General features: G+C 38.7%; 45 protein-coding genes (2 of these 45 running past the window's edge). 11 read left to right on the forward strand and 34 right to left on the reverse strand.

Annotated features, from left to right (window positions below; all coding sequences use genetic code 11):
• The 3 genes in view from ALPR1_RS18275 to rpmH are tightly spaced (at most 48 nt apart) and all read right to left on the reverse strand, a layout consistent with a single transcriptional unit that may run on beyond the window.
• A protein-coding gene (locus ALPR1_RS18275; RefSeq protein WP_008202911.1) for a S41 family peptidase crosses the window boundary here: on the reverse strand, window positions 1-1,602 show its 5' portion. Its footprint begins 60 nt before the window's first position; 1,602 of the gene's 1,662 nt are visible here — the first part of the coding sequence; its start codon is at window positions 1,600-1,602; its stop codon lies off the left edge, out of view.
• Window positions 1,595-1,987 carry a ribonuclease P protein component gene (rnpA, locus tag ALPR1_RS18280; protein WP_008202913.1) on the reverse strand — a complete coding sequence of 131 codons (393 nt, stop codon included), beginning with the start codon at window positions 1,985-1,987 and terminating at the stop codon, window positions 1,595-1,597. Before rnpA ends, ALPR1_RS18275 begins: the two co-directional genes overlap by 8 nt.
• A 48-nt stretch (window positions 1,988-2,035) precedes the next feature.
• The gene (gene rpmH / locus ALPR1_RS18285; protein ID WP_008202914.1) at window positions 2,036-2,194 is read right to left on the reverse strand and encodes a 50S ribosomal protein L34; all 159 of its coding nucleotides are present in this window, start codon (window positions 2,192-2,194) and stop codon (window positions 2,036-2,038) included.
• A gap of 112 nt (window positions 2,195-2,306) precedes the next feature.
• On the opposite strand from rpmH, the gene ALPR1_RS18290 reads away from it, so the two are divergent.
• Window positions 2,307-3,971, forward strand: a complete 1,665-nt coding sequence (locus ALPR1_RS18290) for a M61 family metallopeptidase (protein WP_237701596.1) — start codon at window positions 2,307-2,309, stop codon at window positions 3,969-3,971.
• A 135-nt stretch (window positions 3,972-4,106) separates the two neighbouring features.
• Here ALPR1_RS18290 and ALPR1_RS18295 read toward each other — a convergent pair whose 3' ends face one another.
• From ALPR1_RS18295 to ALPR1_RS18325, 7 genes are all read right to left on the reverse strand, one after another.
• Window positions 4,107-6,152 carry a M16 family metallopeptidase gene (locus ALPR1_RS18295; RefSeq protein WP_008202918.1) on the reverse strand — a complete coding sequence of 682 codons (2,046 nt, stop codon included), beginning with the start codon at window positions 6,150-6,152 and terminating at the stop codon, window positions 4,107-4,109.
• A 27-nt stretch (window positions 6,153-6,179) separates the two neighbouring features.
• Window positions 6,180-7,508 carry a M16 family metallopeptidase gene (locus tag ALPR1_RS18300; protein WP_008202920.1) on the reverse strand — a complete coding sequence of 443 codons (1,329 nt, stop codon included), beginning with the start codon at window positions 7,506-7,508 and terminating at the stop codon, window positions 6,180-6,182.
• A gap of 230 nt (window positions 7,509-7,738) precedes the next feature.
• Entirely contained in the window at window positions 7,739-8,734 is a 996-nt protein-coding gene (locus ALPR1_RS18305) for an adenosine kinase (RefSeq protein WP_008202922.1), read from the reverse strand.
• Window positions 8,735-8,881: 147 nt separating this feature from the next.
• On the reverse strand, window positions 8,882-10,045 hold the full coding sequence (locus ALPR1_RS18310) for a hypothetical protein (RefSeq protein ID WP_008202924.1): 1,164 nt from the start codon (window positions 10,043-10,045) through the stop codon (window positions 8,882-8,884).
• A 311-nt stretch (window positions 10,046-10,356) separates the two neighbouring features.
• Window positions 10,357-11,613, reverse strand: a complete 1,257-nt coding sequence (locus tag ALPR1_RS18315) for a toxin-antitoxin system YwqK family antitoxin (protein WP_008202926.1) — start codon at window positions 11,611-11,613, stop codon at window positions 10,357-10,359.
• A gap of 144 nt (window positions 11,614-11,757) precedes the next feature.
• Entirely contained in the window at window positions 11,758-13,071 is a 1,314-nt protein-coding gene (rimO, locus tag ALPR1_RS18320; protein ID WP_008202928.1) for a 30S ribosomal protein S12 methylthiotransferase RimO, read from the reverse strand.
• Between the two features lie 64 nt (window positions 13,072-13,135).
• Window positions 13,136-14,230 (reverse strand): hypothetical protein, encoded by a 1,095-nt coding sequence (locus ALPR1_RS18325; protein WP_008202929.1) that lies wholly within the window; start codon window positions 14,228-14,230, stop codon window positions 13,136-13,138.
• 370 nt (window positions 14,231-14,600) lie between these two features.
• On the opposite strand from ALPR1_RS18325, the gene ALPR1_RS18330 reads away from it, so the two are divergent.
• Together ALPR1_RS18330 and ALPR1_RS18335 are read left to right on the forward strand one after the other, a co-directional pair.
• Window positions 14,601-16,610, forward strand: coding sequence for an alpha-ketoacid dehydrogenase subunit alpha/beta (locus tag ALPR1_RS18330; protein ID WP_008202932.1), 2,010 nt, complete (start codon window positions 14,601-14,603; stop codon window positions 16,608-16,610).
• A 62-nt stretch (window positions 16,611-16,672) separates the two neighbouring features.
• The gene (locus ALPR1_RS18335; protein ID WP_008202933.1) at window positions 16,673-17,995 is read left to right on the forward strand and encodes a DUF5723 family protein; all 1,323 of its coding nucleotides are present in this window, start codon (window positions 16,673-16,675) and stop codon (window positions 17,993-17,995) included.
• Window positions 17,996-18,201: 206 nt separating this feature from the next.
• On the opposite strand, the gene ALPR1_RS18340 is transcribed toward ALPR1_RS18335, so the two are convergent.
• Window positions 18,202-19,362: a cellulase family glycosylhydrolase gene (locus ALPR1_RS18340; protein WP_008202934.1), complete on the reverse strand. Its 1,161-nt coding sequence runs from the start codon at window positions 19,360-19,362 to the stop codon at window positions 18,202-18,204.
• 144 nt (window positions 19,363-19,506) lie between these two features.
• On the opposite strand from ALPR1_RS18340, the gene ALPR1_RS18345 reads away from it, so the two are divergent.
• Window positions 19,507-20,202, forward strand: a complete 696-nt coding sequence (locus tag ALPR1_RS18345; RefSeq protein WP_008202935.1) for an outer membrane beta-barrel protein — start codon at window positions 19,507-19,509, stop codon at window positions 20,200-20,202.
• Between the two features lie 76 nt (window positions 20,203-20,278).
• Here ALPR1_RS18345 and ALPR1_RS18350 read toward each other — a convergent pair whose 3' ends face one another.
• The 9 genes from ALPR1_RS18350 to ALPR1_RS18390 form a co-directional block, all read right to left on the reverse strand.
• Entirely contained in the window at window positions 20,279-21,397 is a 1,119-nt protein-coding gene (locus ALPR1_RS18350) for a hypothetical protein (RefSeq protein WP_008202936.1), read from the reverse strand.
• Complete coding sequence (locus ALPR1_RS18355; protein WP_040302999.1) at window positions 21,394-21,639, reverse strand: hypothetical protein; 246 nt, start codon at window positions 21,637-21,639, stop codon at window positions 21,394-21,396. Before ALPR1_RS18355 ends, ALPR1_RS18350 begins: the two co-directional genes overlap by 4 nt.
• Before the next feature lie 284 nt (window positions 21,640-21,923).
• Window positions 21,924-23,009: a hypothetical protein gene (locus ALPR1_RS18360; protein WP_008202937.1), complete on the reverse strand. Its 1,086-nt coding sequence runs from the start codon at window positions 23,007-23,009 to the stop codon at window positions 21,924-21,926.
• Between the two features lie 44 nt (window positions 23,010-23,053).
• On the reverse strand, window positions 23,054-23,251 hold the full coding sequence (locus tag ALPR1_RS18365) for a hypothetical protein (protein WP_153231838.1): 198 nt from the start codon (window positions 23,249-23,251) through the stop codon (window positions 23,054-23,056).
• Between the two features lie 226 nt (window positions 23,252-23,477).
• Entirely contained in the window at window positions 23,478-24,662 is a 1,185-nt protein-coding gene (locus ALPR1_RS18370; protein WP_008202940.1) for a DUF4221 family protein, read from the reverse strand.
• Between the two features lie 68 nt (window positions 24,663-24,730).
• Window positions 24,731-27,934 (reverse strand): efflux RND transporter permease subunit, encoded by a 3,204-nt coding sequence (locus ALPR1_RS18375; RefSeq protein WP_008202941.1) that lies wholly within the window; start codon window positions 27,932-27,934, stop codon window positions 24,731-24,733.
• Window positions 27,931-30,981, reverse strand: coding sequence for an efflux RND transporter permease subunit (locus ALPR1_RS18380; RefSeq protein ID WP_008202942.1), 3,051 nt, complete (start codon window positions 30,979-30,981; stop codon window positions 27,931-27,933). The genes ALPR1_RS18375 and ALPR1_RS18380 overlap by 4 nt, the downstream gene beginning before the upstream one ends.
• Window positions 30,982-30,984: 3 nt before the next feature.
• Entirely contained in the window at window positions 30,985-32,055 is a 1,071-nt protein-coding gene (locus tag ALPR1_RS18385; protein WP_008202943.1) for an efflux RND transporter periplasmic adaptor subunit, read from the reverse strand.
• A 59-nt stretch (window positions 32,056-32,114) separates the two neighbouring features.
• A complete protein-coding gene (locus tag ALPR1_RS18390) occupies window positions 32,115-32,687 on the reverse strand; it encodes a septal ring lytic transglycosylase RlpA family protein (RefSeq protein ID WP_008202944.1) in 573 nt (190 codons plus the stop codon).
• A 66-nt stretch (window positions 32,688-32,753) separates the two neighbouring features.
• Here ALPR1_RS18390 and ALPR1_RS18395 point away from each other — a divergent pair, with 66 nt between their 5' ends.
• Both ALPR1_RS18395 and ALPR1_RS18400 read left to right on the forward strand, forming a co-directional pair.
• On the forward strand, window positions 32,754-33,998 hold the full coding sequence (locus ALPR1_RS18395) for a metallophosphoesterase family protein (protein ID WP_008202945.1): 1,245 nt from the start codon (window positions 32,754-32,756) through the stop codon (window positions 33,996-33,998).
• Window positions 33,995-37,027, forward strand: coding sequence for an AAA family ATPase (locus tag ALPR1_RS18400; protein ID WP_008202946.1), 3,033 nt, complete (start codon window positions 33,995-33,997; stop codon window positions 37,025-37,027). The genes ALPR1_RS18395 and ALPR1_RS18400 overlap by 4 nt, the downstream gene beginning before the upstream one ends.
• Before the next feature lie 43 nt (window positions 37,028-37,070).
• On the opposite strand, the gene ALPR1_RS18405 is transcribed toward ALPR1_RS18400, so the two are convergent.
• From ALPR1_RS18405 to ALPR1_RS18470, 14 genes are all read right to left on the reverse strand, one after another.
• The gene (locus ALPR1_RS18405; RefSeq protein WP_008202948.1) at window positions 37,071-37,682 is read right to left on the reverse strand and encodes an alpha/beta hydrolase; all 612 of its coding nucleotides are present in this window, start codon (window positions 37,680-37,682) and stop codon (window positions 37,071-37,073) included.
• Window positions 37,675-38,625 carry a ring-cleaving dioxygenase gene (locus ALPR1_RS18410; RefSeq protein ID WP_008202950.1) on the reverse strand — a complete coding sequence of 317 codons (951 nt, stop codon included), beginning with the start codon at window positions 38,623-38,625 and terminating at the stop codon, window positions 37,675-37,677. The genes ALPR1_RS18405 and ALPR1_RS18410 overlap by 8 nt, the downstream gene beginning before the upstream one ends.
• 106 nt (window positions 38,626-38,731) lie before the next feature.
• Window positions 38,732-39,274, reverse strand: coding sequence for a YceI family protein (locus ALPR1_RS18415; protein WP_008202952.1), 543 nt, complete (start codon window positions 39,272-39,274; stop codon window positions 38,732-38,734).
• Window positions 39,275-39,353: 79 nt separating this feature from the next.
• Window positions 39,354-39,806, reverse strand: a complete 453-nt coding sequence (locus ALPR1_RS18420) for a MarR family winged helix-turn-helix transcriptional regulator (RefSeq protein WP_008202953.1) — start codon at window positions 39,804-39,806, stop codon at window positions 39,354-39,356.
• 133 nt (window positions 39,807-39,939) lie between these two features.
• Window positions 39,940-40,743, reverse strand: coding sequence for an alpha/beta fold hydrolase (locus ALPR1_RS18425; protein WP_008202955.1), 804 nt, complete (start codon window positions 40,741-40,743; stop codon window positions 39,940-39,942).
• Between the two features lie 83 nt (window positions 40,744-40,826).
• Window positions 40,827-42,419 carry an amidohydrolase family protein gene (locus tag ALPR1_RS18430; RefSeq protein WP_040303002.1) on the reverse strand — a complete coding sequence of 531 codons (1,593 nt, stop codon included), beginning with the start codon at window positions 42,417-42,419 and terminating at the stop codon, window positions 40,827-40,829.
• Between the two features lie 135 nt (window positions 42,420-42,554).
• Complete coding sequence (locus tag ALPR1_RS18435) at window positions 42,555-43,370, reverse strand: enoyl-ACP reductase FabI (protein ID WP_008202959.1); 816 nt, start codon at window positions 43,368-43,370, stop codon at window positions 42,555-42,557.
• A gap of 84 nt (window positions 43,371-43,454) precedes the next feature.
• Window positions 43,455-45,107 carry a DNA repair protein RecN gene (recN, locus tag ALPR1_RS18440; RefSeq protein ID WP_008202960.1) on the reverse strand — a complete coding sequence of 551 codons (1,653 nt, stop codon included), beginning with the start codon at window positions 45,105-45,107 and terminating at the stop codon, window positions 43,455-43,457.
• Window positions 45,108-45,144: 37 nt separating this feature from the next.
• The gene (porD, locus tag ALPR1_RS18445; RefSeq protein ID WP_008202962.1) at window positions 45,145-46,047 is read right to left on the reverse strand and encodes a type IX secretion system protein PorD; all 903 of its coding nucleotides are present in this window, start codon (window positions 46,045-46,047) and stop codon (window positions 45,145-45,147) included.
• Between the two features lie 28 nt (window positions 46,048-46,075).
• Window positions 46,076-47,284, reverse strand: coding sequence for a bifunctional phosphopantothenoylcysteine decarboxylase/phosphopantothenate--cysteine ligase CoaBC (gene coaBC, locus ALPR1_RS18450; protein ID WP_008202963.1), 1,209 nt, complete (start codon window positions 47,282-47,284; stop codon window positions 46,076-46,078).
• Window positions 47,285-47,289: 5 nt separating this feature from the next.
• Window positions 47,290-47,604 carry a DNA-directed RNA polymerase subunit omega gene (locus tag ALPR1_RS18455; RefSeq protein WP_008202965.1) on the reverse strand — a complete coding sequence of 105 codons (315 nt, stop codon included), beginning with the start codon at window positions 47,602-47,604 and terminating at the stop codon, window positions 47,290-47,292.
• Window positions 47,605-47,629: 25 nt separating this feature from the next.
• A complete protein-coding gene (locus ALPR1_RS18460; RefSeq protein ID WP_040303006.1) occupies window positions 47,630-48,526 on the reverse strand; it encodes an outer membrane protein assembly factor BamD in 897 nt (298 codons plus the stop codon).
• A 67-nt stretch (window positions 48,527-48,593) separates the two neighbouring features.
• A complete protein-coding gene (locus ALPR1_RS18465; RefSeq protein WP_040303008.1) occupies window positions 48,594-49,310 on the reverse strand; it encodes a T9SS type A sorting domain-containing protein in 717 nt (238 codons plus the stop codon).
• 170 nt (window positions 49,311-49,480) lie between these two features.
• The gene (locus tag ALPR1_RS18470; protein WP_008202968.1) at window positions 49,481-51,121 is read right to left on the reverse strand and encodes an OstA-like protein; all 1,641 of its coding nucleotides are present in this window, start codon (window positions 51,119-51,121) and stop codon (window positions 49,481-49,483) included.
• Window positions 51,122-51,168: 47 nt separating this feature from the next.
• Between ALPR1_RS18470 and tilS the strand changes: the two genes are divergently transcribed.
• The 5 genes from tilS to ALPR1_RS18495 form a co-directional block, all read left to right on the forward strand.
• A complete protein-coding gene (gene tilS, locus ALPR1_RS18475; RefSeq protein WP_008202969.1) occupies window positions 51,169-52,488 on the forward strand; it encodes a tRNA lysidine(34) synthetase TilS in 1,320 nt (439 codons plus the stop codon).
• Between the two features lie 2 nt (window positions 52,489-52,490).
• On the forward strand, window positions 52,491-53,006 hold the full coding sequence (locus ALPR1_RS18480; RefSeq protein ID WP_008202970.1) for a Crp/Fnr family transcriptional regulator: 516 nt from the start codon (window positions 52,491-52,493) through the stop codon (window positions 53,004-53,006).
• A 148-nt stretch (window positions 53,007-53,154) separates the two neighbouring features.
• The gene (mdh, locus tag ALPR1_RS18485; RefSeq protein ID WP_008202971.1) at window positions 53,155-54,090 is read left to right on the forward strand and encodes a malate dehydrogenase; all 936 of its coding nucleotides are present in this window, start codon (window positions 53,155-53,157) and stop codon (window positions 54,088-54,090) included.
• A gap of 94 nt (window positions 54,091-54,184) precedes the next feature.
• Window positions 54,185-56,890 (forward strand): hypothetical protein, encoded by a 2,706-nt coding sequence (locus ALPR1_RS18490; protein WP_008202974.1) that lies wholly within the window; start codon window positions 54,185-54,187, stop codon window positions 56,888-56,890.
• 66 nt (window positions 56,891-56,956) lie between these two features.
• On the forward strand, window positions 56,957-57,671 hold the 5' portion of the coding sequence (locus ALPR1_RS18495; RefSeq protein ID WP_040303903.1) for a mechanosensitive ion channel family protein. It continues 947 nt past the right edge of the window; 715 of the gene's 1,662 nt are visible here — the first part of the coding sequence; the start codon lies at window positions 56,957-56,959; the stop codon falls past the right edge of the window.

The raw sequence follows: 57,671 nt of genomic DNA on the forward strand, positions 1-57,671 counted from the left end.
CGCTTCTTCGATAGTAGGATCATCTTTAATACCTGATTCAATCATTCCCTCTTGGAAATAATACCTGGAAACAATCTCTCCCGACAATATTCTACGGATTTCTTCTTGATTTGTAATCAAATCCTGCTCTTTACTATGGTTCACTCGCTTTTTAATCGCTTCAATCTGATCCTTTATTTCATCGTAGTACGTCTCTTTCTCAGCATACTTTGTAAGATCTGTGACAGACTTTTCTAAGTAAGTTGTGTAATCATATTCTTTCCCTTCAAGCCATTTCATAAACTCTTCATAATCCTGATCTGTGACTTCGAATGAAGAGGGATCGGTGATGGATTCGTGTTTGTAGAAATATTCGGTAGCAAAATCAAAAACATGATTCCTCGCCACCAAGCTATAGGAAATAGGTGAATAAGATTCGGACTCCACATATTCATCTGGCTCTATACCTGCACCATCAAGCACCGTTCGCCCATTTTTGGTTTTAAACTCTTGCCTCAAGGAATCTGGAACAGTCGTCAACTCACCACTCTGTCTGGTTTGCGTATAGTCAATCGCCTGAATACACCTACCACTAGGAATATAATATTTGGCCGTAGTCACTTTCAACTGGGCATTGTAAGAAAGAGGGATGGTCGTCTGAACCAAACCTTTCCCAAAGGATTTACGACCTATCAATACCGCTCTATCATAATCTTGTAATGCACCTGCCACAATTTCTGATGCAGAAGCTGAATGCTCATTGATTAATACAACTAAAGGAATATCCTTATCCAAAGGTGTCTTGGTAGTTTTATAGGTGTAATTTACCCCCTCAAGTTTGCCAATCGTCTTTACTATTTCTTTTCCCTTTGGAATAAATAGATTTACAATTTCTGCAGCCTCATTAACAAGCCCCCCAGGGTTATCTCTTAAATCGAGAACAAGTCTATCTACACCTTGACCTTTCAAATCCAACAATGCTTTTCTCACCTCATTTGAGGCATTGGTAGTAAAATCACTGAGTTTGATATAGCCAGTATTAGCATCTAACTTCCCATAGTAAGGGACATTGTTGATCACTATTTTCTTTCGCGTCAAATTGAAATCCAAAGTATCCTCTCCTCGTTTGACCTGAACAAACACCTCGGTATTTGCAGGGCCTTTCAAAAGGGTAGAAACATCAGATGTCGCTTTATCTATGACTGACACGGTATCTACCTTTAATAACAAATCCGCAATTCTTATTCCTGCCGATTGAGCCGGAAACCCAGAGTAAGGCATAATAATGATATTTCCTTCTCCCCTATTACCAATTAATGCACCCACACCAGCATATTCACCCGTAGTCATCATCCTAAAATCCGCTGACTCCTCTTCTGGAATATAAGTGGTATAAGGATCCAAGTCTTCCAACATGGCATTGATTCCAATCGTCACTAATTCATCAGGATCAATCTCATCCACATAGTAAGAATCCAACTCCCTCACCATGGTGGCAAAAATGTCGATGTTCTTAGCTAATGCAAAAAGCTTATCATTCTTAGCTTTGAATGCAAAAAACCCAGAGACCACAACAAGGCCTAGGACGAAAATAAGAATTGGTTTTTTCAAGGATTTATTCATGTTCTGGTGTTTTTGCTTCGAGGGTCTTTACTAACTTATGGAGAGTAAGAATAACTTTTTCCTGGATTTGTTGAAACTCCATTTTCTTGGTTCCCACATATATTAACCCTAAAAGTAATTCTTTATTTTCTAAGCCGGAAAGCAGTGATTTATTAAGTCGGTAGCTTTCTTTCATCCTTCTTTTGACGAAATTCCGATCTACGGCCTTTTTGATTTTCTTCTTCGAAACGGAGAAAAGTACCTTCGGGGTTCCATGTTCCCCATGCTTTTTAACAAAAAATTGGACTTTGAAGGGGAATAAAAAAAAAGAGGAACCTTCGCTAAAAAGTTCCTTGATTTCTTTTTCGGCATAAAGCCGTTCTTTTTTTGGAAGTTTATAATTCATCACAAGGAAAGTAACCGTATGTGAACATACGAAAACTACCTTAAAGAATTACTTCTTCAATGTCTTTTCAGAGGATACAGACAGCTTATGTCTTCCTTTGGATCTTCTGGCTTTAATGACTCTTCTACCGTTGGCAGAAGACATTCTTTCTCTGAAGCCATGCTTATTTTTTCTTTTTCTGCGAGAAGGCTGAAATGTTCTTTTCATGATCGAATATCTTTATCTATTTGCTTCCTAAACTTGCTCCCTGAGGAATAGGCCCCAAAAAGGACTGCAAAGATAAGTAGCATTTTCTTAAATACAAACCTACCTTATACATTTGTTAGACATACAAGAAATATCTATGCACAAATATACACTACGTTGCCCAAATCCAAATTCCCAGTTTTTACAAATTCAACTTGAGTTCACCGCTCATTCTGATGGAACTCAACTGCTACAACTGCCCTCCTGGCGTGCAGGGCGCTATCAATTAGCAAATTACGCCCAATTTATCCGGAAATTCATTTTCACAGATTCTGGTAAAAAATCTGTCAAATTCCAAAAAACATCAAAAGATTGCTGGTCATTTGAAGGTAAAAAAAATGAAAACTATTTAATAGAATATGATTTTTTCTGTGCTCGAATGGATGCCGGTGGTGCTTGGATCGATGAAAAACAAGTCTATATCAACTTCATCAATTGCTGTTTTGAAGTCAAAGATGCGACTGAAACCAGTATATTTCTTACCATCGATATCCCTTCTTTTGATCAAATTATTTGCACACTTCCAAAGCAGCAGCATAACACTTGGATTGCACAGGATTATCAAATGCTGGTGGATTCTACACTTTTGGCCACAAATAAAATTACCCATTGGGTTTATCAAACCAATGAATCCCTATTTAATATTTGGATTCAAGGCTCTATCCACTTTGACAAAGAATCCTTCATTGAAAATTTCAAAAAATTCACAAGTACTCAAATCAGAGATTTCGGTGAATTCCCAGAGCAAGAATACCACTTTATTTTCCAGCTACTGCCTTATAAACACTACCATGGAGTAGAACATCAAAAGGGTACTGTCATTACTTATGGCCCTGCAGAAAGCCTTTCGAACCCAGATAAAATGGAAGACCTATTAGGCGTTAGTGCTCATGAACTCTATCATGCCTGGAATGTATGTAGAATCAGACCTGCTGAACTTTTACCTTACGACTTCTCTAAAGAAACCTACACGAAAGCAGGCTGGGTATTAGAAGGCGTGACCACCTATATGGGTGATTTATATCTCCTAAAATCCGGTGTTTACTCACTTGAAATTTTCCTAAAACAAATAGAAACAACCTTGAAGAGAGAAATCGTCAACTCGGGATGGGAAAATCACACAATTCTCGATTCTAGTTTCGACCTATGGCTGGATGGATACCAACCTGGAATTCCTGATCGAAAAGTAAATATTTATACTCATGGCTGCCTGATCAGCTATTGCCTGGATTTGATGCTTTTAGAACAAGGAAGTAGCCTACCCCATGTAATGAGGCTCGCTTGGGAGAAATTTGGCAAACCCAGAATTGGCTATACTGCTTCCAGTTTTTGGAACCTTATAATTAGCCAGGCCAATCAACCTGAAGATTTTCAGATTTTCTATAAGCAATTCATTGAAGGCAATGAGAACCTATTAGAATTTTTCTTTGAAAAAATGAAAGGTCTTGGTATCAAGGTGCATAAAAATCAAAATGCCGATAATTTGGCGGCCAAAATTGGTGTCTTAAGTCAGGAAGGTAGAATCACCAAAATACATCAAAATTCGCCGGCATTTTCGGATTTGATGATTGGGGACCGTATTAAATCAGAAGAAATTGGGAATAAACTCTTAGTAAAAGTCGAAAGAATAAACGGAAGTGATTTCGAATTTAGCTACGATCACAATGGAGATTACTATCCTGAAATATTATTGCTTCCTGAAAAGGAAACAGAGCTGAGAAAAAAATGGATGGAATAAAAATAAAGGCTGTCTCAAAAAGCTAGCATGGCCAGAGAAAGCGAAGTCGAAGTCTATTTTACACAAATAGATTAACTTTCGACTCCGCTCAATGTGACATAAAGCTCCAATTAGACAGCCTTTATTTAATTAGTATTAAAAGTCCGCTTCCGTCAGAGTTGGATTGATCTCTAAAGTCTCAATTTTCGCTTCTAATGGAACTGGGATTGCAGGAGACCTAATAGTCCAAGCCATAGGAATCAACACCCCTTCTTTTTCTTGGTAATCACTGTAAAAGGTATCTCCAGATTTCTCGTTCTCATTTTTAATTTTCAATCCAGAATCAACTGCATAATAGTTGATGACTTTTGCGCCTGAAGGATTAGAAACTATCAGTTTGTAGGCTTCCGTTCCCTCTACGTCTTTAACACCATCTAAGGTTAAAGAGTAGCCCATAGATTCATAATAAAGCTCTGGGATAAAGAAGGCATTCATTTTAGCTTCTTCATATTGTTCGTCAGTCATGTCGATAGTCTGCCCTTGGGCCGAAATGCTACCTTTCCCATCCATCATGGTGGAACTTTGCATGACGTTACCCATCGCTAAGGTTTTCTGACCAAATCTCATGTTAGCATCATCATAAACCATCGCTATCTGAATGGAATTACCCATTACATCAGCCTCCATCATTACTTTAGCAGATTGAATAGCCTTCGCTGCATCTTCACCGCCAATTGCTTCAATGTAGTTAGCCAAAACTTTTTCAGCAGTCATGCTTGCGTCAGCCATCTGGATTTCCTTTGCAGGATCTCCCATGTTGTCATACATCTCCACCTCACCAAACTGAGCAAGTTTCTCTTTAATGGCAGAACCATCTCCTACCGCAGTGATATAAAATTGATCGGGCTTGATGAGATCAGCAGCGGCTTTGTTAATATCCTCCACTGTATAGCCATTTAACTTCTGTAAATAGGTCGCATAGTAATCCTCTGGAAGATCATAGCGCTCGGTATTCAAAGCAAAATTGGCAATCGTAGCAGGACTTTCAAGTGATCGTCCAAATGATCCTGTCAGGTTAGCTTTTGCCATTTGTAACTCTTCTTCATTTACGCCTTCTTTCACCAATCTGTCTATTTCGTAAATAAACTGCACTACAGCAGAATCAGTTACTTCAGTTCTTACAGAAGCATTGGCAGAAAAAGTACCCATTAATTTATCTGGAGCGATAGAAGAATAAGCACCATAGGTGTAGCCTTTGTCCTCTCTTAGGTTCATAAACAATCTTGCGGAAGAACCTCCACCCAAAATTTGATTGACAAGTCTACTTGAAATGTAATCTTCATCCCCAACCTTCAAATCCACTGGCTGAACGATATCAATGTTGGTTTGTACCGATGAGCTTCTATCCACTAAGGCTACTCTATTTGATGAAGGAATCTTTGGAGTTTCATACGTAAAGGTTGGAACCTCTCCAGCTTCCCAAGTAGCAAAGTGTTCTTTTACCACTTTTTCAGCCTCTTTTTTATCCATATCTCCTACGATCGCCAAGTAGGCAATATTAGGTTTGAAAAAAGTCTCATAATAAGCCTTTACATCATCTACCGTAATATTATTCAGCGTTTCCTCAGTAGTAACTTCACCATAAGGATGGTCCTTGCCATAAACTAGTGCATTCGTAAGTCGATTGGAAATCGCCCCAGGATCATCTTTAGTTGTAGCCAATCCTGTGATGGCTTGTTTCTTCAGTTTATCCAATTCCTCTTGAGGGAAAACCGGATTATATAAAACATCAGCCATCAATTCAAGAATTTTATCCTGATGCTTTTTCAAAGAAGAAGCAGAAAGAGACGTGGAACCTGCAGAAAGCCTAGCTCCTATAAAATCCACTTCTTCATCCAATTGATCTTTTGTTCGGCTTGTGGTTCCAGCTGTAAGCATTTCACCCACGAAACCTGTTATCCCAGCCTTATCCCCTTCAAAAAGCGGATCTCTTTCAAGCACTAGTGTAAATGAAACTCTTGGCTGTTTATCGTTATTAACTACAAATACCTTCAGACCATTGTCTAAGGTAAAAGTTTCGGCCTCTCCAATTTTAATAATTGGCGCTGGTCCTGGTTCTGGAAATTTGCTCCTATCTAGCTGCGCAAAGCTCACCACAGCTACCAAAAAGCTTAATACAAATGATATTGCTATTTTTTTCATGTCAATTTTAGTATTTGGGTGAAACAATTATTGAGCTGGCTCTTGATCCTTAGGCAAATAATAAAGCACCACTCTACCATTCAAGTTGAGGTATTCATTTGCCACTCGCTGAATATCTGCTTTGGTTACTTGAGCAAAAGCATCCATTACTTGATTGACATAATCTGTATCTCCAAAAGTCACATAAGCTTGCGACAAGGCTTCTGCCATCCCAGACATGGAGGAAACTCCACTGACAATGTTGTTTTCCATGATATTCTGTAGTTTCTGGAACTCACGATCGGAGATTCCTTCCTCCTGAACACTCTGGATAAGTTTGTCAATTTCTGATTCTAGATCAGCTGGTTCCACACCTCTATTGGCAATACTATACATAATGAATATCCCTCCATCTTCCAGTTCCAATGGAATCGCCTGTACGAACAATGCTTTTTGCTGCTTATCTACCAACTCTTTGGTCATCAATGAAGATGCTCCCCCAGTCAAATAAGTGGAAAGCATGGATAGCGCATAGGAATCAGGATGATTCTCCGGTGGAAGGTTATAAGCCTGAATTACCGCTGGAATCTGAATATTATCATATACTATATCACGGATTTCCTCTGTCTTTTTAGGCTCCACTATGTCAGGTCTATAAATCTCCTTCTCTCCTTTTGGAATTTCAGAAAAATATTTCTTTACCCACTCTTCAGTTTGATCATAATCTATATCCCCAGCAATGGTCAAAGTTGCATTGTTTGGCACATAAAAATCTTTATAAAACTGCTGAAACTCTTCAATAGACGCAGCATTTAAGTGATCCATCGAACCAATCGGCGCCCACTGATAAGGGTGCTTTGAATAGGCACGTTTTAAGGTTTCAGGAAGAATAGTACCGTAAGGCTGGTTCTCATAGCGCTGACGTCTCTCTTCTTTCACCACTTCTCTTTGGGTTTCCACTCCGGTCTCATCAACTTTGGAATGTAACATACGCTCACTCTCCATATAAAGAGCCAACTCCAGTTCATTGGATGGTAAAGTTTCATAATAGTAAGTGATATCATTGGAAGTGTAAGCGTTTAATGTCCCCCCTCGTCCCTGGATAATATTCATGTACTCACCTCTCTCAATATTCTCCGATCCTTCAAACATCAAGTGCTCGAAGAAATGAGCAAAACCTGTACGTTCTGGATTTTCATTTTTGGACCCTACATGGTAAAGAACAGAAGTAACCACTATCGGTGTACTCTGATCTTGATGCATGATGACATGCAAACCATTGTCCAGATCAAATTCCTTGAATTCAATCTTCTTTTGGGCTAATGATGGGAAACTTAAAAGTCCCAGCATCAAACCTAAAACAGTAATTTTTCTCATGTTTAAACTATGTGTTAATGTATTCTTTGCGGTAATTCAATATTAAACGACGAAGTACAGGCAGCATTTGTTCATATTCGAACAAAAAGGGGTATTATTCCTATACTTCCAACCCGAAGTTAAAACTTTCAACTAAAAAAATGAGATTAATTTGAATCTGTGAAATCTTAACTGTTAAATAAAACAAAATCCGAGATGAAATTTAGCATCCCGGATTTCCTCCCGAGCCTTTAAGGCTTCAGTTTGGCTAAAATATCTTTTGCCTGATGCCATTCCAATCTCGGTCCAAACTGGCTGACAATTTTTGAACTTGCCATGGAAGCTAATTTCCCACTTGAGGCATAACTGTGTCCATTAGTAATTCCATAAATAAATGCTCCGGCAAACATGTCTCCGGCACCGTTGGTATCCACAGCCGTAGTTTCATAGGGTTCTATGTCTATAAATGTATCACCATCATAAATCATGGCTCCATTTTTACCTTGGGTAATGACAAAATGCTTCGCTACTTTCTTCAACTCTTCTCTTGCTTCAAGCAGGTTATCCTTACCCGTATAAATCATGGCTTCCTCCTCATTGGCAAAAAGTAAATCCACGCTCGCCCCAACCACTTCTGTCATGGGCTCCTTGAAATATTTCACCATCGCAGGATCTGAAAATGTCATAGCTACTTTTACACCATTTGCTTCCGCAGTTTTTTTCGCCTGAATCATTGCCTGCTTGCCATTTTCGGAGGTGATCAAATATCCTTCGATGTAGAGATATTTTGAATTAACAATTGCTGACTCATCCACATCCTTGGTAGAATAAGTAGAAGTTATCCCTAGAAATGTATTCATGGTTCTCTCGGCATCCTCCGTCACCATCACCAAACATTTACCGGTTATGCCCTCCTCCAAATTTGCCTCATTCAGATTATGAGTAACTCCTGCATCTTTCATGTCATTCATGAAAAATTTACCCATTTCATCATTTGCCACTCGGCAAGAGTAAAAGGATTTCCCTCCAAACTGACTCACAGCAATGATTGAGTTTGCAGCGGATCCCCCACATTGTTTCTTGGCTTGCTCTGCATTGATTACAGCCATGAGTTCATTTTGCCTATCTTCATCTACCAAAGTCATCAGGCCTTTTTCCACTCCATTATCAGCAAAAAACTGGTCAGTGACTTTAAACTCAATATCTACTAAGGCATTTCCGATGCCGGTAACGTCGTACTTTTTCATTTTAAAATAGTTGGAAAGTTGTAAAGTTTTAAAGTTGTAAAATTAAATAGCACACTTATCAGACTGAGCGAAGTCAAAGTCTAAAATCCAAGTTTATAATAAATAGTCCTCGACTCCGCTCGGACTGACAATACAGATCTTCAGAAATCAGTCAAATATTCTATGTCTTTCAAAAGGCTTTTCTCTATCAAAAAGGAAGCGATAAGTATGGTGAGTCTTATATATTTTAGCTAAAAGTTGCTCACAAACACGCATCATCTTTGGGTTAAAATCACCAATCCAATTCATCTCGATTGTTTTGTATTGGAAATCAGATCTACCACTCATTTTATCGTACTCCACCACCATGGCTGATTCCACACCTTTGCCTTGATGCTCTGGAACCACCCCAAATACCAACCCTAGCATTTTGTTAGGTGGTGAAAAGGTTTTGTACCAAAGGAATTTTAGCTTCCCTAGTAAATCCATTTTCCCGTTAACATGTTTAAAAATCTGATTGATTTCGGGTATCTGAATAAACATGGAAACCGGTTCTCCCTTATAAAAACCAAAGTAAATCAACTTAGGATCAAGAATAGGTTTCATCTTAGAAAACATGAGCTGCGTTTCCTTCAAAGCCAAAGTTTTTCCCATATGGCGGGCCCAGGCTTTATTGTAGACCGTCATAAAATATTCTGGCGCTTTTTCTTTTAATTCCTTGCCTTTGATGTATCGGAATTCATAGTCCGGGTTAGCCAATATCACATTTGCCCTAGCTATCAACTTATCGTCAAACCCTACATTTTGCACATTTCTGGCGTAGGTAAATTGCTTGAAATAAATCTCAAACCCGTAATCCTCAAAAAACTTTTGGTAATACTTAAAGTTCCATGGCATGTTGTAGTTTGGCTCAGTGAATCCATCTACGAGTAAACCCCACCATTTATCTCGCTCTCCAAAGTTGATAGGTCCATCCATGGCCTCCATACCTTCACTTTCTAGCCAGGCTTTGGCAGTATCAAAAAGCAAGAATGCCGCTTCTTTGTCATCAATACATTCGAAGAAACCCAAACCGCCTGTAGGCTGCTTTTCCTTCATTTTGGGATTGATAAATGAAGCGATTCTCCCGATAGTTTCTCCTCTATCATTTTCTAAAAGCCAGCGCTTAGCTTTGGCTCCCTTCCGAAAAAGCTTGTTGGTTTCTTGATGAAAAAGCCCCTCGATATCTGCGTCAAGAGGTCGAATCCAGTTCTTTTCATTTTTGTATAACCTAACCGCCATCTCGATAAACTCTTTCTGATGGGCTGGCGTGGTGACTTCGATCAATTGCATTCGGGTGATTTTAGAATGCTAAAATAGGTAGATCGGGTGAAAGGGCAAAAATCAATCTTTCAGTTATGCTGCATCTGAAGAAGCAGCATAACTAACCACGTTGTCTTGCTCTGTTGTAATGCTTCTCCAGAAGCAGTACTGTTTAGACTAGTACAATTCTACTTTTACTAACCCTTTTCTTCCAGGATAATCTTTCGCAGAGCTGAAATAATACCCTTATGGCCCATCTACAATCTTCGCTTCAAAAGGAAGTAGATCGTAGGGCAAAAATAGAATGAATGGGATCAATCACAGAAAATTTAAAATGGGAATTAGTTACCAAACCTAAATTGATTAAAGGGATAGAATTTTTCGTAAGCAGCTCCTAAAGAATCATGATTATTGGTTGGGCTAAGTCTATAGTAATTGGACGTTTCCACACCGCCTAATTCCTGACTGGATTGAGGTTTTTCTTTGTATTCTATTTCATCGATCAATTCTCCCTGAAAATTGTAAAATTTCCAGACTCCAACTCTTTCAGTACCAACCAATTTCCCTGATGATGCGAGACGGTTTGAGTTGGGAAAATAATAAGACCAGATTCCGTTGTTCTCCCCTTTTGAAACCTTTCCTTTAGCCAAGACAAATCCCTGATCGTCAAAAAATATTCGTCGGCCATTTCCTTTTTTCAAAATTTGCTGATTTTTTAATTGATCTGCATTCTGAATCTCTATCACTGAAGCCAACTTTCCTTCTTGGTAATTTTCAGTTTGTACATGATTCCCATTTTCGTCGATCACCAACCAATCACCTTCTTTTAACCCTTTATGATAGTTCCCTTGACGGGAATATCCAGGCAAAATCTCAATAATTTCTTGCCATTCACCAGATCGAAAACCTAGCAAATAATTCCCTTTAAGCTTAGTTTTTCTATCGGAGTTGAAATTGATCCACTCGCCCTCGGGAAATCCATTTTTGAACTTCCCCTTTTCTTTTAATTCACTGTCTGGGAAAAATGCTTCATACAATCCATCTGGTTCACCTTGTAAATAAGATAACTTGAATTCCACTTTGCCATCAGGATAATAATATAGCGCCTTCCCGTTTGCTAGATCATCTTTATATGAAATCGAAGATTTGATCTGCCCAGACTCAAAATATTCCTGCCATTCACCAACCTTTTTACCGTCTTCATATTGACCGGAGTACTTTTTCTCCCCATTTTCAAAAAACTCTTTAAAATCGCCCTCCAACTTACCATTTTCAAGATTAGCAAGGGTTTTAATGCTTCCAGTTGGGTAATTTTCCTGAAAGATCCCATTCGGTAAATCATCTGAAAAGTAGATGATATACAGAGGTAATTCCTGATTAAAAAATCTTTTAAAAGTCTGGGGATCCACCTCCTCAAAAGTGGATTGACTTGAATTTTCAGGATTGATTTTAGAATAAACTCGCCACTCACCGGACTTCTTCCCGTTCTCAATATTCCCTACTCCAACAAGATCCGAATTTCCAAAATAATAATAATTCAGCTCAATTTCCGTATTCAAAAAAAAGCTAAATAGAAGAGTAAAAGCTAAAGTTAACATAGGAAGTGCTTAGTTATTGAAACAAAAAAACAATTTAACATTAATCAACGACATCCTTAAAAGAAGGTTTATCTTTCTGTCAATCAAACCATTGTCTTTAATTGCTAGCTTATACCATCTATTTTACCAAAAATAATAGCTGGTTTATTCCTCTACCTCAGCATACAGATCAAACTCTGTTGCCTCAGTCACTTTTACATTGACAAAATCTCCCACTCTACAATAGTGCTTGGAAGCATCAATTAACACTTCATTGTCCACCTCTACAGAATCGTACTCTGTACGCCCAATGAAGTGGCCTCCTTCTTTTTTATCAATCAAGACTTTAAAAGTCTTGCCAATTTTCTCCTGATTCAGATCATATGAAATCTGCTCTTGAATTTCCATCAGATTATTGGCGCGTTCCTGCTTCACCTCCTGTGGAATGCTATCTTCCATAGAAAAAGCATGCGTATTTTCCTCATGAGAATAGGTGAAAACACCCAGTCGCTCAAATTTCATTCGCTCTATAAAGTCCACCATTTCTTGGTATTCTTTTTCCCCTTCTCCCGGGTGACCAGCAATCAATGTGGTACGAATAGCAATGTCAGGTAAAATGTCTCGAATGCTATGTATAAGGTCTTCTTGCTTTTGACGTGTGGTACCACGGCGCATCGCTTTCAAAACATCCGTTGAGCCATGCTGTAATGGAATATCCAGATAATTACAGATATTCTCCCGCTCTTTCATCACCTCTATGACCTCCATAGGAAATCCTGTAGGATAAGCATAATGCAAGCGAATCCAGTCAATGCCATTGACATCAGAAAGTCTTCGCATCAACTCTGCAAGGTTTCTTTTTTTGTAAATATCCAAACCATAATAGGTGGAATCCTGAGCAATCAAAAGCAATTCCTTTGTTCCATTGGCTGCTTTGTGTTCAGCCTCTTTTACCAACTCCTCGATCGGTCTGGAAACATGTCCTCCACGCATCAATGGAATAGCACAAAATGAGCAGGGTCTATCACAGCCCTCAGAAATCTTCATGTAAGCATAGTGCGAAGAATGCGTCAACAATCGCTCCCCAACTAACTCATGCTTATAATCTGCTTTGAATTTCTTCAATATCGCAGGCAGATCTCTTGTTCCAAAAAAGGCATCTACTTGAGGGATTTCCTTCTCCAAATCGTCCTTATAACGCTGGGAAAGACATCCTGTGACATAGACTTTATCTACCAAACCTTGCTCCTTGGCATCCACATATTGAAGTATGGTATCTACCGACTCTTGCTTGGCATTGTCAATGAAACCGCAAGTATTAATAATGATAATGTTATTATCATCAGTCCCCGACTCATGGCTGGCGTTAATCCCATTTCCTTTGAGTTGAGTGAGTAGCACTTCTGAATCTACAAGATTCTTGGAGCAACCCATGGTGATGATATTTACTTTGTCTTTTTTTAATGTTCTTGCTTTCACGGAATTCCTTCTTTTTGAGGCTGCAAAGGTAGGGAAAAGAATGCAGTGTTCTGTTTTCAGTAAATCAGTATCCAGTAATTTCTTTGAGAAGATTAAAAAAACCTTTTTTCCGATCAGAGTTGATCCCCCAATCAACAGGTACACTTTGGTAGCCTTGTTCATACCCTTCATCCTTCATTCGGTAATCAAAAAACCCCCATGAGGCATAACTTGATACAGCAGCAGTGAAATTATTGAGCTCCTGATCAAAGTTGAAATGATCATCTTCATTGTAGACAATGGGCTGATTGGAGTATCCACTCACTTCTCTAGTTGCTTCAACTTGGCCGGTAATATTTTTTGGATCTTTCACTCCATTCCCATGTAGCAAAATAAAATCAGCAGCTTTTACAACATTCTCTTTCGGTACGGTCCCTCCTCCATAGCTCGTACTAACTAGTAAGCGGTACCCATCCTTTTCTCTATTCTTAACTAACTCGATCAACTCATGGACACGCTCTGGCTGTAAAATCTCATGATCATACCTCACATTGCATTCATTATTCACTTCGATCAAAACATTCCTATACCCCTTTTCCAGAATCCAGTCTACAGCATTTTCTACAGCATGGATAACCGCTTTTTCATCCTTCAATCGCTCATCCTGTCCAAAGTAAAACAAACCTAAAATGGGTACCATTCCCAGTTCATCCGCCTGATCAAGTATTTTCTCAAGACGATTGAAATAATCTCCCCGAAGAGTCCCGTCTTCATTAAATGCCGTGTTGATCCAAGGCTGACCTTGAGAATATCCAAAAGGACTTCCACCCTGGAGGTTTATGGTGAATGAAAGCAAACCATGAGATTTCCAAGCAGGCATATGAGCTACAAACTCATTAGTATTCCTTTCGGCATCCCATTTTTTGGTGTCAGGATACTCCCAATTCACGGTCGTTTCAGGATTTAAATCGTCGAAAACTCCTTGAACCATCCTAGAGTTCATCAGCAGCCCTTCAATTTTATTTCCTTTCCAAAACCTACCCTCGTAGGTTGGCTCACCATTAATTAAAAACTGATCCTCTTTGATTTCTACTAGGGTGTTTCTAGTAGTTTGAGAATTTACAATTGGGACTATAAAAGTCAGAAGTAGCAGGAAAAGCAGGGTTATTTTAGGTCTCATGCATTTAATTTAGTCTAATCGCTTTAGCTCAACAACCCTAAATAAAAATGTTTTTAAAAGAATGTTATCAAAAATAGTTATTGATATCCATTAGAAATTAAACATTTAGCAGAGTTAAAAGCCTCCACTAGGGATCAATATTACCCCGAGATTATGGGCTTAACCTTTTCATAAAAGAACCTTAACGCAGCTTTTCATAGTTGCCAACTTCCTTTGTCTAATTTTGAGACATACAGCAAACACTTTTTAACTCCTTGCATTTATTTTTCAGCCCCGATTGATTTCGGGGCATTTTTTTTACCTGATACTGCCCCTGGAAACTTGGGGGATTTCTTTGCTTCCTGTACCTTAGGTAGGAAATCCAAAATCTATGGAAGCACCAAGTAAAGCAACCCAGCCAATGGTATTCGACAGGAAAAATCTTTCTGATCAAAATCTATTGGAAATTTATGAATCACTGATTTTGCCGAGAAAAATCGAAGAGAAAATGCTCATTTTACTCCGACAGGGAAAAATCTCTAAATGGTTCAGTGGATGGGGCCAAGAAGCTATTTCTGTGGGGGTTGTCAATGCTTTGAAAGCTGATGAATACATCCTTCCTATGCACAGAAACCTTGGGGTTTTTACGGGGAGACAAATGCCTTTAGAAAAACTTTTCGCTCAATTTCAAGGAAAAAAATCAGGATTTACCAAGGGCAGAGACCGCTCCTTTCACTTTGGATCCATTGAGCATCATATTGTAGGGATGATTTCCCATTTGGGCCCTCAATTAGCCATTGCCGATGGAATCGCTTTGGCAAGTAAGCTATCAAAGGAAAAGAAAGTGACTCTGGTGTTTTCTGGAGATGGAGCTAGTTCAGAAGGTGATTTTCACGAAGGCCTCAATGTAGCTGCTGTTTGGAAACTCCCCGTGATTTTTGTCATTGAGCACAATGGCTATGGGCTTTCAACTCCCAGCGAGGAGCAATTTGCGTTTAAGAACTTTACTGAAAAAGGCCCGGGGTATGGAATAGAAACTATCAAAATCCAAGGCAATAATGTATTGGAAGTTTTCAATACGATCAAAATATTAGCGGAAGACATTCGCAAAAACCCGCGGCCTGTACTTGTAGAAGCCATCACATTCCGTATGCGTGGACATGAAGAGGCCTCTGGCACTAAATACGTTCCCAAGCAACTGATGGCAGAGTGGTCTAAACTGGATCCTGTAGAAAACTATGAGAGATATCTTGAAGAATCCGGTGTTCTGGTAGAAAAAGTGAAAAGCAAAATCCAACAGAAAGCAAAAAAAGAAATTAACGATGCTTTAGAAATTGCCTTTTCTGAAGCTGAAATCACTGCAGACCTTGACACAGAGTTGAAGGATGTTTATGCCCCATATTCACAACAGGTCATCACTCCTCCCAAAGACGCCCTCTTAAATGAGAAAAGAATGGTAGATGCTATTTCCGATGCTTTAAAACAATCTATGGAGCGGTATCCCAATTTGGTATTAATGGGTCAAGATATCAGTGAATATGGAGGAGTTTTTAAAATCACCGACGGATTCAAAGTCAAATTTGGTGCAGATCGAGTTAGGAATACACCGCTTTGCGAAAGCGCCATCATCGGAGCTGGATTGGGTCTTTCTATCAAGGGATATAAAGCCATGGTAGAAATGCAGTTTGCAGACTTCGTAACCATGGGATTCAATCAGATCGTCAATAATCTAGCAAAAATTCATTATCGATGGGGACAGAATGCCGATGTGGTCATCAGAATGCCGACAGGAGCAGGAATGGCGGCAGGCCCCTTTCATTCCCAATCAAACGAAGCTTGGTTTTTCCATACTCCCGGGTTGAAAATAGTCTATCCATCCAATCCCTACGATGCAAAAGGGCTTCTAAATGCAGCGATTGAAGACCCCAATCCCCATTTGTTTTTTGAACACAAAGGGATGTATAGGGCCATTAGCGAGAGCATTCCTGAGGAATATTATACCGTTGAAATTGGAAAGGCTGCCTTAGTGAATGAGGGGAGTCAAGTTTCAATTATCACTTATGGATCAGGGGTTCATTCTGCTATGAAAGCCGTTACAGAAGCTGGTATTTCAGCTGATATCCTTGATTTAAGAACATTGCTTCCTTGGGACAAAGAGTCCATCCTAACCACAGTGAAAAAGACAGGAAAAATCATCTTCTTGCATGAAGATTGTCAAACTGGGGGAATAGGTGCTGAAATATGTGCTTGGATCTCTGAAAATTGCTTTGAGTACCTGGATGCTCCCGTCATGCGGGAAGGAAGTCTCGATACTCCAGTTCCATTTGCCTCGAACTTAGAAAAGCAGTTTTTACCTTTTGATCGATTTAAATCCAAGCTCACCAAACTTTTGGAATACTAATTGTTTATTGAGGTTACACTGTTTCATCCAAAATTTATTTCAGTCTATAAATCCTATTGTTAATGAATCGTTTTTTCAATTGGAGTTTACTCTCCATAGCTGTTTTGTTGATTTCAAATGCAGCTTTTGCCCAGACATTTGTTGGAGCTACTGTGGACAATCATGCAGGCGTTCACTCATTATTACTTAACCCTGCCTTAGGTGTTGACTCCAAAATGAGGTTGGATGTGAATTTATTTTCAACCAGTGCTTTTATTGGGAATGACTACCTCAGTGTCAATTTAAGTGACCTGGATAGCTTCCAAAATGGTTTTGAGATCAATTCTGACGATGACAAAAATTCTAAAAACAATAATAATTTCTTTGGCAATATAGATTTTCTGGGGCCGTCTGTTTTGTTCAATATAGACAAGAGAAACAGCATTGCTATTACGTCCAGAGTTCGAGGCTTTTTTGATTTAAAAAATATCGGTGGGAATCTATACGAACTAGCAAATACTGATGCTAATGAATTGGGCGACTTCAATGTCAATATGGAAGATGTCAGCGGAGTGATCCACCTTTGGGGAGAGCTGGGAGTTAGCTACGCCCGATTGATTTTGGATGATGAAACGAATTCTCTGAAAGGAGGCGTTACGTTGAAATACCTTGCTGGGGCTGGTGGGGTTTACGGTGAAAGTCGGTTATTGAATGCTTCATACAATAATCAGTCAGATATGTTGACTACCTCTGGAGAATTGCGATATGGATACACCTCTGGTTTTGATTCGGAAGACATTAGTTTTTCTGATATTAAATCAGGTTTTGGTGCTGATATTGGGTTTGTTTATGAGTTTAAGCAGCAAAATGTTAATACCTATTACTATCCTTACAAATTTAAACTTGGGATATCAGTGATGGATGTAGGAGCTATTAACTATAATGAATCCAATAGATATATCTACGACATGGATGCTACTATCGATGCAAATGAATTTGAGTCCAAAGGCCTTGAAGAACTTCTGGAAGATAATTACCGAGGGATTGGAACAGTTGGAAAAACTAAATTGGGACTTCCTACTTCCCTCCAATTCTTTGGAGATTACAATATCAACGGGAAGTTTTTTGTCAGTGCACAGGGAGCTCTTGCTTTAAAAAGTTCCAGCGAAAATCCAGTCAGCCAATTAATCAATTCATTTACACTTACACCACGGTACGAGAGACGATGGATAAGTATTTATAGTCCTATAGGGTTCAGGCAATATGATTCCAGTCTAGCTTGGGGACTAGGGCTTAGAGCAGGGCCTGTTATGATAGGATCTGGATCTATTTTAACGAATTTGATTTCTGATACCTCAAGAAGTGCTGATGTTTATATAGGATTTAAAGTCCCGCTTTATAAATAAAAAGTTTAAAGTGAGAAGTGAAAAGTGAAAAGTAAGTGGCCCATGAGTGCTGTTAACCACATGATATGTAACAGGGTTACCATTTGCATCTTGATTACAAAGACCTTTAATAAATAATCCCCCTGACATAGATTATCGTGAATGTCATACATCATATTTATAAAATTCTCTCCTCTACAGGCAGATTTAAACTAGGAGTCAAATACTTAAATCTGTTTTTTCAGCAACTCCAAAAACTTTCGGTCTAGCTTTTCTCCATACCAATCTTCGTATGCTACATCTTTTCGCCCGGAATTCATCACGCCAAATGCGCCTGAGAATTCCCAGATTCCGAAACCTATTCCATTTTCCTTTAATACTTCTAGTACATCCCCAAACCAGCTGAGAAAAACATCATGTGGTGTTTCATTGTAGCAGCCACATTCTCCGCAGTGCACTCCTACTCCCTGATCCACCAATGCTTTCCAGGGAGCATAATACTTTCTGATTTCCTCGATATCCAAAATCCTTTCTCCTTGTTTTAAGGGCCAATCTACCGGAGGAACATTCTCAGGGTCTTTATAAACCCAACCAGCTTTGTAATGCGATATAGGAAAAGGATGATATCCACGACAGCTTTGTGCCAGCTCCAAATCCGCCAACTCAGGCATGGCTATTCCTCCGCCCCCATTTCCATCAGCTATAACCAATCTGGACTTTTTCACTGACTTAATCGTATTCAAGGCAGCTTCAGCCACCCGATGATAATCTGAAATATTTACTGGTCCTCCGGGGCTATGCTGGTCATTGGGATCTTCTCGCTGGAAAGGTTCGTTAACCAAATCAAAGCTTAATCTCTTCTTTGAGATTCCTTTATACCGCTTTGCCCACATTTCCCAGTGAGCACAGAATGCATCCTGCGCTTCCTGATCTTTCCATAGATTATAAGGCTCAACAAAACCTGCATTGATGCAAAAGCCTGGTGCTCGATGTAGATTCAGACTTACATGCAATCCCTGAGAAATACAGCGCTCCACAAGTTCGTCCACTTTTTCCAAGCGACTTTCATCAAAGTTTAGCACTTCGTCAGGACGAATCGGACGAGAACGATCTATATCCAAATAGCTTGGATAAGAAATAGGAATTCGGGCGAAATCAAACCCCCAATCAGCAATCCATTTTACATATTCTGGTTTCGTCGGCCTACCACGATCCGGATGATCGGAGAAAAAATCTAATAGATTAAAACCCTTCCAGGCAGGAAGTTTATTTTTTGATTTAGCTGCCAAGTCAAATGCAGGTAATGAAGTGGTTCCTGCCAAGCTAAGCCCTGTACCGAGTAATGCAGATTTCTTGAGAAAGTCCCTGCGGGAATCTGGGGTATTCATAGGTAGATTAGGTTTGAAAGGATTAAGATACTAATGTCTTGGAAACCTATGGTTTTAATAAATCAAAAATATGTAGCTATATGAGAGCAAATTACTTAAACAATTCGCCCCAGATCTCTCGTATGAATACTTATCTGTTTACCTATGCGAAAATCTATATTTACCTTATTTTTCTTACTATTAGCCATCAGTGTTCATGCACAATTTTTTATTGCAGGAGGGCATTTAAATGGAGGAATTCCGGTTTCCAAATTGAAACAGGAAGTAGACAAAACGTTTTTCCCTACGATTTCGGGAATTCTTTTATATGAATTCTACAACCAACCCTTGCAAGTAGGCTTAGAATTGGGCTACGGGATCTATGGCACCAAAGTAGAAACAAGAGATGATTTTTATCCTGGTTTTAATGAGGAATACCGACTGAGAAGAAACAACAATTACACTTCTGGCATGGCGGTCTTTCGATTTTTACCTTCGATGACTTCGAAGGTCACACCCTTTATTGAGATCCAGGCTGGGGCAAACTATCTCTATTCTAAATTTAAAATCCGTCCATCCATTTTCGAAGAAACCGTCGAAGTAGGCAAGGATATGGAAGATTGGTCCTTTGGTTATAAAATCGGAGGAGGCGTTCAAATTCCTATTCCAGGATTGGAGGGAGGAAAAATTGAATTACGAGTAAATTACCAAGACGGAAACTCAATCAGGTTCCTAACCAAACCAGATACCCAGTATTTACCCAATAAAGGTGATGGTGAGTTTGAATACAGTCCACGTCAAAGTCCCCTACAATTGATTACAGCTTCGGTAGGGATTGTGGTGTATGATGCGTTTAGGTGAAATATTTACCAAACTATAAAGTATAAACATCTATTCAATCTACTAACACCCCATATTAATTCAAAGTCTGAAATTTTCAAATAGGATCAACCGATATCAAATAATACTTAAATATATCTTCATCCTGATCTTTAGAGCTTTGAATTAATATTTTCCCTTCGACAGTTAGATGGAACGATTTCAAGTCAGGCTCAATCTCGGTAAGATCAAACTCTCCAATTTTTTCAAATGTATTATCAAATAATTCCAAAAATACCTTGTTAGACATCTGGTTTTCAAATACCATACGATACATTAAGTTATCGTCTAATCTAAATATGGATCCATAGTAAACATCATTATTCCACTTAGAGCCTACTTCACTATATTCAGCCATATCCTTAAAACCGTATGTTTTCTCTGGTAGGTCTTTTTGTTTTTTGAACAGCTCAGATTCATATAAAAAGTCAGATTGCTTCTGACTATTCAAATTAACCTTACTTATTTTATTAAAAAAAGGATACGATATAATTATTGTAGAATCAAAAACGGTTAAATATGGTGCATAGGAGTTAGATACTGTCATTGGCCCTTTTTCAAAAGAAATCCTGTGATTTAACATTTGATCCATATCAAATAAAAAAGGAACTTCTTCAAAATCATTAAAATCATATTTTACCAAAGAAAACTTACCTGTTCGTACGTCCTTGATAATAAATGCAAGGAAATCAGCATCAGGTGAGGCTGCTTGAAATGTATTATTCCTTCCATCTGCCCCGTTTATACTCTTCAGTTCCCCAAGACCATTATCCAATTCCCTAGTAATATTTAAGTCAACTGTATTTTCATCTTCTACAAAATAAATATCATTAGAATTTATGAAAACAACTCTATCCTTCACGAATGTAAAGTGACGGAAATTTGGAATACTTCCTGGCCCTTCAACTGGCAATTCTCTTCCTGGTAAAATCCATATATTTTTATCACTAAAAGAAACACTATCTAATCGCCTATAGAATTCATTAAAAATCAGAAATGATTTCTGAGCTCTATCGACTGGAGAAATAGAAAATGGGACCTGTGAAGACATACCCACTTCACCAATGTCTAAACTTATTTCCTCGCTGAAGGAAACTTGGTACTTTTGCACTGAGGATCTCTCCTCAGTGCATCCCCAAATTGTTGAAATTAAAACTAATAATGAAAGTCTTTTCATTCGGGAATAACTGGCAATTCACCACAGCTACTATTAGGTCCGTCATAAGACATTTCAACTACATATTGGTGATTATTATCACATAAATCCACTATAGTATAAGTCCCAGCACAAAGATTCTGTGATATATCCATTATCATACTTGCAACATTTTCAGCTCCACAAGCATTAAAGGTATCTTCTTTGGCAAACCCAGAAAAGCAAATAAGGCTAAAAGCTAATCCAATTAGTAATTTTTTCATAATTGTTAAAGAATTAAATATACTCCCATTCGCTTCGTGCAGGGAAGGAAAAACCCCTAAAAAATCGCATTTACCGGTAACCTTGAAATTTCGTTTGAAATCTACCCCCCACCGACTAAAAACGCAAGTAAAATGAACTATTTTTTAAAAAAAATAATAAAATTATTAGTTTAAAGGATAAATCATTGATGATCAAATATTAAAAACTTCCAGTTCTCCATCAATTAATATTCTACAGACAAGAATAAACACTCAAAAAAACGCCAAATAGAAATTTTCTAATCTTAATTAGATTCCCCCAGTTTATATTTCACCTTCACCAAAATCATCTCTTCAACTTCCTGATGATATCTCACCAGATATATTTCGGAGTCATTTGCCCAGAGAATCATCTGAAATGGATCAACTGGTGTTGAGTAAGTTTTCCCCTTCTCAAGATCTTCAATAAACAATACTCCGTAGTCTCTAACTTTATTCCGGTTTTCATCCTTGAATATTACCCCTAAAGAAACTGCGCGGTTAGAACTGGCTAATTTCATATCATAATTATGATCGCTCATAGAAGCTTGAAACCACTCCTCCCCATTCTTTTTTGCAACTAAATCATAAAAGAGAAATGACGACCCAATATCATAGGAATCCTGTAGATTCCCAGCTTCATTATACTTATTAATCGTAGAAGAACCCACAGTCTCTCTAATGTAGAATTCATCATTTAGCGCATCAAAATTGATAAGACCTTGGCTACGTACATATGATTTTACTTTTTTTCTCTCTTCACCAAACTCACCGAAAGAAGTTTTCAGCTTGCCCGAATTCATATCGAATACTCCAATAAATCTTGTTTCATTTACAAATGCCCTATGGTCTTCCAACTTAGCGCTCAATAATCCTATATAGAACTCTTGTCGACTTGGATTATAGTAAAACACCTGACCATAAGGCATATACATATAGGTAAATTCTTGGATGCCGCTTAAATTCACTTCCTTTTCTATTTCAAGCTTTGAATCCAAATGAATGATCTTGCTCCGTTGAGGAAAAAAAAGAATCAAGGAGCTATCTGCTTCTTGATAGAGTACTTGGAGCATATTGACCTGAGGTAATACCAAATTAGTTGTGTCCAAATTAACAGACCTGACCATAGAATCTTTCTCTATATCAAACCAATAAAGTTCTAACTCTTGATGTATCAGTACAAAATTATTTTGATCCGACATTCGGTACTTCGTCCCAAGATATCTAAAATTCCCTCCTTTGAACACAGTAGTATCATAGCCTACAATTTCAAGAGGAAGATCCTGAGTTGTTTTCCTATTACAGGAGATGATTGTAATTCCTAAAAGGATAAATAGGTAAATTTTTTTCATAGCAAAAAAACAGAGCCAATTAAATTGGCTCTGTTACTTTATAATTACTCAACAGTAACTGGTGGTAAATGGCAAGATTGTACTTGCTCCCCATTTGGACAATTATATAGCGCACACTGAATTCCAGTAATAGGATCAATTGTCTCACTTCCAGGAATTAGAACACAAGTCATTGTCTCTTCTTCAGCCTGAACAGGCTGAATAGCCAAAGTACAAAACGCTAAACCAAATAAAGTCAGCATAGATAAAACTTTAATTTTCATGATTTTAAATTACTAAAATAAAGTCCCCAATTCACTCCATGTAGGGTGAGGAAAAAATCCCTAAAAATCAAAAACACCGGTATATTTGAGTCTTCATTTCCAATTTACCCCCCCCGATTTTGAAAATCAAAGTTTTTAGTTATTAAAACTGACAGGTTAGTTTACAAAGCAATTTTTAAGTTTTAAAATACATTGTAAAACCTATTTACTCCACCATTCTGATTTTATAAAACAGATTATAATCCCGCTCTACTGCTCCGTCTGCAGCTTTTATAATTAAAGTTCCGTCAGACAATCCCAAGTTGACTGATCCTGCTACAGGAAGCTCATTGAGGATTCCGACTTGCTGATCTCCTTTGACTATTATGAAGCGAGGTTTTCTATAGGCTACCAAATCCTTTTGATTTGCAGGATTTTGGGTGTAACCTTCCCCTTTTGATTGAAATTCTATTATTACATCCTCAGGGATAGCGGTATAAAACATGGCCAATTGATATTCCCCAAAACTCTTCACATCGCTAAATGATGGATAAAGACGGCTATCGCGTTCAGGATCCGGTATTTCCTGATCACGGTCAGGATGTGATAAGGCAACAGCCGTTTCATTGATTAGAGAGTTTCCATCAAAATCATATAAGAAGAGTTGGTTTCCGATTGGAGGTAATATTGCAGCTCTTTTACTTTCTACATCGAAAGACAAATAAGGGAAACTCTGCCCTATCCATCGATTTGTGCTGCGGGGAGCCCAAGCCTCCGGATACAGACTGAAATAGCTGACAGTATCCTGATTAGAGTCATAATAAAAACCTGTTTTTACTCGATTGTAAAATCCTCCTCCGATTTTGTCGGGATCCATTTCACCCGGATTATACGTGTTTACCTCTTCACCCAATATAAAAACTTCATCCCACTCTGTCCATGGAGTAAATGTCTGACGGAAAAAGTTGATGAATATACCAGCCCCAAAACCTTCAGCTGGGCCCTGTATCTTTTCCAACTTCTGAAAACTCCTGTCATAAACATGGAAATCCATAGTCGCTGACATTTCTTTAAAAATAAAGCGGTCCTTTCCCAAAAATCTTCCCTCTAGAAAAAACTGAATCTGATTTGGTCCTTCTCCTACCAGTTCCACTTCTTTGATCATTTCCCCCTTTCCATCAACCAGGAGGACTTTGCTTCCTCGCTGTTCTTTCACCAAATACTGATCAAGATCCTCTTGATAATCCAATAGAACAACGTTTTCCAGCACATCCACCATAACAGAATCGTAGACTTCAAATCGTAGTTCTTGATAGGGATCTATCACATTTGATTCTGGTGATTTTTCTGAACAGGAAAAAAGCAGTGTTCCAAAAAGTACACTGAGAGCAAGAAGTGAGGATTTTTTCATCTGAAAGAATTGGGGTTTTCAGGTTAGTCTGAAAAACCTAGAATTATAGGACAATTGAAATTAAAAAATTATCCTTTTTTCCTTTTCCAGAAAAACCATCTTCTCTTGCGCTTGGGCTTCTTCACTTGCATCTCTGATTTGAGAGGAGGTTCCGCTCCTGATTGTGCCGCTGCAAGAGACTCTTTTCTCCATAAAAAGACTGGAAGTATCCAAAAAACACCTACCATACTGAATGCCAGCCCCCCAATCGTTCCTATCGCCAATGAGAACCAAAAAATTTCATTTTGTCCCTCCATGATGAATGGAATCAATCCAAAACAAGTAGATAGCACAGTCAATAAAATTGGAATTGCTTTTCCAGCGACTGACTTCAGAACATTCCTATTATAAATTCCCTGATTTCTATTATTTAAATCATTGATGATGAAAATTCCGGCATTCACAGCCAAGCCTCCTAACATCACAAAGGCCGCATATCCTCCTTGATCAAAATAGAAGTCAAAGAGTGAAAATATGAGGAAAAGCCCGATAAAGCTGATAGGTATGATAGCAATGATATAAATAGGTTGCTTCAGGTTTTCGAATAAAACGGAGCAAATCAAGAATATTCCAATAATCAAAAATCCTAACAAGCTGTATTGCCTTTTTGCTCTTTCATAACTATAGTAGTAACTCTGTTTTTTGGCTTCATACCCTATCGGCATGATTTGTTTCATTTCGTCCAAAACCTCTTCCAAGTACTCATTTCCAAACTTCGCAGATCCCATATAATCGAATGATAGAATTCTGATGTATTGGCGATCTTCCTTCTTTAAGGCATTAGTTGTGGTTTCTTTTGTCAGGGTTCCATAATCGGAAACTTTGTAAATACGACTTTCTCCACCAATCAAACTTTTGCTTTCTAAATCAAACTTGCTGAAATCTTTGGAGTCACTTTCTTGAACCAACAAACCATAGTTTTTATCCTCCAAGTTTAGAATTGCAGAAGCCCCACGTGGTTTAGCCAAATCCAAAAGGGAGCTAATTAATTCGTATTGGTTCATACCCCCTAACGCCAACTGATTTTGGTTCAGTCGCAGAACATATTCATCTGTTTTTTGCTCCCCATAGTTTCGTTCATTGGTATTGACCTCCTGAATTCTCTTATGTTTCAATAATTTCTCCGACATGACATTAGCCTGCTTCTCGAGCTCATCAAAATTATATCCTTTCATCTCCACCTTGTAGGAAGGGATCGACTCCCCTCCAGGCCCCGTATAAAATCCCTGCCCTACCCCATAAATATTCCAATTGGCTCCACTCCAATCTGTAGATTTAACAGATAACTTTCCTTTAAGCTGATAAGGCAAAGCACTATTTTCATAGGCCTCTTTAAAAGTAATAACAATGGAAGCTTGCTGTCCTGAGTAAATGGAAGTGACAAATTTATCTATTCCCTCCACGCCATCTAGATAGGCCTCAAACTCCTTCATTATGAAATCCATCTGTTCTAGGGTGTTCCCAAAAGGAAGGCGAGCATAGACAAACAAACGAGTTTCCTCTGGCTGTCTATAGCTTGATTTTTCATAAGTACCACGAACAAACATTCGAAGAGCGCCTCCTAAAGCCTTGTCCACATAGGGCCTAACCTCCTCCTGATAAAATGTATTACCTACGGTTTTGTTGTACCATTCATGATCATCCCATTTGGCGGGTAAAAAGAATATAGGCGTCCCAAAAAGTAGGATCAATAAAAACACAAAGACTTTTCTATGAGAAGCTGTCCAAGCAATCCCTTTTTCATAAAGGCCTAAATACTTTGCTCTTTTTTTAAGCTGAGGGATACTGAGTTTTCTACCTTTTTTGACAGATTCCTTAAATAAAACTTGGTAAAAAGCTGGAGTGAAAAACAAGGCAATCAAAAGTGAAATTCCCAACATCACGGAAACCACGATGGAAAATTCAGTCAAATTCTTTCTATCCTCTTCAGGTAAGAAAAAGACAATCATCAAAGCCGCAATGGTTGTTAAAGACGCGGCAAGCAAAGCCAAAAACACTTTCCTGTTTTTATGCTTATGCAAATGGTCAATCATGATAATGGCATTATCCACGATCAACCCAAAACTAATCGTCAGGCCTGCTAAAGAATACAAATGGATATCTACTTTTAGAAAATAGATCACCATTGCGCATAAACTCAAATTGGCAATAATGCCCAAAAACAAAATACTGAGGTACTTTATATTTCTATTGATCAGGAATATGAAGAGAACCAAAATCAATATGGAAAGCCCAGATCTCTTATAAATTTTATCCAGTTCCTCTTCCAAATACTCGGTATCATCTCTCTCTAGCCGTACATCAAAACCTGCGGGAAGAGATTGAGAAGCAGTTTGCAAGGATTCTTTTAAGCTTGAGGCCAAAAGCACTTTGTTTACCCCATCCCTATTAAAAATAGAAATCGTCACTGAGTTATTCCCATTGATCCGGAAATAGCTCGTTGGCTCAGCTTCCTCTAGCGTAAGTTTGGCTACATCTTTTAGCCTAACCTCTATACCATCTACTTCCTTTACCCTTAACTCTTCTAGCTGACTCAATTCTTTTAAAGCTCGATCTACTTCGATAAATAGGGTTTCTCCTTTGGAATTGAGAACTGCTCCAGGATAGTTAATCCCAAAAGCCTGATTGATAGCAGACTCTAAATTTGATTTGGAGATATTCAGGGATTGTAGCTTTTGAATGTCATATGTCACAAAGACCTGCAAGTCATTTGCTCCCCTCACCAAAACTTCCTCCACCTCTTCAAATTTGGTCAAAGCAGGCTTCAGGATATCCTCTGTTATTTTTTTGATCTCAAAGGAAGCGAAAGGGCCGTTGACACTGTAGGTTAAAATTGGAGTTTTTGAATCCGTCCTAGATTCTGCACTTTGAGAAACACTAGGGTAGCTAACTTGAGGATCAAGCTGGGGATATACTTGTCGAATCATGGAAGAAACTTCAAATCGTTTCATTTCCATATCCGATTTTTTATCGAAATGAAGAGTGATGTATCCCCGATTGTAATTTGAAGTCGAGTTGATTTTTTTGAGCTCCGAAAGCCTGGAAAAAGTCCCCTCCAGAGGAGAAGTCGCTAATTTCTCCACGATTTCAGGAGAAGAATTGGCCACTCCATAAGAAATGGTCAAAACAGGTTCTTTTTCCTTTGGATTTAAATCCACAGAAAGCAAAGGCACCACAGCGAAACCCATGATGGAAAGCAAGACAAATACGATCAGGATCCGAAATGGAGTCATGAGGACAATGCTTTAAGCTTTTTCTTTGGCACAAAAAACCAATAGGCTAAGGGTACAAAATACAAGGCAGTAAAGGTACCGATCGTTAGTCCTCCGATTACTGCATAGACCAAAGGTCTTTGTAAATCCGCACCTAAGCCACTACTAAACACAATGGGTATCAAGGCCAATATCGTAGTGATAGAAGTCATCAAAATAGGCTTCAACCTAATCTGACCTGCTCCATGCAAGGCTTTTTCCAGTCCTTCCATTGGTGATATGGAGTCTATCTCATCATACTTTTCACGAAGCCTATTGATGGTATCGATCTTTAATATGGCATCATTTACCATAATCCCCAGCATGACTACCAAGCCAATCGCCGACATGACATTCAGACTTGCTCCGAAAATCCAAAGCACCAAAAATGCTCCCCCAATCCCTAATGGCAGAGTGAACACTACAATTAATGGCTGAATAAAACTCTCAAACTGAGCTGCTAAGATAAAGTACAGCAACAATACTGAAATCAATAAGATGCCTATCAGCTGCTGCAAATTTTCTTTATCCTTAAAATATTGTCCCGTCATCTCCACACCTAGATCTTTGGTCTGAGCCCAACTGAAAAAATCTGATCTTTTTGCCTCAGGTTCTTCATCCAAAATATAAGCAGACTGGTAAATCCCACCTCTGTCCGCAGTGATATATTTATAATGATTCTCATACTCATATTCCAAAAACTCACTCAAAGCATAAGATGTGGAGTCCGAAGCCGAAACATTCGTATTTCTCAACAAGTATTCAAATCGATCATTCGATTCCTTGAGATTAATAGGGGTGATCTCACCAAATCTACGAATGTCGGTGATGGTATAGGTTCCAAATAACTTGGAAATCTGATCTTGAATGGTATTTACAGGGACTTTGTAAGTGGCCATTTTATCCGCACGAAGGGTAAAAACAACGGAGGCTTCTTTTTGTAATCCTGGTCCTCTCTCCCAACTATTGGCTGGGAACTGACTTAACCAAGGATCCATTTCCTCCTCACTTATAGGTTCTTTGGAAGAGAGGTCCTTCCATCTCACCTCATAATAAGCTTGACTGGAGCTAAATAATTGATCAAATGCATTGGGAGCATCTCCTAAAATGAAGCTTGCTTCAGGGTAATTATCATTTAAATAACTCCTGATATCTGCAATCTTTTGCTCTTTACTTTGCTCATCCTTAAACAGTAAATAAAGAAATGCCTGCTGAATGGAATTCTCCCCATCAAATAATAAAAACTGTCTTACCCCAACATCCGACTCTGCTTGCTCATAGCTTCCTTGAAGTTCTTTCAATAAGGCCACAACCCGGCCTTTATTTTCCAAAGCGCCAATAGGCTCATTCCATTCAATTTCCAGGGTAGCATCCAGTTTTTCGATTTCGGGCAACCCTTCAGTCTTAAGCAAAAGACTTACAGCCAATCCTAATGGGATTAATATGGCAAAACATAGAATTGCTACTTTTCGGCTCGAGGTGATTTTGGAATAGATGAGTTCATACCCAGAAAGAATACGTCTGAAAAATGGCCCCTCTTCCTTTTCTATTATTTTTTTACTTTTCCCAAACAATAGCAGGTAAAGCATAGGAAGAAGAATAAATGCAACTCCTAAAGACACCGACAATATAGCTGCTACTGCTACTGCTTGATCAAAAAACAAAGCTCCAGAAATCCCACTGAGAAACACAAGTGGAATAAATACAGCCAGTGTAGTCATCACAGAACTGATTAAGGCTCCCATCACCTCATTTACTCCTTCTACACAAGCTTCAAAAATTGGAAGACCTTCATCTCTCTTTCTTGTAATATTATCCAATACGATGATTGCATTATCAATTAACATCCCAATCCCTAAGGCCAAACCCGAAAGGGAAATGATATTGATCGACAAATTGAAAAAATAGAATATTAGAAAGCTAATCACCAAAGAAGATGGTAAACTCACTCCTATAATCAAGGGCAGGCGATAATCCTTCATAAATAAGAAAAGCACCGCAAATGCGAATATCCCACCAAACAATAAGCTAGTTTCCAAATTGGAAATTGCAGCATTTAGCAGGTTAGATTGATCTTGCGTCAAATCAAAATCTACCTGAGGGTAATCCACTCTGAAAAGTTCCAAAGAAGCCTTCAATTCGGGCATCAATTCATTCATTTTTGCCGAGGCTTGCTTATGTACCGTAATCACCAAACTCTCTTGCTCCCCATATAAATGATAACCTAGCATTTCCTTGGTCTCGTAATTGACTTCCGCCAATTTATTCAGGGGAATAATGGCACCTTCGGCAGTTCGAATTGGAAGATTTTTAATGTCATCCGGAGTATCCACTCGGGTAGCCAAGCGAAGGTAATAGCGGAACTGTCCATCTTTAACGGAAATCCCATCAAGATCAGCATTTGATGATTGAATGGTAGAGATCACATTTTGCTGTGTCATTCCAAGGGCAGCTAAGGCCTCTTTATTAGGCTTGACGCTGATTATTCTATTTTTTTTGCCATTGATATCTACCAGAGAAACTCCCGGCAATTGTTCGATCCGCTTTTTAAGGACATTTTCAGCCAACTGGCTTACTTCTACTTCATCAACCCCTTCTTTTGGAACTACCTGAACCCTGGCCACAGGTATATCAGATGTATTGATCCGGATAACTTCCGGCCTAACCAAATCTTCTGGAAGAGAATTAGTCAATCGATCGATTTTCTCATTGACATCAATATAGGCCAGTTCCATCTGGGTACTATAATCAAAAGTCAATCGAATAGTACCTACTTCAGAACCTGCTTTGGAATCCATTTCTTCCAAACCATTGAGGGTAATCAAGCCTTCCCTGATCGGACTTAACACATTTTGTTCTATTGCCTCCGGAGAAGCATTCGGATAGTTGACTTTTACTACAATCTGCGGAACATCTATTGGAGGCAGCAATGAAATAGGCAGTGTTCGAAGGACGATGAACGAAAAAACGATCAAGGCCATAAAAGTCATAAACACTGCAATAGGCCTGGCTAATAAAAATCTAACCATGGCTTATTCTGTTATTATTTGAACAGGAGCCTGATGTGCTAATTGCAAGTTATTGGAAGTAATTACCGTACTTCCTTCTTCCACTCCTTCCAAAATTTCCACTTCTTCTCCATTATCTTTTCCTACCTCTACATAATTCCATTTGGATTCGTTGTTCTCGATAGAAAAAACAACTGCCCTACCGGATCGATAAACCAAAGCATCTTTTGGAACTACTAAACTGTTGCTTTGCGGAGCTCTGATAATTGCTCTTGCATTCATTCCAGGCAAGAGATTTTTTCTGGAATTTATGGAAATGGAAACTTGTACCAATCCGTTGTCATCTACTATAGGATTGATTCCAATCACTTTACCATCAATTGCATTTTGAGAATCAGAAACCGCATAAACTTCAGCACGTTGATTGGTTGAAATCAAAGAAATATCAGACTCCAAAACTTTCACTTTTAGGATAAGCTGGCTAGTTCCCAAAATTTCACAAAGCTCCTGACTTGCCCCTACCAAACTTCCCTCCTTGAACTTGAGATCGGCAATTTTACCAGAGATGGGAGCTTTTAATTCACATCTATCTCGGATAAGTTTGGCCTCTTTAAGAGAAACTTCTGCCAAGAACACTCCTGATTTTGCTTTTAGTTGATCATCTATGGCCGATTTTCTTTCCTCATCATCAGAAGCAAAGATGGTTTCATAGCCCATTTTCATAGATTCATAATCCGCCTGTGCATTCCGCAGAGAAATTTCTGCTTTTTCTAATTGCAGCTGAGCTTCCGTGGGATCCAGACGAGCAATAACTTCACCTTTTTGAACCGTTTGCCCTTCGCGGACATTCAATTCTGTCATGAAGCCCGCCTGCTCAATCACGGCAGTGACTTGACTGGCTGCTTCCAGTTTCCCAGTGGCATTGATGAGGTAATCAAAGCTTTTCACTTCAGCTTTAGCCACATGAACTTCTGTTGCGGCTACTTCATTTCGAAAAGATTCTGTAGGAGCTTCTTCAACTTTTTCTTCCTCTTTTTCACAAGAAAAAAATGCAAGAGCTAAAAAACCTAGGAGGGTAAGTCTAAACTTTATCATCGATTTAAATAATTTCGAATTTAATAAACTAAGAAATTATTCAAAGTCAAAAGAAAAGTTTACAAAGGACTGTTAATAAATGTCAATTGAGGTGCAAAAAACAGATTTGGCAATGGCTTATAAAGATTGATAGCTTTTGCCACAGGGCGCAACCTCATGGTGGGAGGAGGATCATCTCCGAAATATTCTATTAGTTCTTCTATGACTTCTGGCTCAATCACTTCAAGTTTTACCCGGGATATCCCATCATGTATCATATCCAATTGAGTGGCAGCTGCCCGTGAAAGGTCTATCATCCTTCTAGAGTATCTAGGAAGTCTATCGTTCACTCTAACATAAACAGTCCCCCTAGTTTCTATCCTAGTTACTTTTAATACCGTCCCAAAAGGCAAAGTTTTGTGGGCAGCAGTCAAACTATCCATATGAAAAATCTCACCGTTGGAGGTCTTTCTAAGATGGAATCTCTTTCCATAAAAACTGGCTATTCCTTCTTGAATCAATAGGGAATCACCGAGGTTTTTTGCCTGGGCAAAGGGCTGGGCAAAAACCATAATTAGGAGAAAAATCCAAAGGCGCATGTAATCAATTTTCATTTGCCCATTCTTGACAAGAAAAATGCCAATTGATGTCATTCCCGATTTTTAGCTTGCAAGCGGCAAGGCTTAAGATTAACTTAGTTTTTCACTTTTCTGAATGACATGATCAAAATTTTACATACTGCCGATTGGCATTTAGGCAAAAGACTTCAGGAATTCTCTCGAATCGAAGAGCAAAAATTGGTTTTGGAAGAGATTATTGAAGTTGCAGATCAGGAAAATGTAGACTTAGTCCTTTTAGCTGGGGACATTTTCGACACTTTCAATCCTAACCATGAGGCGGTAGAACTTTTATATAAAACCCTTCGCAGGCTTTCGAAAAATGGAGAAAGGCCCATCATCGCTATTTCGGGAAATCATGATAGCACTCAGTTTGTAGAAGCTCCAGATCCATTGGCTAGAGAATTAGGGATACTTTTTTATAGTCGATATGATAGTATCATCCCTATTGGAAAACTCGATTCTGGAATCGAAATCACGAAAAGTGCATCTGGATTTGTAGAGCTAAAACTACCCAAGATTGAATTTCCTGTAAGAATAATCTTAGCCCCTTATGCAAATGAGAACTTGCTAAAAACTTATTTGGGAGAAGGAGACCGAGAGGCGGAATTCAGAGAAATTTTGCAAGAGAATTGGCTGGAACTTGCCGATAATTACTGTGATGACAATGGAGTAAATCTATTTATTGGACATTTCTTCTTTATGAAAGAAGGCGAATCCTCGGTAGCTATCGGGACTGAAGCAGAACCTGAATCGGAAAGACCTATTTTACACGTAGGTGGAACTCAGGCACTTTTCACAAAAAATATCCCCTCACAAATTCAATATGCTGCACTGGGCCATTTGCATCGCTACCATTCAGTTGGCCACGAACACTGCCCTGTCGTGTATTCTAGTTCACCTTTAGCCTACTCTTTTAGCGAAGCCGATCAGGAAAAGAAGGTGGTCATTTTAAAGGCTGCCCCAAACCAAGAAGTTGAATATCATCCCGTTGGGCTAAAACAAGGAAGACCTTTATACAGAAAAAAATTTGACAATCTACCCGAGACGCTGGCTTGGTTAGAAGAAAACCCCTATTGCTTTGTGGAGATCACCTATGTGACAGAACATTCTATCGATGCAGCCACACGGAAAGCCATAATGAAAGCCCATGATGGAATTGTCAATTTGATTCCACAAATCAATAATCCAGCAGGAACCGAAGATTTAAGCTTACAGGTAGAAGACTTAGGGAAAGACATGAGCAGTTTGTTTCAATTGTTTTATAAAAGTGAGAAAGGCCAAGAACCCAATGAGGAATTGATGGAAATCTTTAGAGAAGTCATTAGCCAAAACAAGGAAGTATGATCCCAATTAGACTGGAAATACAGGGACTTTATTCTTACAGGGAAAAGCAAGTCATCGAGTTCGATCAATTGACAGCAGCAGGGCTCTTCGGGATCTTTGGAGCCGTAGGCAGTGGGAAATCTTCAATTTTAGAAGGAATTCTATTGGCTCTTTATGGAAGTACCGAGCGACTTTCTGATCGAGGAGAAAAGAACAGCATGCTCAATCTTCAGAGTGAAGAACTGATCATCAACTTTGAGTTTCAGTCGGGCAAAAACAATGTAAACACCTATTTAGGAAGGTATGCTGCCAAAAGAAATCCCAAGAAGTTTGAAGAAGTAAGACCTGCTGAACATACTTTTTATGAGAAAGTAGAGGGACAATGGGAGCCTATTTCTGCAAAAGCCGAGGAAATTATCGGAATGAAAAAAGAGCACTTCAAACAAACAGTGATCATTCCCCAAGGCAAATTCAGGGAGTTTATTGATCTCACTCCTGGTCCAAGAGCTGAGATGATGAAGGAGCTTTTTGGATTAGAGCGATTTGACTTATCCGGAAAAACGGGTTCTCTCTTAAAAGTTGTCAAGGAAGAAAAAATCAGGCTCGAAACTCAGCTATCTGGACTGGAAGGATTTTCAAAAGAAATTTTGGAAGAGAAATCCAACTCTCAAAAAATTCAAAAAAAGGATCATGAAGAGCTAATGTTGAAGCTGCAGCTTTCGGAGACCCAGATGAAGCAGCAGGAAGAAATTCAGAAAAAAGCTCAGCAATTAAAAGTGTTTCAAACCAACTTCCGGGAGCTCTCGAATAAAAAACCAGAGATCGAGGAAAAGAGACTTCTCCATAAAGAGTTTATCACTGCCAAGACTTACCTTAAACCTATTTGGGATCAGATCCATGACACTCAAAAAGAGCTGGAAAAATATACTACCAGCGTAGTGGATTGTGAGCGATTCAAACTCAGGTATATTGAAGAAGTAAAAACGCTGGAGGATGAGGAAGTAGAACTCAAATCTAAAAATCAACAAAGACCCGATCGCGAGGCCAAAATCCGTGATTTGAAAAAAGTACTGGAAGTAAAGAGACTTCAGGTAAAACTGGATGAGGCAAATCAAAAGTTAGAAACTTTAAAACCTGAACTAGAAAGCAAAAAAGCCTCTCAAAATCAATTAGAAGCTGAAGTATCAACTCTGGAGAAACAATCAGAGGATCTAGAAAGCCCAGACATTAAAGTCTTATCAGAGCTTCAAACCGCCTTAAGAGATTGGGGAATTTGGGAGGAAGATCGAGCAAAGCTTGAGAAAATCAAGAAACAGCTTCAAGAAGAGATTGTAGCAGTGAAAAATAATTTGGAACAGATATTTTCAAAACTCCCTTCCGAAGAAAAAAGCCTGGAAACCTGGCAAAAAAGCCAAAAGCAATTGATCCTAAACTTGGAGTCGGAACGTGATCAAGTAATGCAAAAGCAAGGGCTTGGTATTCATGTTCATTTGCTGGAAGACGGAAAACCTTGTCCGCTTTGCGGCGCTGTGGAGCATCCCAGTCCACTTAAATCAGAGAAAGAAAAAGTTGAACTGAAAGCGAAGAATGAGGAAATTAATCAGGAAAAAAACAAGTTGGAAGGCATTCTTACCTTGATTCAAAAAGAAAAGGAAAATCAAATTCATTTAGAAAATCATCAAAGAAATAGCGCCTCCAAGGAAGAAGAGATCCTAAAAATCGAAAAGTCTCTGGAGACAATGATGGAAATGATTTCTAGCCATGGTATTTCTGATGCCTCAGAGCTAAAAGAAAAAGTTGTTTCCTTAACGAATGCTGGAAGAGATAAGGAAAAAATCCAGCAGCAGATAAAATCATTAAGGCAGTCCTGGAATTCTCAAAGAGGCGACATTGAACAAATAGAAAAATCATATCAAACGGCCCAACTAAGTCAAAACACTGTTTTCTCTTCTATTTCTTCCAAAAAAGAAGAAATTAAAGACCCCACTTTTTGCAAGCAGTTCTTCAGTAAAACAGCCGATCAAATTGAGGCAACCATTTTAAAAGTAGAAGCGGATATTGAGGAAGCAATCAAATTACTGGAAGGAAAGCAAAAAGTACTACGTGAAAAACGAGAGGCCCAAGCCTCTAACCTAACAAGTTTAAAGGGATTTGAGAAGCTAAAGGCAGATGCTCAATCCAAGCTCGAAACACTTAGGGCAGAATATGAAAAGCAAAAAGTAAAGTTTGGGTTCGAAAACGAAGCTGCCTTAGTTCGATTGTTTGAACATTCCCTGGATGCTGAGAAAGTAGATTTGGAGATTCGCGATTTCGATCAAAAATTCGCTATTACAGAAAGTAGAATCAATGAACTAAAGGCGGAAGATGGAGTTCTGGAATTTAATGAGATCGCTTTTGAAGAGCTTAAGGAGTTGGTTATTCAATTGAAAGAAAATGCTTCCTCTTCGCAAAACAGCTTGTTACTTCTATCTGAGGAAATAAAAACGATCCAATCTCAACTAGAGAATAAAAAACTCCTTTTAGAGACATTCGGTCAATTGGAAAACAGGGAAAGTAATCTTAAAGAATTAGAGCGACTCTTTAAAGGAAGTGGCTTTGTGAAATATGTGAGTTCTATTTACCTGAAGGAGCTTTGCAATACCGCGAATGTTCGATTTATGAAACTGAGTAAAAATAGCTTGAGTTTGGAAATCGATGATGATAATACATTTTGGGTAATCGATTATTTAAATGGAGGTAAGAGACGTTTACTGAAAACACTTTCTGGTGGGCAAACATTCCAAGCCTCCTTATGCCTTGCCTTGGCATTGGCAGAAAAAGTGAAGGCGCTAAATCAGGCTGATCAGAGTTTTTTCTTCTTAGATGAGGGATTTGGAGCTTTGGATAGAAATGCCCTTCGAGTGGTTTTCGAAACACTGAAATCTCTTCGACATGAAAATAGAATCGTAGGAATCATTTCCCATGTAGAGGAATTACAACAGGAAATTGGAGTTTATGCACAGATCACTTTGGATCCAGAAAAAGGCTCTCAGGTAGCTTACTCCTATTAAAAAAAAATCTCCGTCAATGCCGGAGATTTTTTCAATTAGAAAATCACATTAATATATTTTGATTGACCCAGTCAATTTCCTCTTCCCGAATCGTATGTTCAGGATCATCGAAAAGTAGGGTTTTAACTTTTCCTCCCATCTTTGAGATTAAGTCAGCGGATTCTGAAATTCTTTCAGCTGGAACATGAAAATCTCGATTGCTACTTCCGATAAAAATCGGTGTTTCAAGAAAATCTCCGTGATACTTTTCTGTCTGAATTTTCTCACCAATTAATCCACCAGTAAAGGCGATAACTCCTCCTAGTTTTTGAGCATTTCTTGTTGCAAACTCTAAACTTAAACAGGCACCTTGCGAGAAGCCTATGAAATAAACATTTTCAGGTTTTATCCCTGCTTCCATTACTTCATCCCAAGTCTCCTGAATCACCTTTATTGACTTTTCCAATGCCAATTTATTTTGCTGATCAGGAGCCATAAAACTATAAGGATACCAAGTTCCCATTTCAGCTTGTGGAGCCAAAAGAGCAAAATCATCCAAATTTAAGTATTGATTTAAGGAAAGAATATTTGTTGCTGACGCTCCTCTGCCATGGATCATGATGGCTGCCTTCTCAGCTTTATTGATAGGCAATCCACTTAATTTCAAATCAGGCATATTCCTCCGTCTTTAAAGTGACTGGTGTTAAACTTTTTTCTATTTTTTCACGACTTGGTTCTGCCCATTCTGGAAGTTTGATTAGCTCTCCCAAATGTGCTTCATCCTCATCTATGGCAAATCCAGGTTCATCAGTAGCAACCTCAAACAATACACCTCCGGGTTCTCTGAAATAAATTGAAGTGAAGTAATTTCTATCTTTTACCTCAGTTGTTTGATAGCCATTTTCCATTAATAGCTTTTGCACTTCCAATTGAGAATCGGAATTGGCAGTACGGAATGCGATGTGATGCACTGAACCGGCACTTTGCATGCCTCTATGTCCATTTGGATTCACAAGGATATCTATAATATCACCTGCTTTTCCTTCTGTGCCATATCGGAAACGATCTCCCTCCTGACCTATGAAATGATAATCCATAAAACCAGTCAATAAGCGCTCGGTAGCGTCTTTTTCTCGAAGGTTTAAGGTAGCACCAAAGAATCCTCTGATGGAATTCTCTTTGGGAATTTGTCCATAGGTCCAACCTTTCCTATCATCTGTATCGTTTTCCACCAACTCGATACCCATCCCATCATGGTCTTCAAATCGGATCACTTTATTTCCAAACCGATCCAACACATCCGAAACAGGAATTCCAAATTTCTTCAATCTTTCGATCCAAAAATTCAAAGAATTAGTAGGAATAGAAAACGCCGTATAGGTCAATTCACCTGTTCCCTTACTTCCTTTTCGGGCTCCGGTAAAAGGGAATGTGGTAAAGATAGTACCAGGACTTCCCAGTTCATCGCCGAAATAGAAATGATACACGTCAGGCGCATCAAAATTGATGGTCTTTTTAACCAATCTCAACCCCAGAATACCAGTATAGAAATCGATATTGGCTTGTGGATTTCCAGCAATAGCTGTGATATGGTGTATTCCACTGATTAATGGTTTCATGACTTTGGGGAAATTGGTTTATGTTAATTTCTATCAATTAAATAACTAAGCGATTCTTAAGGAAAAGAAACCTTTGAGATAGCACCTATCCCAAAGGTTTGACTTTTTAAGCCTGCTTTACTAACTGAACGCTTAAAATCAATTTTACTTGATCACTTACTACTACAGATCCAGCTTCAGTTACTGCGGACCAAGCAAGTCCAAACTCTTTTCTATTCACTTTTCCTTCGATGTCAAAACCGGCTTTAGTTTGTCCATAAGGATCTCCAGCCACTCCACCAAAGTCAACATCCAAGGTTACTTCTTTGGTAGTTTCTCTCATCGTCAAGTCACCGACTAACTTATGGTCGCCACCTTCATTCACTATTTTACCTTTGAAACTCAATTTAGGATGATTTTCAGCATCAAAGAAATCTGCTGATTTCAAGTGAGTATCTCTGTCAGCTTGATTGGTGTCAATACTGTCGATGTCTGCAGTGAAAGCTACTTCAGCTCCGTCAAAATCCTCGGAACTACTTTCTACACTTCCTTCAAATTTTCTGAAATATCCCGTAACTGTAGAAATTACTAAGTGTTTTACTTTAAAAGATACTTCTGAGTGTGTTGGGTCAATCGCCCATTTTGTTGTGGTTAATTCTTTAGTTTCCATTTTGATTTTATTTAGTTGTTATTGAATTTATTTTATGTTAATACTTTAAATGTATATACATTAATATAATGAAATTTTTTTAACCTCGAAGTTTATCTAGTAAATCATTCAATTGATTCACTTCTTCTTTGTCCAAATTCACAAATTTCCAGTTGCCTTCTTCCACTTTGGTCTGAAGTTCTGCAAGAATTTTTAATCCCTCTTCCGTGATCAATACATCCACTTGCCTTCTGTCGTTTGGACATTCAGTTCGTCTTACATATCCTTTCAATTTCAACTTCTCGATCAATCGGGATGCATTAGACATTTTGTTTAACATACGATCTTGGATAGAAGAAACCGTCGTTGGAACTCCATTTTGCCCTCTTAAAATGCGGAGAACATTGTATTGTTCTGGAGAAATCCCATAAGGTTTAAACAACCCATTTTGACAGGTTACCAAGTAACTGTGCGTATACAATAAATTGACAACTGCCTTATTATAAGGGTCTTTGAAAACCTTCTGTTGTATTTCGTCTTCGATCTTTGCCATTATTCTTGCAATTGTATTTAATGTATATACATGTAAATGTAAGAAAAGGTTTCAAATTTGTCAAAAAAATTTTTCGCCCAACAGATCTCCCCTAACAAAAATTAATGCAATCCTCTTTATATCAGAGCATTAATTAAACACTTTGTTCAATTAACCAATCTCCAATCAATCGATTTATTTCTCTGGGCTTTTCTATGCAGCTGCTGTGTCCAGCACCAGGAATTCTATGGAGTTTTGAATTTGCAATACCCATTTGAATGAATTTTGCCTTTTCTGGTTTTGTCGCTACATCTTCATCTCCCACGATGATCATTGTAGGACAAGAAATGAATTTCAGTTCGTCTTCCACACCCGTCCTATTGATCACCCCATTCACGGGTCCCGTTACAGATTTCTTATTCCCCATCATTTCCTTTTTCCAAAGCTCCACTTTCTCTTTGTTCAAAGGGTTATTCAGCCAGCTTTCAGCAAACATGATGGGCATGACTTTATTGGCAACGAGGCCAATCACGCCAAACCATTTGACAATATTATTCAAGGTTCTGTATTTTGGAATATTTTCCACAGGTTCAGAATTGGCTGAGGTTTCCAGTAAAATCAAACTTTTTAATATTTCAGGGTGTCTGGCTGCCAAGCGAATCCCGACAAAACCTCCCATGGACAAACCAGCAAAATGTACCGGCCCAGGGCATAATTCCTTGATAAGCGCCAAGGCATCTTCCGTCAAAGTATCCATGTCAAAAGGAGCTTTAACCTCACTTTTTCCTTGTCCTCGATGATCAAAAGCAATTACCCTAAAACGAGGAGAAAGAAAATCTATCTGCTCCTGAAACATGCGATGGCTCCAAAGCAATCCATGAGAAAAAATGATAGTCTCCTCACCTACTCCTTGTTCAGTATAATAGATTTTAACTTGATTTATCTCTAAATAAGGCATGGTATAAAATAAAAAATAAACTGGGACATCTTGTTAAGTCACAAGAAATCCCAATTTATATACTCTTTTTTGAATTTTAAGTTTTACCAGTCTAAACCTGGTTGATGGATAGGAAAACTTCCTTCCTCCTCTTTTGCCTTGTCTACAATAGCTTTTACATCTTCCAGTAATTTCTTCGAATCATAAACAATCCCATCTTTCACGGTATACTTAACCCCTCCGACACGAATTGCTTTATTATTTTCATCAATTCGAATCGCTCCTGTTCCATAAAGCACTTTCAGGTTTTGAAGAGGGTTTTCCTCCACGATTACAAAATCGGCTAATTTCCCTACTTCTACTGTACCGATTTGATCTTCCATCCCCATTAACTCTGCTCCATACATGGTGGCAGATCGAATCACTTCCAATGGGTGAAAACCCGCTTCCTGAAGCAATTCCAATTCTCTTATGTAAGCAAAGCCGTAAAGCTGGTAGATAAAACCTGAGTCAGACCCTGCAGTAACTCTACCTCCACGATTTTTGTACTCATTTACAAAAGTCATCCAAAGCTGATAATTTTTCTTCCATTGGATTTCAAGAGATGTCGTCCAATCAAACCAATAGGAACCGTGAGATTGTCTACTTGGCTCATAAAATTTCCAAAGAGACGGCAAAGTATAAACCTCATGCCACTCCGCTCTCTGTGCTCTCATCAAATCTCGGTTGGCTTCATAAATATTAAATGTAGGATCAAGCGTGAAATCAAGCTCCAATAATTCATTCATTACCTTGTTCCAATGCTCCGAATATGGTGGTGCAGCCTGCTCCCAAAGCTTTCCTGCCTCCGAAAATCTATGCTGCTCGTTTTGGTAATTATAATCAACTGGAAAATCCTGAACTGTTCTATTTTCAAACAATGCTTCAGGAAGTCCATACCAATGCTCCATAGAAGAAAGACCCGCTCTAGCAGAATTCAACACATTCCACCTTGCAACATCCATTTGTGCGTGGTGCATAGCAGAGCGCAATCCTATTTTTTTATTCTGAGAAATAGCAGCTTCCATTACTTCTGGCTTAGCACCAAAAAATTTAATCCCATCTGCTCCTTTTGCTTCATTAGAATTAACCCAGGCGATAGCTTCTTCAGCATTGGTAATTGGTTTTTCTGATCCTTGTCCGAAACCAGTATATGCTAAGATTCTAGGAGCCGTAATTTCATTGGCAGCAGACTTTTCTTTTTGGTCCAACACCCATTCCAAACCATTTCCTGCGGATGGATCTCGTACGGTGGTGATGCCATGGGCAAGCCAAAGTTTAAATACATACTCAGCCGGAGTTCCCTGACCTCTTCCACCGATATGACCATGAGAATCTACAAATCCAGGCATTAAAAAATGTCCTTCCAGATCATAGACTTTATCATTTTCTCCAGCTTTTGGCCTTCTATTCTCATTGATTGGTAGTCCTGGATACCCTACTGTTTGAATCTGGGCGATTTTATTTTTTTCTACTACGATATCTACAGGACCAATCGGTGGTGCTCCTGTTCCATCTATAAGTGTAACTCCTCTCAAAATTAGTCGATCATATTGACCATCTCCTTCATTTCGAGCGGGAGCGGGCTCAATTTGTGCTTGAACACAAAAGGTAACCAGGCTACAAAATGTAGCCATTAGGAATAAAGATTTTTTCATGGTTGGCGGTTTAATATATAATGACAATTAAGATAGGTCAAAATAGGTGAACTTAAAATCAGATTATGATGAACAGCGAAAACAAAAAAAAAGCCCTTTGGAAATCCAAAGGGCTAAATTCTATTAATATCGATTTTACAAATCCTTAAACTTCTCCATAATGTCTTCAGATATTCCAGTGAAAGAATACCCTCCGTCATGGAAGAGGTTTTGCATGGTAACCATTCTAGTCAAATCTGAGAACATAGTCACGATATAGTCTGCACAACTTTCAGCGGATGCATTTCCCAGTGGAGAAAGCGAATCGGCAAAATTGTAGAATGAATCAAATCCTCCAATTCCAGTTCCTGCGGTAGTTTTTGTTGGGGATTGTGAAATCGTGTTGACACGTACATTCTTTAGCTTACCATATCGATAGCCATAACCTCTGGCAATACTTTCAAGCAATGACTTTGCATCAGCCATATCAGTATAAAAAGGGAATACTCTCTGTGCTGCAATATAAGATAGCCCTACGATGGATCCCCACTCTTTCATGACGTCCATTTTCTCAGCTACCTGCATCATTTTATGAAATGAAATAGCTGACACATCGTAAGACTTCATCGCCCAATCATAATTCAAATCACCATAGGAGCGACCTTTTCGAATGTTTGGAGACATCCCGATGGAATGCAAAATAAAATCAAAATCTCCACCCAAATACTCTTTGGCTTCGGTATAGAGCTTTTCAATATCTTCTAAACTAGTCGCATCAGCAGGGATAACGATGGTATCACACTCTTTTGCAAGATCGTTGATAGCTCCCATTCTCATAGCAATAGGGGCATTTGTCAATACAAATCGAGCACCTTGTTCCTTAGCTTTCAATGCGGTTTTCCATGCAATGGAATTCTCGTCAAGGGCACCAGTGATGATACCTAGTTTTCCTTTCAGCAAATTTTCTGGCATATACAATTATGTTGATTTCAAAAATAAAGGTAAAAATAGAGAAAATTTGCCATTCAGTCCCTACAATTCCCTCTTGACTCTGACTTATCGCTTCAGCAACTCTTTAGCACTTTCCAAAGCAGAATTACTTGGACTTGCTCCTCCGATCATTTTTGCGAGCTCCAATATCCTCTCCTCTTCATTTAGTTCTTTGATCTTACTGATTGTCTTTTTAGAGGAATTATCCTTGTAAACAAAATAATGCAAATCTCCTTGGCCAGCGACCTGTGGCAAATGGGTAATACAAATCACCTGATGCTGTTCTGAAATTTTCTTCATCATCCGAACCATCTGCAATGCAACTTCCCCAGAGATCCCTGAATCTATCTCATCAAAAATCAAAGTAGGCAAAGCCATTTTATCGGCCATTAGATATTTGATAGCAAACAATAATCTGGAAAATTCTCCACCTGAGGCGACTTTTTTAAGTGGCTGAAGAGCGGTCCCTTTATTGGCCGAAAAAAGTATTTCTATTTGATCAAGCCCATGCGAACTCGGATCGATCGATGTTAAATCCACTTTCAACTTGGCGTTTTCCATCCCAAGTTCTGACAATAGCTTTTCCATTTCCTTTTGGAAAGAAGGAAAAACAGCTGCCCTTTTTTTACTTAAGGCTTTTCCCGCCTCCTTAAGAGTCAAAAGAGATTTTTGAAGGTTGGCATCTGCTTCTGATAAGGTCTCATCTAAATTTTGGGCTTGGAAAACTTTCTCCGCTAGTTCTTTCTCCAAGTCTACCAATTCATCCAAGGAGTCGACTCCGTGTTTTTTCTGTAATTGATAAATCTTACTTAAGCGATCCCTAATCTCATCCAATTTTTCAAAATCAACTTCTACTTCTGCTTCTTCATCACCTAATGTGGCTTCCAAGTCTTTCAGTTCAATCAACAAACTCTGAAAACGCTCCTTTAGCTCAGAAAATTTATGAGCCAAACGCTCCAAAGTTCCCATCCCGTTTTGGACTTGCTCCATTCCCTGCAAAATCCCAACCTGCTCATCATTGAAAAGATGGAGCATTTCATTGATTTTCAACTTGATTTCCTCGGCATTTTCAAGAACCTCTTGTTTGGACTCTAGATCAGGCTGCTCTCCCTTCTGAAGCGTCAAAGCACTTAGTTCCTCCAGTTGAAACTGATTGAAATCAGCTTCCTTTTGGAGCTCGCTTGCTTTTTTCTGAAGCTCCTGAAATGCTGATTGATCTTTTCGGAAGGCTTTAAATGCTTTTTGATAGGATTTTAATTCGGTTCCAGTCTGCGCATAGGCATCAATCAATCGCAATTGATAAGCACCATCACCTAGCTGTAATGTGTCATGTTGTGAATGCACGTCCATCAGCTTTCCACCTAAAAATCGAAGCTTTTCTAAAAGCACAGGCGTATCATTAATAAAGGACCTTGATTTTCCACTTGGGCTAATCTCTCTCCTTACGATACAGTTCTCTTCAAAATCTAGCTCCTCCTGTTCAAAAAAATCTTTCAACCCGTACTCTCCAATATTAAACACCCCCTCTATGATGCACTTTTTATCTTCGTACAACAAAACTTTGGTATCTGCTCGATTTCCTAATAATAGCCCTGCAGCTCCCAGCATGATGGATTTACCAGCACCAGTTTCACCAGTTATCATACTCAAACCCTTACTGGGTTTCATGTGCAACTGGTCAATCAATGCGTAATTCTGAATCGTAAGAGATAGTAACATGAGGTTGGCTTGAAAAGCACAAAGTTAAAAATCGAGTTTAGCTTTTCAGTAACTCGTTATATTTTCTAGCATTATTCGGATCTACTTCTAGCAGAAGTTCGACTAGTTCTGTCCGTATTTCTAAGGAAGCTCCTTTGAATACCTTTGAAATCTCATCCCCTTTTGCATCCATAAAGGTAATAGTCAAAATTCCATTCGGCTGAGCTTTGTTTGCTTCTGCTACCAATCTCACTGCCTCCAACATATTCTCATATGCTTTTTCGGGTTCTGTCAACAAAATATCCAAGCCCTGCCTATGGTAAAGGTAATTTGCTTCACGAATTGGAGCGTAAACTGGGGATGAATAAATATCATTGATCAACCAATATCGATTCCTACGGTCTGTAGGACTTTGAACCCAGCCAGGTCGTCCGGATTGCTGTGCATTATTGACTATATCATTGGCAATTTCAAAAAACTGCTGACCTCCTTCTTTTTCAAAAGTGTCATAATCCATCCCTAAAGCGATATGAGCATAATATCCCAATAATGAGCTAATGTTATTCAGGAAATTAAATCGGTTGAACTCCAGAGGTTGCGATTCGATGTAATCAAAATTCCAATTTCTGTCAGCAAAATTAAAAATCAGAGTTTCATAATTGGTTCCGTAAACCGGTCTCACTACTTGAACCTGAACAGTCGCGTTGTAGATCCCCACTTGTGGGACATCATTAATAGTTATTAGAAGATTGCCTTGAATCCGCTCCTCCGGCCTAAACTCATCCGTTGTCCAGGACCTTCCATTAAGAAACTGCTCAAAGCTAGTTTTCATCGTGGAGAAAACCGTGGTGTTTTGGATTCTTGCCCGGTCACTATTGATGATTACAGTGAAATTTAATTCTTGGGCTTTAGCGAAAAATGCCAAGCATATAAAAATGATGCTGAAGACCGCTTTTTTCATAGGTCTAAAAATAATGAAATATTCAGGTTCAGACCCAAACCGATGAAGATTTGATTTGATCCAATATCAATTCTGCAATATTTGATTTCGTAGCAATTTCCGAGCTCACCGATCTACCTGAAGAATGATAGATATGTACTTTATTCGTATCCAATTTAAAGCCTGCTCCAGATTCCCTCATGGAATTTAGAACGATTAAATCGAAGTTTTTCTTATCTAATTTCGCATTAGCATTTTTCTCTCCCTCTTCAGTTTCTAGGGCAAAACCCACATGAAGCTGTCCCGGCTGTTTTATTTTCCCAAGCTCTAGAGCTATATCCACATTCTTTTTCAATTTGAGGAATTGCTCAGAATCATTCTTCTTGATCTTCTCTTTTGCTACTTCAGCTGGCGCATAATCTGCAACAGCGGCAGCAAAGACACATATATCCATCAGTCCATGGATTTTATGCGCTGCTTCATACATTTCCTTTGCAGAGTGGACATCGGTCCAATGAAATTTTGATTGATCAAACTTTAATGAAATTGGACCTGAGATCACATATACCTCCGCTCCTCTGGCTAAAAAGGATTTTGCCAATGCCAAGCCCATTTTTCCGCTGGAGTGATTACTGATAAACCTTACCGGATCCAAAGCTTCTTGCGTTGGCCCCATGGTGATCATCACTTTTTTCCCTTGAAAATCTTGAAGTTTGGAGAAATGTTTCTCTACCTCAATAAGTATATGCTCCGGCTCCATCATTCGCCCTTGCCCAGATAATCCAGAAGCCAACTCACCTGCTTCGGCATCTAATAGGATGTTGCCATAACTTAGCAGCTTATCAATATTGGAAAGTACAGATGGATGCTGGTACATATCCAGATCCATTGCAGGAGCAAACATAACGGGACATCTTGCTGAGAGGTAGGTAGCTGTCAATAAGTTATCGCATAACCCATTGGCAAATTTCGAAAGTGTATTAGCACTTATCGGAGCCACTAAAAATAAATCAGCCCATAGCCCCAACTCCACATGATTATTCCATTCCCCTGTTTCATCTTTTTGGAAATCCACCAAAACAGGTTTTTTAGAAAGTGTAGCTAAAGTCAATGGGGTAATAAAATCAAGAGCAGAAGCGCTCATAATTACTTGCACTTCTGCTCCAGATTTGATCAGTAAACGAACTAAAAAGGCGGATTTATAAGCAGCAATACTGCCTGTAACTCCTACTAAGATTCGCTTACCTTTTAAGCTCATAAATATTACTCTGCTCCTTCCTCAGTTGGGTGTCTGAAATAGACTTTCCCTTCAATGAACTCTTCCATTGACAAAGTAGTAGGCTTAGGCATTCTTTCGTAGAACTTAGAGATTTCAATTTGCTCTTTGTTTTCAAAGACCTCTTCTAAGTTATCTACAGTAGAAGCAAACTCAGAAAGCTTATTGTTCAACTCTTCTTTCAAAGTAGAAGAAATTTGTTTTGCTCTCTGACCTACCACATGAAGTGATTCATAGATATTTCCAGATTTATCAGCGATTTTATCTAAATCACGAGTAATGATAGATGGATTGATAGCCATATTATTATCTATTTAAGTTCGTTTATTAATTATTGTTAGATGGAAGTTCCTTTTTCTCTGCTTCCAACACTGCTCTTCTTTCAGCAACTTGCTGCTTCAGCTCAAGATGTTCCTGCATTTCTTCTCTTGCTTCAGCTTCGTATTTTTCAACCTCAGATGTATAGGCACTCTCAGGGTACTTTCTATAAAAGACCCCAGCAAACCTCAAGGCATCAGTAAGACGTTCCTCTTTTTTGGCATATACTGAGTTTTCGGCATACTTTGTTGTTACCTCAACCAATTTATAGGCTAACTCCTCATTGTATTTGCTTTCAGGATAGTCTTTAGCAAAATTCTGAATACTGATAGCACATGCTCTCATATTCTGCCCAGGATACAGTCCATCTTTCAAAGTGTAATACATTTCAGCTTGCTGATACGCTTTTTCCTCGAATCGTTTTTCAAGATCTGTCAGCATTTCCATTGCTCGCTCATAACTCGCTGATCCAGGAAACAAGGTTACAAATTGCTGAATTGCACCTACAGCCTCTTGGCTACTTTGCTGATCCAAATTAAAATCTGGGGCATCCAAGTATAAAGCATAAGCTCTCATAAATAAAGCTTCTTCTGCCAATGGGCTTCTATTGTAAGTACGATAGAAATTATTGAAATAACCAGCAGCCTCAATGTACCGCTTGGTTTTAAAGTGGCAATTAGCATAATTATAATCAGCCAACTCTGCCTTCTCACTACCTCTAATTACGGGCAAAACCTTATCATATAGGATGATTGCCTTATTATACTCGCCTTCTTGATAGTATTTATTTGCCCCAGCATATAACTCCTCCCAATTCGTGCTTTTTTCAAGCTTGTTAAAAGGGCCACAGGCAGTTAGGGCTATTCCTACAATTAGAACGATAATGTGGTGTACGCGCATTTTCATTTTCAAGACCGCAAATATACGGGATAATTATTCGGATTCAAATGTTGATATTGAGAGTGATGTCTCCTTACTTCTTGACAACGAGCTTCTTTGTCACAATATTTTTATTGTTGACAAAGAGTGTGTAAAAGTAAACCCCAGGGTTGAAATCTGATACGTTGATCAATAGTGAATTTCTGTCTGGGTCGAGCTGGTACTCCGCTACCGGATTACCAATAAAGCTATTTATGGCGATTTTAGCTTCCGCATTAGTATTTTTTAACTGATAATCCAGCTGAGCAACTCTATTGCTAGGGTTTGGATAAATATCACTTAGTGTAATTTCCTTGTAATCAAACTCATCAATTTTATCATTTGGATTGGATACTTCATAGTTCGCCTCCACTAAAAAAGACTCCCTGATATTCTCAACATTGACAAAATTGAGTTCAAAGCTACCCTTTGTCGAGACAATCCCCATATCAAAATCCATGTATAAATCAGTTATGAGCTCGCCTGGCTGCAATGAAATCTTCACCTTCCCCAAATCTCTCTTAGGATCATAGCAATCATCACCTATACAAATTTTCACATGCTGCGAGGAACCGATGTTTCCAATGACATTTTTCAGAAAATAAGTGATGGGTTCAGTGGATTCGTTTTGAAGAATAATGGTTTTACGCTGGGAGGTACTGATGTCCCCAACAAACTTTAAGTCTTCGCTCAAGACGCGAACTTGCTGCGCTTCCGCAAATAGCGGTAGCATTAGGCAAAGCCACAAAAAAGTTCTGAGGAAGTTATTCATGTAAAGTTTTATTCTATATAGGGCAGTTTTGTGATCAACTGTAATAAATATACGCACAAAACTAGTTCGTTGTTAATCAGAAGACAGAAAAATCCGGTTAATTGTTGTTAACCTCGGTAAAATTTTTTCAAAAGTTTTACGTTTAGCTAAATTATTAGATTATTTCAATCTTAATTTTGCTTTTTCAAAGATTCCACGCCTCGCTTTTTCAATTCCTCCTCAATTTCTTGATCGGTAGGCATTCTAATTTCAATATCAGGTGAATTGAATAGGTTTTTTGCTTTTGGATCAATTTCCTGAATTGGCCTCCAACTATGGATCAATTCCATATCGGGTCTTTCATCAAATCTCCAACTAAATCCAGGAAGCCTGGAATTATCATTATCGATTCTTTGAGAAGGTATAAACCTACCATCTGGCTTAACACCATAATTCACTCGATTGATGGCTCCATCCTTAAATTTAAGTTGAATCGTGGCACTTAGCGTACGGTTAACCCCCTGCGAAATGGTATCTGATTCCAACACAAAGTACAGGGACTCGCCATTTCCTTCAATGTCCATTTTGGAAATTTGACCGTCAGAGAAATACCCTGTCATTTTCCTCCCTTTCATCTGATTGAAATTGAGAATAGTATCTTGAGTGATAATGAAGGCATTGTCTTTCAGAAATACACGTTCTAAGACTTCATTCGCAATAAAAAATGTCATGCTATCCGCAGAAATCTGGCTTTTTTGATTCCACATAACCGGCTCCTGATATAGGTGTATGGAAGAATCATTATAGTTATAGACCAAAGAATCTGCTTTTCCTGACAGATCTGCTTTCACCAAATTTACATCTCTAAAAGCCTGAAGATATTTCAGAGAATCTTCTTCTCTATCATAGGAAATCAAAGAATCGGCAGTCATATACAAGGTGTCAGCCTCAAAATACTTTCGGACCAATGCATTGCCATAAATCAAGCTGTGTTTTTCCTCTTCCCAATATTTTCCTACCTCACCAAAAATCTCAATCTCTCTTTCCTTATTTAGCATCCTCACATCTTCCTTGCCTTCATAGTAGCCGAGATTCTCGTCATAAAACAATTCGATAGCCTTAACCCTACTGGTTTCGGTCTCTACAATACCATCAAAAAATCTAAACTGTTTATTCTGGGTATCATAAAAACTACCCTTCTGTGCATCTAAGGTATTTCCTTCCTTTGAAACCAGATTCGTCAACCCCTTGGTTTCAGCGGTTTTTGGAATTGTCATATACACCAAATCATTGGTTCTCAATGTATAGTCTGGATTAACCAAAACCACATCATTTTGAAAAGTAATCCGCTCAATACTTACATCGTATCTGCCTTTTTCACTGGTTAGCACGTTAGCAGAATCAATTACTCGCCCATCATTAAAATAGTAAGCGATATTTCCTGCTCGGTCATAATCCAGATAATCGGTGTATAAGGTCGTCTCTTGATTGGTAAAGACCACATTCGTTCTCAGTTTGGCCAACTGTGTATTACCATCATACTCTGCATAACTACTGGTCGTCTGAATAGGGTCTTCTTGATCTACTATTCTTACATTCCCAAAAAGTTTAGCCTGATTCGTTGCTTGATAAAAATAGGCCGAATCACAATAGATTAAAGAACTTTGATGCTCCATCTCTACATCACCAATGAGTCTTTGGAAACCTTCGGCTCCAACTAATTGACCTGCATTATTGATATTTAAAGCTGAGGCTTCTTGCGCCATACTTTGAACCGTCCATTGGCACAAAAGAAAACTGATCAGAAAAATACGGGTGATTTGCTTAGTCATAATAATGGGATGGGGGCAAAATTAGCAGAAAATGATATTTTTGGTTAATGATTGAAGCATTTATCCATCATATCAAGAATAAGTCAATTCTGGACTTAGATAAGAAATACCTTTTGGCATGTAGCGGAGGCTTAGATAGCGTATGCTTAGGTACTCTCCTACATCAATCCGGTTTTTCTTTTGAAGTTGCCCATGTCAACTTTCATCTACGGGAAAAAGAAAGTGATGGGGATGAATTGTTTGTTAAAAATTTAGCCGAGCAATGGAATGCACCTTTTCATGTCCATCAAGCAGACACCTATTCATTTGTCGAAGATCATAAGGTTTCTACGCAAATGGCTGCCAGAGACATCCGATATGAATGGTTTGAGCAAATAAGAAAAGAGCGAAATCTGGCGGGTATTTTACTTGCCCATCATGAAGATGACCAGCTTGAAACTATTTTCCTCAATTTACTAAGAGGGACAGGCATAGAAGGCCTTTATGGAATGGCAGAAAAACGAGGCAAATTAATAAGACCACTATTGCCTTTTTCAAGAGCTGAAATTCTAGAATTTGCTACTGCCATGGAGTTAGCCTGGAGGGAAGACAGCTCTAATAAAAGCACGGACTACAAAAGGAACAAATTGAGAATTGATATTTTACCGAAGCTGCTTGATTTTGCTGAGGATTCCAGAGCCAACTTATTTACGAGTTTTGATAGATTAAAAGATACTGGGAGGGCATTTACAGGTTTATTTGATCAATGGAAGAGTCAGGCCATTAAAGATGAAGAAGGAATTCAAACCTTAGGCTATAGTGATTTCTTGCATCTAGATGGTGCCACTTCCCTTATCTATTTTTGGTTGAGATCTTACGGATTTAACAGTACTCAGGCTCAAGAAATCTATCAATCCTGCCTACTTGGGGAGTCTGGAAAACTATTTGAATCCGCTTCTTTTGTTCTAAACAACGATAGAGATCAATTGATTTTGGCGCCCAAATCCATCGGTTTTGCCGACATTGAGCTATCATCTAATGATCTTGGCTTTGATATTCCAGAAGGAAAATATGAGTTACTAAAAACGGGTAGTCCTTCTGAAATAGATAAAAGCCCGTCGAATGCGATGTTGGATTTGGAGCAATTGACTTTTCCCTTAAAAATCCGGCAATGGGAAGAAGGTGACAGATTTATTCCCTTGGGGATGAAAAACAGCAAAAAAATCAGTGATTTTTTAATAGATTTGAAAGTACCCTTAGTAAAAAAATCCGGTATCAAAGTTTTGGAGTCCGATGGAAAAATTGCCTGGATCATAGGGTATAGAATTGCAGATTGGGCAAAGCAAACTGCCGCAACCCGGAAAACCTTATACCTGAAGAAGCGCTAGCTATGCGAAACCCATTTTCTAAAACATACACTCCCGAAGAACACGAAATGTTTGATTTCCTCTCGCAAATCAAATTTTTTGAGCGTATGAAGAATAAAGAGATGGCTCGGTTTATCCCAGCCATGCACCATAGAAAGTACAAAAGAGACGAGGTGGTTTTTTTTAGTAAAGACCCCAGCCAAGCGCTATACCTAGTAAAAAATGGTCAGATTTCTCTTACAATAGATGTCAGGGACAATTTTGAAACCATTATGGAGATCAATAAAGGGGAAGCTTTTGGCGAGAACTCACTTCTTGAAAATACCAAAAGAACTTACACGGCGATCATAGTTTCAGAGGAAGCTGACCTGATAGTTATTCCTCATTTTGCACTTCAGGAGGTATTTGATAGCAACCCTAAGATTAAAGCAAAAGTAATGACCTCGCTTGCAGAATATTATAATCAGAACAATCAACGACTTTTCAGGTCATATCGAGAATCTTTCGGATTCTTTAGCCTCCGTCAAATGTTTGAATAGGCCTTCTCAAAGTATTCTAGCCTCGTTTATATAAAATCCGCCTTGACAGGTAAAGTATTCTCCGCCTGACTTCTATTCCTAGGCATAGTTTAATAACTTAGCGTCGCTTTTTTCAAGGCAATAATTCAATTAAAATTTATAAAATCTCATGAGCAAAGTAACCGTAGTAGGGGCAGGTAACGTGGGTGCTACCTGTGCCGATGTATTGGCCTATCGCGAAATCGCAGAAGAAATCGTTTTAGTAGACATTAAAGAAGGTGTCTCCGAAGGTAAAGCCCTTGATATTTGGCAGAAAGCTCCTATCAACCAGTATGACAGCCGTACTATCGGCAGCACAAACGATTATACTAAAACTGCTAACTCTGATGTAGTAGTAATCACTTCTGGCTTGCCTCGTAAGCCGGGCATGACACGTGATGACCTTATCGAAACTAATGCTGGAATCGTTAAGTCTGTAACAGAAAACGTGATCAAGCACTCTCCAGATGCAATCATCATTGTTGTTTCCAACCCATTGGATGTGATGACCTACCAGGCACACTTAACATCCAAACTTCCAAGAACCAAAGTAATGGGAATGGCTGGAATCCTGGATACAGCGCGTTACAGAGCATTTATTGCTTCTGAACTTAATGTATCTCCAAAAGAAATTCAGGCTATTTTAATGGGAGGTCATGGTGACACTATGGTTCCACTTCCAAGATATACCACTGTTGCGGGTATCCCAGTTACTGAATTGATCGAAGAAGAAAAACTTAATGCGATCATCGAAAGAACAAAATTTGGTGGCGGTGAATTAGTGAAATTGATGGGTACTTCCGCTTGGTACGCTCCAGGGTCTGCTGCAGCGCAAATGGTTGAATCAATCTTAAAAAATCAAAGAAGAGTATTCCCAGTTTGTATCAAACTTGATGGCGAATATGGTATCGACGATTGTTATTTAGGTGTTCCTGTGATTCTAGGTAAAAACGGAATCGAGAAAGTTTTGGAATTAGATCTTAATCAAGATGAAAAAGACCTATTAGAAACTTCAAGAGGACATGTAAAAGAAGTAATGAGCGTATTGGATAAATTGGGTAAATAACTCAATCTATTTTATCTTAATGGACCTAAGGTTTCAGAGTTTAATCTCTAAAATCTTAGGTCTAATTTTTGCACCATAAATCCAAAAACTGTCTGTGAAAATCTGGAAAAGCCTACTTGTATTGCTCATTTTCATCCTTTTAGCGGGTGGAGGATTCTGGATTTATAAAACTTATTTTTCTGCTAGGAATGTCAATAGCCTTGAGCTGATCAGCCAAGATGCTATTTTCGTTTTTGAAACTTATCAGGGAGCCGAAACCTGGAATTCCTTAGTAAATGATCCCGTTTGGGAGATTTTCCAATCTTTACCAGCATTTGATAAAATATCCAATCAACTGGTTACTCTAGATAGTTTAACAGGAACTTCTGGTCAGGTTGCCTCTTTAGTACAGGGTGAGCAACTCACCATCAGTCTTCATTCTACTGGAATTGAGACCTTTGAACTCCTTTATACCCTAAATCTAAGCCCACTCAAAACGAATGGGATTATTGAAGATATTAAAACAAAAATCCCTGCTGGCTCAAGGTTTCAAAACAGAACCTATTCAGAACAGGAGGTTTTGGAGTTTTACAATGAAAACAACGACCGCCTCTGGTCAATAGCTATCCTTGGAGATTTAGTAGCCTTTTCTTCCTCCTCCTTTTTAGTCGAGCAGGCTATAAGATTTTATATGAATGAAAGCCAAGAGGATTTTTCAGACTTGATCTCAAAAACGCCTGCGGACAAAAATCTTCCTGGTCGCCTATTGCTATCTGGTAAAGGGCTAGCCTCCATGCTCAAAGGCGTGGCTGGTAACCGTGAAAATCAATCCATTGCCGGTTTGGAAGTAATGAACTCTGGATTGGCCCTAGATTTGAATTTTGAGGAAGGAAAACTGGTTTTTAAAGGCCCCGTATTCTATCCAGATCAAAACAACTTTACGCCTTCCATCAGAGCAAACTTAACTGCAATAGAGTCCCTTATTTCCAATAGAACACTTTCCCTGACCCAAATCAACTTGGAAAGCATCTACGAAACTCAAAAATTAGAAAACCGTGCTTTCCCCTTCAGATCCACACTGGAAGGTGAAATTCAAAGAAAACTGACCGACAAGGGATTTTTCGACGGCTTTTCTGGAGAACTTTACCTCTTAAACCTGGAAAGCTCCGGAGGTTTTGATAATAATCTGGCACTTTTAGCAAGGACTGAAGATGCCGGCCAGCCATTGACCTTACTTAAGGAGTTTCAAACCGATGAGGGAGGCGAAAATTCAGATTATTATCAAGACTATGAAATTCTATTCTTCGCTGAAGAAGACTTTCCTGCCCATCTATTCAATGGTAAATTCCCGGGTTTTGGTCAAACTTTCATTACCAGTGTCAATGACATTTTGATTTTCACCAATTCCCAGCAAGCAATGAAGTTGATTTTGGATGACTTCACTTCTAACAATACTTGGAGGAACTCCAAAAATGCTCCAGAAGCAAAATCAGAATTAACTTCTTCAGCAGGGTTTACAAGACTATACCTCATCGATAAAATCTGGAATAACTGGACCAAAATCACAAATCCTTCTTGGTCTTCATTTTTACAGCGCTACAGCAGTAGTTTCCGGTCATTTCCATGGCTTTCTTTAAAAGTGAATGACTTACCCGGCGGAACGGAAGCCACCCTTACAATCCCTTACAAAGGGGATTTCAAAGCAGAGGCAAAACCTATGGAAGCAATCAGTCTTCAGCCTAATAATTCCGTAACTCTTGATCAGACACTAATCTATGGTCCTGTTTCCGTAACAAACTACCAAGACAATACAGAGGATATTTTAGTGCAGGACGCGTCCAATGTCATGCATTTGTTCAATGGGGTTGGAGAAGAAGTATATTCTTATCCTTTGGATGGACCGATTGTTTCTGACATTTTTCAGGTAGACTATTATAAAAACGGAAAGCTTCAGATCCTCCTTTCTACTCGAGATAAAGTATATGGAATCGATCGATTAGGGAATCTATTACCTCGATACCCATTTGATTTAGGCAATGAATTAATCAACTCATTAAACCTTGTTGATTATTCAAACACTAAAGAATACCGGTACTTCATAAGCACTGAAGGAGGCGATTTATTCCTTTTGGATAAAACTGGACAGCAACTGGATGGCTGGGACCCTCTACCTACTGGAGAAAACACAACAGGGTCAGCCTCTCATTATAGAATCCCCGGCAAGGGAGATTATATGGTAGCTTTAGGAGAGAAAGGCTCTTTATTCATTTACAATAGAAGAGGTGAAAAACAAGCAGGCACTCCTATAAAGCTGGGTGAGTCTATTCTATCAAAAGGTGTAGTTTGGAGAGATCCAAGATCAAGAAGCTTCCAATTCATCACCATCACAACCAACGGTGAAATCATCAAAACCAATTTTGACGGGGAAATCACTTATAGAAATCAACTGATCAAGAATGATCGTGATAGTGAGTTTATGCTAGTGACGGATCAAAAATCAGAGGATTTCCTCTTTGTCTCCAGACAATTCAACGAAGTTTCGGTCTTGGACAAAAATGAAAATCAGCTGATGAATCTTAGAGTTGCTAGTGAGGAATTGAAGTATCAGTATTTTGATTTTGGGGGTGAAAGACAAATTTTCGCCTTGACAGATTTGACTCAGGAGTTCAGTTATCTATACGACATGAAAGGAAATCTTCTGACTACTATGCCACTGGAAAGCAGTAATTCCGTTCAAATTTCTTATCAACCCTCTCAGGGTCAGTACCTCATAAGAACTATAAGTGGAAATAGGCTTACAGAGTTTTTACTGGCAGATTAAGCTTTGTCAATTTCCTTGGGCATCATTTTATGAATGGCTAACTTGCGCAAAATTCAAAAACACCTCATGGCGGCGAAAAAATCATTCTTACTCTTTACTTTATTTTGGCTAGTCTCTTCATTTTCATTTGGCCAGCTACTTACTGAAGAAGAAGAATATTCAGAAATCACGAATGAGGTAAATTTAACTTCGCCTTACCACACGACACTGACCTTCTTTTATAATCTGGAAGAAAGTCATTTCAAACCTGAGGAAGCTGCAAAAACTTTAAACCTCAAAGGGGTAAGCAACGCAAATGGAGCAAAACTAAGCTCGAAACTAAAGCAGATTTTTGAAGGAAAAGGAGTTATCATCCGAACCAATGAAATCCCCAATGAGCAGGACTTTAGGGATACCACCTCTAACTCAAACCAGATTTTTTACTTTGATAAAAAGAAGCTTCCCGGCGTATTTCTTGAAAAAATTGGCGCAGATTGGAAGTTCTCATCCTTTACCGTAGGGCAAATCAATAGTATTCATAAAGAAACTTATCCTTACGGCACTGCAAAGCTTTTAGACCTTTTGCCAAAAATCGGGAATCAGGAATACTTGGGGCTCCACCTATGGCAACTGGTGGGCTTTCTTATCTTGATTTTTATCGTTTTTATGAGCCATCAGCTCTTTACTTTTTTAGTAGACAAAGGGTTATTATACATTTTAAAAAGAAGCGGATACGGCTATATAGGCGAGAATTATTTACTCCCAGTGGCAAGGATTACCAGTTTCTACCTGATCGTTCTAC

This window comes from Algoriphagus machipongonensis (genome assembly GCF_000166275.1).
Taxonomy (GTDB): domain Bacteria; phylum Bacteroidota; class Bacteroidia; order Cytophagales; family Cyclobacteriaceae; genus Algoriphagus; species Algoriphagus machipongonensis.

Bases quoted from the DNA above. Each gene is read 5' to 3' on its own strand.
- recN (WP_008202960.1), bottom strand. From the start codon at position 45,107: ATGTTACTATCTCTTACGATTCAGAATTACGCATTGATTGACCAGTTG.
- ALPR1_RS18305 (WP_008202922.1), bottom strand. From the start codon at position 8,734: ATGAAAAAGTACGACGTTACCGGCATCGGAAATGCCTTAGTAGATATT.
- ALPR1_RS18340 (WP_008202934.1), bottom strand. From the start codon at position 19,362: ATGAATACCCCAGATTCCCGCAGGGACTTTCTCAAGAAATCTGCATTA.
- ALPR1_RS18375 (WP_008202941.1), bottom strand. From the start codon at position 27,934: ATGACTCCATTTCGGATCCTGATCGTATTTGTCTTGCTTTCCATCATG.
- rnpA (WP_008202913.1), bottom strand. From the start codon at position 1,987: ATGAATTATAAACTTCCAAAAAAAGAACGGCTTTATGCCGAAAAAGAA.
- ALPR1_RS18360 (WP_008202937.1), bottom strand. From the start codon at position 23,009: ATGAAAAAAATTTACCTATTTATCCTTTTAGGAATTACAATCATCTCC.
- ALPR1_RS18330 (WP_008202932.1), top strand. From the start codon at position 14,601: ATGGAAGCACCAAGTAAAGCAACCCAGCCAATGGTATTCGACAGGAAA.
- ALPR1_RS18395 (WP_008202945.1), top strand. From the start codon at position 32,754: ATGATCAAAATTTTACATACTGCCGATTGGCATTTAGGCAAAAGACTT.
- ALPR1_RS18370 (WP_008202940.1), bottom strand. From the start codon at position 24,662: ATGAAAAAATCCTCACTTCTTGCTCTCAGTGTACTTTTTGGAACACTG.
- ALPR1_RS18465 (WP_040303008.1), bottom strand. From the start codon at position 49,310: ATGAATAACTTCCTCAGAACTTTTTTGTGGCTTTGCCTAATGCTACCG.
- ALPR1_RS18390 (WP_008202944.1), bottom strand. From the start codon at position 32,687: ATGACATCAATTGGCATTTTTCTTGTCAAGAATGGGCAAATGAAAATT.
- ALPR1_RS18455 (WP_008202965.1), bottom strand. From the start codon at position 47,604: ATGGCTATCAATCCATCTATCATTACTCGTGATTTAGATAAAATCGCT.
- ALPR1_RS18325 (WP_008202929.1), bottom strand. From the start codon at position 14,230: ATGAGACCTAAAATAACCCTGCTTTTCCTGCTACTTCTGACTTTTATA.
- ALPR1_RS18415 (WP_008202952.1), bottom strand. From the start codon at position 39,274: ATGGAAACTAAAGAATTAACCACAACAAAATGGGCGATTGACCCAACA.
- porD (WP_008202962.1), bottom strand. From the start codon at position 46,047: ATGAAAAAAGCGGTCTTCAGCATCATTTTTATATGCTTGGCATTTTTC.
- ALPR1_RS18295 (WP_008202918.1), bottom strand. From the start codon at position 6,152: ATGAAAAAAATAGCAATATCATTTGTATTAAGCTTTTTGGTAGCTGTG.
- ALPR1_RS18405 (WP_008202948.1), bottom strand. From the start codon at position 37,682: ATGCCTGATTTGAAATTAAGTGGATTGCCTATCAATAAAGCTGAGAAG.
- ALPR1_RS18410 (WP_008202950.1), bottom strand. From the start codon at position 38,625: ATGAAACCATTAATCAGTGGAATACACCATATCACAGCTATTGCTGGA.
- coaBC (WP_008202963.1), bottom strand. From the start codon at position 47,284: ATGAGCTTAAAAGGTAAGCGAATCTTAGTAGGAGTTACAGGCAGTATT.
- ALPR1_RS18460 (WP_040303006.1), bottom strand. From the start codon at position 48,526: ATGAAAATGCGCGTACACCACATTATCGTTCTAATTGTAGGAATAGCC.
- ALPR1_RS18350 (WP_008202936.1), bottom strand. From the start codon at position 21,397: ATGAAAAGACTTTCATTATTAGTTTTAATTTCAACAATTTGGGGATGC.
- ALPR1_RS18420 (WP_008202953.1), bottom strand. From the start codon at position 39,806: ATGGCAAAGATCGAAGACGAAATACAACAGAAGGTTTTCAAAGACCCT.
- ALPR1_RS18470 (WP_008202968.1), bottom strand. From the start codon at position 51,121: ATGACTAAGCAAATCACCCGTATTTTTCTGATCAGTTTTCTTTTGTGC.
- tilS (WP_008202969.1), top strand. From the start codon at position 51,169: ATGATTGAAGCATTTATCCATCATATCAAGAATAAGTCAATTCTGGAC.
- ALPR1_RS18435 (WP_008202959.1), bottom strand. From the start codon at position 43,370: ATGCCAGAAAATTTGCTGAAAGGAAAACTAGGTATCATCACTGGTGCC.
- ALPR1_RS18430 (WP_040303002.1), bottom strand. From the start codon at position 42,419: ATGAAAAAATCTTTATTCCTAATGGCTACATTTTGTAGCCTGGTTACC.
- mdh (WP_008202971.1), top strand. From the start codon at position 53,155: ATGAGCAAAGTAACCGTAGTAGGGGCAGGTAACGTGGGTGCTACCTGT.
- ALPR1_RS18425 (WP_008202955.1), bottom strand. From the start codon at position 40,743: ATGCCTTATTTAGAGATAAATCAAGTTAAAATCTATTATACTGAACAA.
- ALPR1_RS18345 (WP_008202935.1), top strand. From the start codon at position 19,507: ATGCGAAAATCTATATTTACCTTATTTTTCTTACTATTAGCCATCAGT.
- ALPR1_RS18310 (WP_008202924.1), bottom strand. From the start codon at position 10,045: ATGCAATTGATCGAAGTCACCACGCCAGCCCATCAGAAAGAGTTTATC.
- ALPR1_RS18385 (WP_008202943.1), bottom strand. From the start codon at position 32,055: ATGATAAAGTTTAGACTTACCCTCCTAGGTTTTTTAGCTCTTGCATTT.
- ALPR1_RS18300 (WP_008202920.1), bottom strand. From the start codon at position 7,508: ATGAGAAAAATTACTGTTTTAGGTTTGATGCTGGGACTTTTAAGTTTC.
- ALPR1_RS18355 (WP_040302999.1), bottom strand. From the start codon at position 21,639: ATGAAAAAATTACTAATTGGATTAGCTTTTAGCCTTATTTGCTTTTCT.
- rpmH (WP_008202914.1), bottom strand. From the start codon at position 2,194: ATGAAAAGAACATTTCAGCCTTCTCGCAGAAAAAGAAAAAATAAGCAT.
- ALPR1_RS18365 (WP_153231838.1), bottom strand. From the start codon at position 23,251: ATGCTGACTTTATTTGGTTTAGCGTTTTGTACTTTGGCTATTCAGCCT.
- ALPR1_RS18400 (WP_008202946.1), top strand. From the start codon at position 33,995: ATGATCCCAATTAGACTGGAAATACAGGGACTTTATTCTTACAGGGAA.
- ALPR1_RS18315 (WP_008202926.1), bottom strand. From the start codon at position 11,613: ATGTTAACTTTAGCTTTTACTCTTCTATTTAGCTTTTTTTTGAATACG.
- ALPR1_RS18480 (WP_008202970.1), top strand. From the start codon at position 52,491: ATGCGAAACCCATTTTCTAAAACATACACTCCCGAAGAACACGAAATG.
- ALPR1_RS18380 (WP_008202942.1), bottom strand. From the start codon at position 30,981: ATGGTTAGATTTTTATTAGCCAGGCCTATTGCAGTGTTTATGACTTTT.
- ALPR1_RS18335 (WP_008202933.1), top strand. From the start codon at position 16,673: ATGAATCGTTTTTTCAATTGGAGTTTACTCTCCATAGCTGTTTTGTTG.